Origin of the sequence: Halopiger goleimassiliensis (assembly GCF_000455345.1) — an archaeon.
Lineage (GTDB): Archaea > Halobacteriota > Halobacteria > Halobacteriales > Natrialbaceae > Halopiger_A > Halopiger_A goleimassiliensis.
In genome coordinates this window covers 1-55149 of sequence record NZ_HG315691.1, presented here as the reverse complement: position 1 = coordinate 55149, position 55149 = coordinate 1, and the positions used below count along the sequence as shown (strand labels likewise).

The window sequence follows — 55149 nt, the reverse complement described above, 5'->3', positions numbered from 1 at the left end:
GTCGTCGATTGCCCCGAGGAGGTCCGCGAGTGCCCGATCGACGGTCTTCTCGCGGACCGTCGCCCGGTCGCCGTCGAACTCGTACCGCGAGGCGGTTGCGAACGACGATTCGGTGCCCCAGTCGCCGGCGTACGCGATGCCGACGTAGACCGTTCCCACGGGGTCGTCCTCGGTTCCTCCGGATGGGCCGGCGATGCCAGTGGTCGCGACGCCCCAGGTGACGTCGGCGACGTCGCGGACGCCGCGGGCCATCTCGAGCGCGACGGGTTCCGAGACAGCCCCGTGTTCGTCGAGCGCCTCGCGACTGACGCCCAGTTCGCGGCGTTTCGCGCCGTAGGAGTAGGTCGCCACCGCCGAGTCGAAGTAGTCGCTCGCTCCCGGGACGGCCGTGATCGCCGCGCCGATCAACCCGCCCGTACAGGACTCGGCGACGGCGAGCGTCGCGTCCGTCTCGCGTAACGCCTCGCCGACGCGCTCCGATCGCTCGAGGTCGACGTCCAGACTCATACGCGGGGAGACGGCCGGCGGCGTTGTCAGACTGTCGGCGATTCGGGTAGCATCGGAGACACCCCCAGTACTGCGCGTCGAGGAGACTCCATCCTGGCGGACTGAACGGGCGAGTCGCTCTCGGCGACCCCCGGCGACGCAAGCACTGCAGGGCGCGTAGCGCCCGAAGCGCGCAGCGAGCCGCGGGGGTCGAGAGCGAGGAGGGCTTTCGTCCCCTCGGTCTCCGAAGCCACGCTTCCAAACGTCGTCCAGAACGCCGCCTTCGCCACGTTTTTGGCCGCTCCGGGCCATCCTCCGGGTATGGACGGTACGATCGACCACACGATGATCCGCGTCGCGGACCTCGAGGAATCGCTCGACTGGTACCAGACTCACCTCGAGTACGAGGAGAAGGACCGCTACGAGGGCGACGGGTTCACCATCGTCTACCTCGGTCCCGAGGAGCTGCACGAGGAGGGTGCCATGCTCGAGCTCACCCACAACGAGGGCGAAACGCCGGAACTGGGTGACGCCTGGGGCCACATCGCCGTCCGCGTTCCCGAGGGAGAACTCGAGGAGTACTACCAGCAGCTGATGGACGAAGGCGTCGAGGATTATCGAGACCCCGAGTCCTGCGGCGGCCGATACGCCTTCGTGAAGGACCCCGACGGCCACGAGATCGAGATCGTCCAGCGCGACCCCGACCTGACGACGTGGTCGCTCGACCACACCATGATCCGCGTCGAGGACGCCGACGAGGCGCTTGGCTTCTGGACCCGCAAGTTCGAGTACGACGAGGTCGGCCGCTGGGAGGCCGACACCTTCGCGAACTACTTCGTCGAACCCGAAGACGCCGCCGACGAGGCGATGTCCGTCGAACTCACGTACAACTACGACGGCCGCACCTACGACATGGGCGACGCCTGGGGCCACCTCTGCGTCCGCGTCGACGACCTCCAGGAGGACTGGGAGACCCTGATGGAGCGCGAGGCTCCCGAGTATCGGGATCCCGAGAGCAACGACGACATGTACGCGTTCACCAAGGATCAGGACGGCCACGAGATCGAACTGCTCGAGCGCGACCTCGAGGCCGACTCGCTATTCCCGTTCTGACGCGCCGACCCTCGATCCTGCCGGGCGCTCCCGGTCGGCCCGCATCCGGCCTATCCGGGTGGAAGCGTCTCCTCATCCCGTTCGTCCGGGCGTCGCGGTAACTCTCGTTTTCGTGTCGCACAACCGGAACGGAGTACCGCCACGGTAACGCTTAGGCGCGACCGGTGTCGAACGGTCGTCATGGCACCCGGTTCGAGTTCGAACGCGATCGACGGGTCCGGAGACGCCTCGGTCACCGTCTACGAGGACGTCACCTACGCCGAGCGCGAGGCCGGCGCGATGAAACTGGATCTCTACGTCCCCGAGACCGACGGGTCGACGCCGCTCGTCGTCTACGTCCACGGCGGCGGGTGGGTCTTCGAGACCCGGAAGAACGCACCGGACCTCGAGCGGTTCGCGGCCGAGTGGGATTGCGCGATGGCCAGTGTCAGCTATCGGCTGGCGGTAGTTCCGGACGACGTCGAGTTGCCGTTCGAGGTCGATCCGGAGAACCCGACGCCGCGGGGCGTCTTTCCCGACCAGATCGTCGACGTGAAGGCGGCGATCAGGTGGCTCCGCGCGAACGCCGACGAGTACGGCTTCGACGGGGAACGCGTGGCGACGTGGGGGTCGTCCGCGGGCGGCCATCTGGCCGCGCTGGCCGGTCTCGTCGACGACGTCGAGGCCATTGCCGGCGACGTTTACTCGAACGAGGCCGTCGCGAAGCGGGTTGCGCCCGACGAATCCGGTGCCGTTCAGGCGGTCGTCGACTGGTACGGGATTCACGATCTGCTCGCGTTGACCGGCGAGGAGGGCGACGTGGGGTCCCTCCTGCTCGGCGGATCGCCCACGGAGCATCCGGGCCGTGCTTGCCGCGCGAGTCCGGTTACGTACGTGACGGCAGACGATCCGCCCTTCCTCCTGATGCACGGCCGCGAGGACGGGGTCGTCCCCATCGAACAGAGTCGTCGCCTGTTCGACGCGTTGGCCGACGCCGGCGTGGACGCGACGCTGTACGACCTGCACGACCTCGGACACGTCTGGGGTGCCGACTCCGAACGGACGGCGATAGACGTCCTCGAGTCGGAGCGCCACGCCCAGAGCGTGACCGCGACGGCCACCGCCGACGGCGACGGTGGGGGGCCGCTGCTCGAGGCACGGTCGCCGGCCGGCCCGGACGCGATCGGAGCGTTCCTCGCGGAGACGCTCCGGTAGCCCAGGCGGGAGCAGCGGGTTTCGAGCCGAAGCCGTCTTCCAGGCACCGGGACCACCGCGATCAGCAGAATTATTGGATTCGTGTCGAAACTCGAGACCGATGACGGTCCCAACGAAACCGCTCCCCGGTGGCGACGAACTGCCGACGATCGGCTTCGGGACGTGGGAACTCGAGGGCGAGACCGCCCGCGAATCGGTCGAGACCGCCCTCGAGGCGGGGTACACCCACATCGACACCGCCGAGGGGTACATGAACGAAGCGGAGATCGGCGAGGTCATCGCCGACTACGACCGCGACGACCTCTTTCTCACGTCGAAGGTGCTCCCGAAGAACCTCCACTACGGCGACGTGATCGCCTCGTGCGAGGAGAGTCTCGAGCGGTTGGGCACCGACTACCTCGATCTGTACCTGATCCACTGGCCGAACCCGGCCATTTCGCTGCGCGAGACGCTGGACGCGATGGCGACCCTCCACGAGGAAGGACTCGTCCGGAACGTCGGGGTCTCGAACTTCAGCGCCTACCAGCTAAGCGCGGCCCAGCACGTCGCGGACGTCCCGATCGCGGTCAATCAGATCGAGTTCCACCCGTGGCTCCAGCGGCCGGACCTGGTCGAGTACTGCCGGGAGACCGACACGGTCGTAGAGGCCGCCGCGCCGCTCGCCCGGACGGACGTGTTCGAGGACGAGGTCGTACAGGAACTCGCCGACGAGTACGACAAGTCGCCCGCACAGATCGTCCTCCGGTGGGCGATCGACCGCGACGTGGTCGTCCTGCCGCGCTCGACCACGCCCGATCACATCCGGGCGAACGCCGACCTGTTCGACTGGGAACTCTCGGAGGCGGATCGCCGACGCCTCGACCAGCGCGACCGAAATCAGCCCGTCTACGACTTCCCGGCACGGGACTGGAACGACGACGTCTGGGGGATTCCGCAGTAACCCCCGTCGCTCCCAGAATCACCCCGTCACGCCCGTCTCGTAGATCGCCGACGCCGTGAGACGATCCGCCGCCACGTCGACGCCGATCCCGACGTGGGCGGCCGAACTCGAGAGTCGGGCCTCGAGTTCGGCTTCGGTCGCGTCGATCGATTCGTGGATCGCCGCGAGGTCGGCCTTGGTACCGTCGGCGTCGCCGGTGATCGATGCGACGAAGCCCACCGCGTCGGTGATCGCGTCGCGCTCGGTGGCCGAAACCTTCAGCGTCGATCGGTCGAACGACGACGTATGGACGCCGAATTCGACATCCACGATCACCGCCATCAGCTGAAACAGCTGAAAGACAGCGGCGACACCGCCGCGTTCGAAAATCGGGACGAGTTGACGTGTCCGACCTGCTCGAAGTCGTTCGACCGACTGATGATCATCGAGTCACGGGGTGTCCGATTTCCGGAAAACGACGGCCGTCCGTTCTGTCTCCTCCGACGCGCGAACGATATGGTGCTGTTCAGACACTGAGGAATCGACGGATCGAACCGGAAACGCCCTCAGAACAGGTCGTCCGGATCGATGCTCGTGTTCTCGGCGTTCTCGAGCAGGAGGTCGTCGAGCGCCTGCTCGAGTTCGTCACGACGGGGCAGGGCGAGCATCTGACAGGTGAACACCTGGTCGCTGTCGGTCTGGATGCTCGAGTCGAGCATGAACGCGTGGTCGTCGGTTTCGGCGATTTCGGCCGTGATGGGTCGCAGGATCGAAGCGCCGGTGTCGGCGACGAACTCCGGGGGCGAGTGTTTGATCTCGGCGTTGAGGACGTTCGCCCAGCCGTCGACGAAGCCGCTGGTCATGATGTTGCCGAGTTCGCGCAACGCGCCCTGTTCAGTCGACCCCCACTGCTCGTCGGTCTCCATCGGCACCAGCGAGTCGACCACGGCCCGGCCGGAGGGCTGGTCGAACAGGATGACGAGGTAGCCGCCGAGTTTCCCTTCGAACTCCATGACGGTGCCGACGTAGCGTTTGTTCCCCACCTCCATCGGGATGTCCTCGATCGGGATGAGGCTCAGCCGGCTGACGTTGACCGTCGTGTCGATGCCCGTCATCGACGTGATGTTGGCCGCCGACTTCTCAGCGCCCTCCTTGGTCATCTCGTTGAAGACCTCGAGTTTCTCGAGCGAGACGATCTGGTCGGTCTGGGGTTCCAGCGAGCGCTCGAGCGAGTCGGCGTCCGGAACGAGGAGGATGCGGAAGTCGATCGGCTCGTTGACGGCGTCCTTCGATGCTTCGACGCGACTGCGGAAGACGAACAGATGGGTGTCGTCCTCGTTCGCGGAGGTCGGGAGGATGTCGGGGCCAGTCCCCTCGATGTAGGTCGGGGGCGAACTCTTGATCTTCGCCTCGAGGTAGTTCGCCCAGCCGTCGACGAAGCCGCTGGTCATGATGTTCCCGACTTCTTTGATGCTGCTCTTTTTCTTCGCGGGGTCGTCGGCCGGCACGAGCGTCTCGGTGATCGCCTGGCGGCCTTGCTCGTCGAACGCGAGGACGATCTCGCCCGATATTTCGCCGGTCAGATCGATGTTGACGCCGGCGAACTCGTCGCCGATGAACTCGTAGCTCAGGCTCTGGGGAGACATCAACGAGACGTCGGTCACCTGAACGCCGGTCTCGATACCGGTCAACTGCGAGAGCGATTGGGCGGCCGACTGAGCGCCGTCGTGGGCCAGTTCCTGATAGGTTTCGAGTTCGCGTATGTCGATTTCCATAGGATGGGTTACTCGGCGGCGATGCTGTTGAGTTCTTCCAGAACGCTCTCCTTCTGGAACGGTTTCGTGATGTATCCCTCCGCGCCCGCCTTGATCGAGTCTTTCATCTGTTCGGCCTGCTCGACGCTCGTACACATCACGATCTTGGCGTTGGGATCTTTGTCCGTGATCTCGTCCGTGGCCTCGATGCCGTCCTTGATCGGCATCACGATGTCCATGAAGACGATGTCCGGATCTTCCTGTTCGTAGAGTTCGACCGCTTCGACGCCGTTTTCAGCCTCGCCGACGATATTGTGGTCTTCCTCGAGAATTTCCCGCAGGAGATCCCGCATGAATCCGGAATCGTCCGTTATCAACACGTCCATGGGCAGGTGAATACACCAGGAGGACTTAACGATAATGACCAACTATGTGACACTCAGGGCGGTGGGTTCCCGGCGATCGCGTCGATTCGACGGCGGGGATTCTGACACCAGAATAATTTTGTAATATTAACATAATCGTATCGCCATGATTGTCTCGTCATCGGTTGCGCAACTGGAGCCATCGAGTTCGTTGGTGCCGAGCGAGACCACGTTCCTGGCGGTCGTGCTCACGTTCGGAGTCCTCGCCGTCGCCGTCCGGACGGTCTCCTGGCTGGCGACCACCCAGTTCGACCGGCTACTGTTAGGCGTCGCGTACGTCACTGGCGTCGTCGGGTTCGTCTTCACCGAAGATCCCGCCCTCGTCTTCGCACCGCCGACGGCGACGCTGGCCTGGGTGTTCGTCGGCCGGTACGTCGACCACGGTCCACGACGCCGTCACCCTTCGTCGAGTGAGGACGGGGGAGGCAGTGGCTCCGGGGACGACGGGGACGAAACGGGCCTCACTGCAGAGGAACTCGATACGGATCCACCGGGTCACGACTTCTCCGACGTCGCCGGGATGGACGACCTCAAGGAAACGCTCCACGACCGGGTAATCGACCCCCTCACGCGCGAGGACGTCTACGACTACTACGGCATCGGCACCGTCAACGGCGTCCTCTTTCACGGCCCACCCGGGTGCGGGAAGACCTTCGTCGCCAGCGCGCTCGCAGCGGAGACCGAGTACGACTACATCGAAGTGACGCCAAGCGACATCACTAGCAAGTACATCGGCGAGGCCGCGGACAACGTCGCGACCGTCTTCGAGGTCGCCCGCGAGAACGAACCGTGTCTCGTCTTCATCGACGAGATCGACGCGATCGCAGGCGACCGCTCGGGCCGGATGGCCACGAGCGAACAGCAGATGGTCAACCAGTTGCTGACCGAACTCGAGTCACAGAACGACGCCGACATCGTCGTCTTCGCGGCGACGAACTATCTCGAGGACGTCGACGACGCCATCCTCCGGTCGGGTCGGTTCGACGAGCGCATCGAGGTCCCGCCGCCGGATCGACAGGCTCGCCTCGAGATGCTCCGACTCGAACTCGCCGACGCACCGGTCGCCGACGACGTCAGCCTCGAGTCCATCGCGGCCGCGACGGCCGGCTACGCCTCGAGCGACGTGACCCTCGTGGGGGACGTCGCCATCCGCCACGCGATCGGCGACGAGTCGCCGGTCCAGCAGTCACACCTCCGGCAAGCCGTCGAGGAGATCGACACCAGCATTCCGACGTGGCTGGATCGGTACGAGGACCAGTTCGAGGAGGACCTCGGTCGCTCCTCGGCGGACGAGCCCCGTCCCTTCCACGAGTTGCCGGGGATGGACGACCTCACAGCACTGCTCGAGCGCCGCGTTCTCGGACCGGTGCGAAACCCCGACGCGTACGAGAAGTTCGGCGTGGAGCGCGTCGACGGAACCCTGCTCTACGGGCCGCCTGACGCGGGCAAGACCGCGCTCGCGCGCTCGATCGCCGCCGAACTCGACCGCCCGGTCGTCGAGGTCGGTCCGGACCGGTTCCACCGCGAGGGCGTCGACGATCCCGCCGATCGAACCGCCGAAATCGTCGAGGACGCCCGCGAGATCGCCCCGAGCGTGCTCGTCCTCGACGACGTGGACGAACTCGCGCCGGCAACCGGGGGTTCACGGGCGACGAAACGGATCGCCTCCCAACTCGAGTCGCTGTTACCGACCCTCCCGGACGACGTACTCGTCGTCGGGACCGCCAGATCGATCGACGGGATCAACGTCGACGTGCTCCACGCGGGGACGTTCGACGAGCGCATCGAGGTGCCGCCGCCGGACGGCGAGACGCGGTTCGCGATCCTGGCCGACGCGGTCCCCGAAGGGTTCCTGGCTGACTCGGTCGACGTCGACGCGGTCGTCGACGCCACCGAGGGGTTCAGCATCCGCGACGTTCGTCACCTCGCGGGTCGGGTCTCCCGCGACGCCATCCGTCGGGAGAAACAACTCACCACAGACCGACTCGTCGCGGAAGCCGAGGCGATCGACGCGACCCTCGAGGAGTGGAATCGGACCGGGCTCGAGGGGGTTCCGACGCCGCTGGCCGACGGAGTCGGCCGGCGTCGATAGCGATCGACGGACCGAAACCGACGCAGAAGCGACGGAGAAGCGAGCGGCAGGTGCGTTATCGGACTGCTTTCGTCGCGTCGTCGATGATCTCGAGGGCTTCCTTCAACTCCGCCATGCTGGTCGCATAGGAGAGTCGTGCGTAGCCCCCGCCGTTCTCCCCGAATGCGTCGCCGGGGACGACGACAACGTCACGATCCAGCACTGCGTCGCACCAGCCATCGGGCACCTTCGGCATGGCGTAGAACGCCCCGTCGGGCGTCGGTACCTCGAGGCCGGCGTCCTCGAGGCCGTCGAGGACGACGTCCCGGCGCTGTTCGAAGGCTTCGACCATCTCGTCGACGGGATCCTGCGGACCGGTCAGCGCGGCCTCGGCGGCGTACTGGGCCGGCGCGGACGCACAGGCCTGAGCGTACTGGTGGACCCGCAGCATCCGCTCGATGCGACGGGTCGAGCCGACGACCCAGCCGAGTCGCCAGCCGGTCATCGAGTAGGTCTTCGAACAGGCGCTGACGACGACCACGTTGTCGGTCTCGGCGAACTCCATCGGCGACCGGTGCTCGCCGTCGAAGACGATCTTCTCGTAGACCTCGTCGGAGAGACAGAGCACGTCGTGTTCGTCGGCGATGCGGGCGAACTCGCGCATGTCCTCCTCGCTCTGGACGGCACCGGTCGGGTTCGCGGGGCTGTTGACGACGAACGCCGCCGTTTCGTCGGTGATCGCGTCCTCGACGGTCGCCGGGTCGAGGGTGAGGTCCTCGCGCAGCCCTACCGGCTTCGGCGTCCCGTCGGCGAGTTTCGTCAGCGCATCGTAGGAGACGAATCCGGGATCCGGGAAGATCACCTCCTCGCCGGGATCGACGTGGGCCTCGAGTGCGAGGTGCAGCGCCTCGCTGCCGCCGGAGGTGGCGATGATATCGCCGGGATCGACCTCGAGGCCGTAGTCCCGGTCGTACTTCGCGGCGATCGCCTCGCGGAGGGAGGCGGTCCCCTTGTTCGAGGTGTAGGCGTCGGTCAGTCCCTCCTCGATCGCTTCGATCGCGCCGCGACGGGCGTGTGCGGGCGTCGGGAAGTCCGGCTGGCCGAGTCCGAGGTTGATGGCGTCCTCGCCGGCGGCCTCGAACACTTCGCGAATCCCGCTGATCGACACCTGCTCGACCCGTGCTGCGAACTCCGTCATGGCTAGCAGAGCGGTGGCGATCCCGATAACTCTTGATGGTCCGTCGCCGGTCGTGAAACGGCACTCGAGCCCCCATACATCGCCGTTCGCGGGGAAGTGTGGCCACTGCGGGCAGTTCCTCACGGCCGTTGGGGGATCGGCCGAGCCTCACGAGTAACCGACGGGTCAGTGCTCGAGCACGAGGCGATCCGTCCGCTCGAGGAACGCCGAGACGCGCTCGTCGAAGGTCCGTTTGCGTTCGTGGTAAGCGCCGTGTTTCGCACCCGGGACGAGTTCGAGTTCGGCGTTCGGAATCCCCGCGGCGGTTTCCCGGGTCCGATCGGGCGTGAAGTAGGGGTCGCGCTCGCCGCCGAAGACGAGCGTCGGCTGGTGGACGTCGCCGAGCGCGTCGCAGCCGTCGAACGAGCGGATGAACTCGAGCGACCGCAGGACGTCGTCCGGGTCAGCCGGCCGAGGTTGCAGGAACTGACCGATCGTCAGCAGCCACGGCGGGTACGCGACGGCGCGGCCGTCCGCGAACATGTCGGCGACGAGTTTCGATCGGATCGCGCTCCAGTCGCGTCGCCGCGCGTAGCGTTCGAACGTCCGGACGTCGTCGAGCGCGTCGTCGTCGATCCGACAGGCGCTGTTCGCGAGAACGAGGCGATCCACGAGGTCCGGGTGACGGCGGGCGAGCGCCTGGCCGACTAGACCGCCCATCGAGAATCCCACGAGGTCGACGCCTGCCGCCGATTTCGCGAGCGCTTCGAGCGATCGGGCGTGGCCGTCGGCGGCCGTCTCCTCGTCGTAGTCGGCCGGCAACCCCCGGGGGCGGCTGACGATGGAGACGCTGTGGCTCTCGAGGAAGCGACCGACGTAGGGGACGAGCGCCCAGCCGGATCCCGGCGGATAGACGCCGGCAAACATGGAGTCCTCGAACCCCGGCAACACGACGAGCGCACGTGAACCGTCGCCGACGCTGGCGTACGGATAGCCGCCGGGAAGGGTTCCCGACTCGGTCTCGAGCACGATTACGGCGTCAGCCGATCCCACAGCGACTTCATGTCCTTCGCCGTCGCCATCGTCTCGAGTTCGCGGTAGGCGGATTTCTCCTCGTCGTAGTTCGATTCCAGCGGGTTGCGCACCTCGTCGCCGTAGTCGAGTTGGTTCGCCATCGTCGACAGCCCTTCGTAAGCGGTCATCTCTATCCGCTCTGTCATCATCCCGGCGTTCAGGTACAGCATGTTGCGGAGGTCGTCGTCCTCGATGGCCTCCTCCATCGTCTGCCGTTCGGTCTCGAGCGCGTCGAGGATCGGGGCCTCGCGCCGTTCTGCGGGGCGGTCCAGCGCCGCGAACACGTCCTCGAGACGCTCGACCTGCGTTCGCGTTTCGTCACGGTGATCGGCGAAACCGGTGCTCATCCGATCGTTCGTCGCGTCGATCGCCATCTCGTCGAGCGTTCCGACGAGTTCCTGCTCGATGTGATACTGCTGGGCGAGTTTGTGGTGGAACAGTTCCTCGAGGTCGGCGATCCGGTCGGGGCTGGTCGTGGCCATACGGAACACGGCGTCGGCGAGTCGCATAGTCGTCGGCCCCGAACACGCAGGGATCGAGTCGCCGCCGACCGCGGCTCCCTGGCCGTCGGCGATCACTCGGACTCGAGGCCCGGATCAGGCCACGTCGTCGGGGACGTCGAAGTCGTGGAAGTGCTCACCTTTCTCCTTGCTCAAGATGTCTAGGGCCGCGGACGCCCCGTCGCCCGCGGCGATGACGGCCTGCCACTCCTCGTCGCGGACCATCGCGCCCGTCGCGTACAGGTCGTCGATGCTCGTCTCCGTATCGAGGTCGACGTCGACGGTTCCGTCGTCGGCGAACTCCACCGCGAGGTCCTCGGCGATCGACCGGTCCGCGCCGGTCGCGAGCACGACGTAGTCTGCGTCGTAGGCGTCATCCGTGGTTTCGACCGTGAAGCCGCCGTCACCGATCGGCTCGACATCGGTCACCTCCTCGTCCTCGCGAACGTCGGCACCCCGGTCGCGAACCTGCCCGCGGGTGACGGTCATGAACTCGCTGCCGGAGATGCTCCGGATCCCCGGATAGTTGAACAGGTGGGCCTTGTGCATCCACGTCTCGTCCGTATCGAAGACGACCGTCTCGAGGCCGTTTTTCGCGGTGAACAGTGCGGCGCTCAGGCCGGCGGGGCCGCCGCCGACGACAGCTACGTCCGGCATAGTCGGCCCCTCAACGACCGCGCTGAAAACCGTTGTGCAGGGACGGCCGACCGTCTCGAGCGCACCCGATCGTCGCTCAATCGTCCGCGCCGTGGGGCTCGTCGCTCCCCGACACGGCGCTGCTGACGGTTCCGGCGGTCCGACCGAGGAGGTGCCGAAACTGCTCGCGGCGGTGGACGAACAGGGCCAGTGCGAGCACGACGTAGACCGCGGTGTAGACGAGCAACACCTGGTACTCGTCGATCGGGAGCGCGACGAGGTCGCGGATCATGGCGAACTCGAGCAACACCTGGGAGAGGAACAGCACCAGCAGGGCGACGGCCTCGCGGGCCGTGATCTCGAAGTCGATCAGGAGGGCGACGGCGAACAGCGACTGGGCCGCCGTGATCCAGATCTCGCCCGCCTGCTTCTGGTCGAACGCCAGCGTGCCGTACTGTCCCAGACCGAGCGAGTAGACGAGTACGAGGGTGCCGATGAGCAGGGTCCACTGGTTGAGCTTCGACGAGATCAGGGCGTTGAATCCCGCCGTCGACCGCGCTTTGTTGACCAGGTAGGCGACGACGATGAGTTCGGGCGATTCCGAGGCCAGCGGTGCGATCCACTGGATCATGAAGAAGGGCGGGATGCCGACGTTCGTCCCGACCTCCTCGAGGCCGTGGGCGAACGGTTCGACGGCGACGAAGATCACCAGCCCGGAGTAGGCAAACAGCAGGAGGACGCTGCCGATCCGCTTCGGTTTGGAGAACGACTGGAGGTACGCCGGAACCCCGGTGTGCATCTCGCTGGGCTCGAGTTCGCCGCGGAGCACGATGGCGATGTAGGCGACGTACAGTCCGACCAGGAAGAGCATGTCCAGCGCGTCGATGCCGCCGGAAAGCGGCACCAGGAACGCCCACAGCGTCGCGATCAGCAGGAAGACGATCTCGAGGCCGATGTCTCGATCGACCGTGATCGCGTCCGTCATGATCCCCTCGCGGTTGACGACGGCAGGGTCGATATCCGCTTTCCGACGGAAGATCGTGAAGAGGGCGATGCCCGACCAGCCGAGACCGATGAGGATCCGATTGGCTCCGGTCATGTTGGCGACGGCCAGGTTGCCCGCTTCGATCCCGCGCTCGGTCCCAGCGAACTGGCCCGCGTTCCAGGCGTAGAGGGCGTCGACCGCGTACTCGGGGGCGACCGCGAGCACGGCCAGTACGGCGATCGCGAACGCTCGAGGCACGTCCTTCTCGGCGGTTTCGGCTGCCCAGGCGAGCAGGAACGCGGCACCGAGGATCGATACGCCGCTGACGGCGACGGTCGCGAGCGTCGACAGTGTCGCGAGGGTCGAGGGAGCGGCGACGCCGAACCGGGGGACGACGTCGGTCGCCGCCCAAACGACCACCCACGGGAGCGTCAGCGCGGCGGCCAGCCCGATCGTCCCGAGTGACCGTCGGCTCACGGCGACACCACCGTCGTCGAACACGTTGACTCGTCGTGACTACTCGAGGCCGAACTCCGATTCGAATCGCCACCGCGGATCAGTCCGGTCGACGAGCGAGGATCCAACGGTCGGCTATCGCACATAAATACATGCACTCTGATCCACGAGTAAAGCCTGCCGCCTGCCATGGGCGCTCGCGTACTAGAGTTCGGCTGATGCCGTCGTACACCGGGTCGCGCATTAACACGCTCGAGCACGTACGGATCGCAATGGCTCGCGAGGAGGTCGCCGAGTTCACCATCGAGTCGGTACGGGTACTGGACGCGGACGAAACGGTCGACGACGGTTTGCTGCCCGAACTGAGCGACGAGGCGCTGCTCGACCTGTACGAGGCGATGAAGCGATCGCGTCGGCTCGACGAACGTGCCATCGCCCTCCAGCGCCGCGGCGAACTGGGGACGTACGCGCCCGCCATCGGCCAGGAGGCGGCCCAGGTCGGGACAGCCTACGCCATGGCCGACGACGACTGGATCGTGCCGTCGTTCCGCGAGCAACCCGCGTTGTTGGTCCACGGAACGCCGCCCGACCGGATCCTCCAGTACGCACTGGGCATGGAAGAAGGAGGGGAAATTCCCGGTGGCGAGGGAGGTTTGCCACCGGCAATCCCCGTCGGGACGCAACCGTTGCACGCCGCCGGCATCGGCTGGGGGGAACGGTTGCAGGGTCGCGAGAACGTCGCGGTCACCTACTTCGGCGACGGCGCGACCAGCGAGGGAGACGTCTACGAGGCGCTTAACTTCGCCGGCGTCTACGACGCCCAGACCGTCTTCGTCTGTCAGAACAACCGCTACGCCATCTCCACCGGGATCGAGAAGCAGACCGCCGCCGAAACCCTGGCGCAGAAGGCGATCGCGGCGGGCATCGAGGGGATCCAGGTCGACGGTAACGACGTGCTCGGCGTCTACCGCGTCGCACAGGAGGCCCTCGACCTGGCCCGCGACGGCGAGCCGGTCCTGATCGAAGCGCTCACCTACCGCCGCTCGATGCACACGACCTCGGACGACCCCACCGTCTACCGCGAGCGCGAGGAGGAAGCCGAGTGGGAGGCTCGCGATCCGATCGTTCGATTCCAGGTGTTCCTCGAGGATCGCGACCTGCTCGACGAGGGGACGAAAGCCGAGATCGACGAGCGGATCGAGTCGGAACTGGCGGAGGCGATCGACCGGGCGCGGGAGGCCCGCGACCGAGTCGATCCCGCGGACATGTTCCGGTTCGTCTACGACGACCTGCCGCCCGAACTCGAGGCGCAACTCGAGGCCTTCGAGGGCGGCGCGGGAGGTGAGACGGATGGCTGAAACCGGGACCGAGCGGCTCCGCACGATCGAGGCCGTCAACGAGACGCTGCGCCAGGAACTCGAGCGCGACGACGCGGTCGTCGTCTACGGCGAGGACGTCGGCCGGGCCGGGGGCGTCTTCCGGGCCACGCAGGGGCTGATCGACGACTACCCGGACCGGGTGTTCGACGCGCCGGTCGCCGAGGCCGGAATCATCGGCGCGGGGGTCGGGCTCGCCGCGACCGGCATGCGACCCGTCCCCGAGATCCAGTTCCAGAGCTTCATCTACCAGGGCTTTCACCAACTGGCCCAGCACGTGGCGCGCATCCGGAGTCGGACGCGCGGTACGATCACCTGCCCGATGACGATCCGAACCCCCTACGGCGGCGGTATCCACGCTCTGGAGTTGCACTCCGAGAGCTTCGAGACCGGGTTCGCCCACGTTCCGGGGTTGAAGGTCGTCTTCCCGTCTTCACCTCCCGAGACGAAAGGGCTGCTCACTGCGGCGATCCGCAGCCCGGATCCCGTCGTGTTCATGGAGCCGACGCGGCTGTATCGCTCCTTCCGTGAGGACGTGCCCGCCGACCACGAGATTCCGCTCGGCGAGGCTCGAGTCGTCGAACCGGGAGAGGACGTGACCGTCGTCGCGTGGGGCTCGATGCTCCGCGAGACGCTGGACGCCATTGACGACGTCGATGCGAGCGTCGAGGTGATCGATCCCCGCACCCTCTACCCGCTCGATACGGAGACGATCGTCGAGTCCGTCGTGAAGACCGGCCGCTGCGTCGTCGTCCACGAGGCACCCCGAACCGGTGGGCTGGCCGGCGAGATCACCGCGCGCGTCAACGAGGAGGCGTTCCTCTACCTCGAAGCGCCGGTCGAGCGCGTCACCGGCTACGACGTGCCCGTGCCGCTGTTCGCCCGCGAGGACGACTACCTCCCCGACGCGGAGCGGATCGCGGACGGGATTCGTCGGACGCTCGAGTTCGGCTGAGCGGTCGTCCGTCGCCCTCTCGTTGCGCTCGGTGGTCGTTCCACGCCGGCGGCGGGTTCGAGGGTCGGCTACGTGAGCGCGGCGTCGGCCGGATCGATCCGCGTCTCCTCGGGGACCGACTCGGTAGCGACGGCGTACGCTCCGCGCTCGACGACGGTCTCCGCCCCCAGCCCGTCGCCGGTCAGCACGATCACGCCGTCCGCGAGCAGCGGTGCGAGGATCCCTGCTACGACCGTCCGTGGATCGGAGAGCGGCCCACGGACGACCACGCGGTCCCCTTCCTCGAGGCCGTACTCGTCGACGACCGAACGTGCCGCCTCGAGGACGTCCGCGTGTGTGAACGTCCGGTCGCCGTCCGTCAGGATCGCCGTCTCCGGATCGACCTCGAGCGGCGGGAACGCGGGGTTCTCGGTCCAGATGCCGGCGTCGAAGTGATGGACGTCCGGCTCCGCGGGCTTGCTGCCGTAGCCGACTCGCTGAGCGCCCCGCGGGAGGTCGTACGCCCCCGACTCGAGGTCCGGGACCGGTGCGACGAGCGCCCGGAGGTCGTCGCGATCGGTCAGGTCGGTCGGCGGGGCGAACTGGGTCGTCCCCTCGAGCAGCGTCGTCCCGAAAAACCCCAGCAGGGCGAGGGGGCTCTCCCCGACGACGCCGACGGTGACGCCCTCGCGGACCCCGGCGTGACGGAGGAAGTTGCCCGCCTGCCAGGCGGAGCTACAGACCCAGTGGTGCTCGAACTCCCGACCGGTTGCGTCGACGAGCGCGGTTCGATCCTCGTCGAGTTCGCCGGTCAGGAGGTCGTCGACGGTCGTCGTGGTCATACCGGATGGTCGACAGCGCGGGGAAAAAAGCGCCCCGACTCGCGTCGCCGTCCCGGGGCGTTCGCCGTCATACGACGGGTTTCACACGGATCCGAGTTCGGATCAGTCGTCGGCCGCCGCGGGTTCGGCGTGGTCGACGTCGGTGCCGAGACACTCGAGGAACGCCGCGAGCCACTCGGGGTGGTCCGGCCAGGCCTGTCCGGTCACGAGGTTTCCGTCGCGCGTGACGTCGCCGGCCCACTCCGCGCCCGCCCCGCGAACGTCGGCCTCGAGCGCCGGATAACCGGTACAGGTCCGTCCCTCGAGCACGTCCGCCGCCGCGAGTATCTGAACGCCGTGGCAGAGGGCCGCGACGGGTTTCTCTTCCGCGAAGAAGTGCCGGACGATCTCGAGCACCTCGTCGTAGGTCCGGAGGTACTCCGGCGCGCGACCGCCGGGGACGACGAGCGCGTCGTACGCGTCGGGATCGACGGCGTCGAAGTCGTGGTTCAGCTCGAACTGGTGGCCCGGCTTCTCGGTGTAGGTCTGGTCGCCCTCGAAATCGTGGATGGCCGTCGGACAGGTGTCGCCCGCCTCCTTCTCGGGACAGACGGCGTGGACCTCGTGGCCGACCATCCGGAGCGCCTGAAACGGGACCATTACCTCGTAATCCTCGACGAAGTCGCCGGCGAGGAGCAGGATCTGCTGTGACATGGGTATCCCCGGGTGGTCGTTGGACGGCAGCGGTGATAGCTGTGGTGTATGCTACCACGACTTCCCCTGGTGTATCGCGGGTGCGAAAAAACGGCGCGACCGGGGTCCGACGGGTCAGTCGTCCCCCGATGCCGCAGCCTGCTGCTCCCTGACGTGCTCGACGATCTCCTCGGTCTCGGAGACGAACGCCTCGCGGTCGATCTCCGCTCCGTGCAGTACCGTCGAGAAGTACCGCACGCCGCTCGCGACCCCGATCGCTTCGCTCAGTTCGTCGTCGGTCACGTCCTCGAGTTTCGCCTCCTCGCGGTGGAAGCGAACGCAGTACGGACACTGCAGCGCCGCCGCCGCGCCGACCCCGACCAGCGCCTTCTCGCGCCCCTCGAGTTCGGTCTCCCCTAGCTGGAGATCCCGGACGATCCCCCAGCTGTGATCCGCGGCGGGTTCCGGCACCTCCTCGAGCCAGCTCGGAACCCGTCCGAGGTACTCCTCGATCTCCGCTCGCGTTTCGTTTGATACCATTGGCTTCCTCCTGTGGATCTCCGGCCGACCCGCGCAGAATCGGCCACCCACGGGTACGGCCGGAGACCCACCTCGACTACGCTCCCGGCCGAAATGAACCTGTCACACAAGTATCCGATACCTGGGGTCGAAGAGTTAACACGAGTCGTCCTGACCGCAAGAGAGGTACCGTCGTGACGCGCCGGCCGGGAGACGAGAACGCATTTCACCGCGCCGAAGAGTCCACCGCGGGACGTCGGCGACCGGAGGTCCGGTCCGAGCGTTAGAACGCGCGCTTGATCTTCTCGAAGAAGCCCTCGTTGACCTCGATTTCGTCGCCGCCGGCCTCGGCGAACGCCTCGAGCGCCTCGCGTTGCTCCTCGTTCAAGCTCTCGGGGGTGACGACCTGCACCTGGACGTAGAGGTCGCCGTGGCCGCGCCCGCGCAGGCGGGGCATGCCCTTGCCCTCGAGGCGGAACGTCTCGCCGCTCTGGGTGCCCTCCGGGACGTCGAACTCGGCGGCCCCGTCGAACGTGGGCACCTCGACCGTATCGCCGAAGACGGCCTGCGGGAAGGAGATGGGCAGTCTGTAGCGCAGGTCGTCGCCGTCGCGTTCGAACTCGTCGTGCTCGCGGATCGAGACGTCGATCAACAGGTCGCCGCTCGGACCGCCCTCGGGGCTGGGTGCCCCCTCGCGTTCCATGCGGAGGGTCTGGCCGTCCTGGATGCCGGCCGGCACGTCGACCGTCAGCGTCGCCTCGTTGCGGACGTAGCCCTCGCCGCGACACTCACCGCAGGTCTCCGAGTAGAGGGTCCCCTCGCCCTCGCAGCGCCGACAGGTGGTCGTCTGCTGGACCCGCCCGAGCGGCGTCTGCTGGACCTGGGTCACCTGGCCCTGGCCCTGACACTCGGGACACGTTCGGGCGTCCGCGTCCGGGGGATGACCCTCCCCGTTACAGACCTCACACTCCTCGGGACGCTCGAGGGTGAACTGCTTTTCCGCACCGTCGTAGGCCTCCTCGAGGTCGATCTCGAGTTCGGTCCGGAGGTCGCGACCCTTCCGGGGACGACGGCGACCGCGGCCGCCACCGCCGCCGAAGACCTGCTCGAAGAGGTCGCCGAGGCCGCCGCCACCCATTCCGCCGCCGCCCATGCCGCCGAACGGGTCGCCGCCCATGCCGCCGGCACCGCCTTCGCTGGCGTCGAAACCGTGTTTCTCGGCCTGTTCGTACCGCTCGTGGCCCATCCGATCGTAGGCTTCCCGCTTCTCCTCGTCCGTCAGCACCTGTTTCGCCTTCTGGATCTTCTTGAACTTCTCCTCGGCGTCCGGGTCGTCGCTGACGTCCGGATGGTACTCCGTGGCCTTCTTCCGGTAGGCCTGCTTGATCTCCTCGGTGGAGGCGTCCCGACTCACACCGAGCACGTCGTAGAAATCCTCGCTCATTCGTTGTGCCCCGATACTCGCTTGCGCCACTTGAAACGAACGTTCCCTCGCGAAACCCGCCTCGAGGCCCTCTCGTGGCCCGACGAGTCGCTTCGGTTGCCGACCCTGCGACCGGGAGCGCTCACCGTCCAGTCCGAAACCCTACTCGTCGCACCTCCAATTATGCTACTCGGCACCAATGTTCGAATCGGGATGGCCCCGGCCTGTGCGAACTGCGGGGTGCGGGTCGACACCGTCAGCCGACACCACGTCTACCTCGAGACGGACGAGGTCGTCGAACTCGAGCTCTGCGAGGGCTGTCGGTACAAGTTCGTCACCGCGGAGTGGGTGACCGCCGTCGTCTGATCGTCGTCCCGGCGTGGACTACCCCTCGTCCCGCCGTCGCCATTTTTGTTCGTTCGGCTCGAGGGTCGGATATGGTCGCTGACGACCGGTACAAGGTGTTCGGCGTCTATCTCTCCGAGTCGGTTGCGGATTCCCTCGAGTCACACCTCTACGAGCGGGCGGGAATCGTCGACCTCGAGAGCTATCTCGAGGAGACGGCCGACTCGGTGCCCGCCGGCGACCCGGGGGCGGAGGCGATGGACGAGTTCGTCGCGGGCGTGCTCGAATCGTTCCCGGACCTCTACGACGCGGCCGCGTTCGAGTCCGCAGCGGCCGTCTCCCACGACGAGTTCGACCTCGTGCGACTCGCTGCCGCGCCCAGACGCGTCTCGGACCTGCGCGAGCGGTTTCAGGCCGCCGCGACGGTCCGAGACGCCGACCTGCAGACGATCCACACCGGAATCGTCGAGGCGGCACTCGAGCAGGCGACGCCCGACGAATCCGAGATCACAGGCGAACAGCCGACGAGGGACGACGTAGACTCGAGCGCGCAGCAGTAGGGATTCATGGACCACATTCCCCGAACGGATCCGGCGGCGTTTCCGACTGCAACTTTTCGGACGTGGGGCTGAAAGGTGCCGCCATGAACGTCACGGTGCTGACGACCGGCGGCACCATCGCCAGTACGGCCGGCGAGGGCGGCGCGACGCCGACCAAACGCGGCGAGGAACTGGTCGAGGCAGTACCCGAACTCGCCGAGGAAGCCGACGTGACCGTCGAGAGCGCCGCTCAGGTGCCGAGTTACCAGATGGACGCCGAAACCCTCGAGTCCATCGGCGAGCAGGTGGCGACGCTCGAGGACGACGTCGAAGCCGTCGTCGTCACCCACGGGACAGACACGATGGCCGAGACGGCCTACTACCTCGACGTCGCGAGACGGCCCGATCTGCCCGTGTTCGTCACCGGGGCCCAGCGACGCCCGGACGAGGTGAGCCCCGACGGACCCGCGAACCTGCTTACTGCCGTCCGTGCGGCGAAGGCAGTTCACGACCGCGACGCCAGCGGCGTCTTCGTCGCGTTCGACGAGACGATCCACGCCGCCCGCTGGGTCCGAAAGCTTCACACCTCGCGGCTCGGCGCGTTCGAGTCACCCGACGCCGGCCCCGTCGCGACGGTCGACCGGGACGCCGTCGTCTTCCGGCGGCAACCCCGAAGCGAGACCGAACCAGTACCGGCGACGTCGCTCGAGGCGACCGTCTACGCGGTTCGCAGCGGCAGTTGCGTGCCGGGCGATATGCTCGAGGCCGCCCTCGAGCGCGGCGCGGACGGCATCGTGCTCGAGGGGACGGGTCTCGGAAACGCGACTGTCGGACTGGGCGAGGCGGTTCGGGACACGCTCGAGGGCGGCGTACCGGTGGTCGTGACCTCGCGGTGTCCGGGTGGCCGGGTGGTTCCCGTCTACGGCGGCCCCGGCGGCGGTAGCACGCTTCGCGACCACGGCGCGGTGTTCGCGGGCGACCTCTCGACGGGCAAGGCGCGGCTCAGACTGATGCTCGCGCTCGCGGCGGGCGACGGGACGGCGGCGGTCCGGGACGCGTTCGCTCACCTCGAGGCCCAGCCCGAAGAACCGCGTGGCGGGTAGTCTACCGGGGACGGGCCGCTCGAGTTCGCGTTAGACGTACGGCCCCTCCGACTCGTACACCGACGGATCGTCCCGGTACTTCTCGGCGACGGTCTCGAGGGTGACGAACTCGGCGTTGTCGTGGCCCTGCACGTACCGGATGAACTCCTCGAGCAGCGGGATCATGTGTGGCAAGCCGTGGATGTCCGGGTGGATGGTGAAGGTGTAGACGCCAGCGCCGCGTCGGTCGTGTAGATAGTCGAACTGGCGTTTGTAGTACTGTTCGTACATCATCTCGGGGTCCTTGTAGCCGGCGTGGTAGATCGGCTGTTTGATGAACAACATCGGCGGGATGTCGTCGCGGTACCAGCTGATCGGAATCTCGACGACGTCCGTCTCCTCGCCGTACTGGTAGGGTTCCATCCACGTCTCGGGCGATTTGTCGTAGTCGATCTGCTCCCAGCTATCGCCCTCGCGCATCCAGCCCGGTTCGAACATCCGCTCCATGAGGCTGCTGTCGTAGTCGAACCCGTGTTTCTGGACCAACCCGGGCGTGTTCTCGCTGAACTCCCACCAGCTCGCGCGGTGACCCGTCGGCTCGGAGCCCGTCACGTCCTCGATGAGGTCGATGGAGGCCTCGAGGATGGCGTCCTCCTGCTCCCGCGAGAGATCGGTCGGGTTCTCGTGGGAGTAGCCGTGCACCCCGAGTTCGTGACCGGCGGACGCGACGGCCTCGATCTCGTTGCGGAACGTCTCGATGGTGTGGCCCGGGACGTACCACGAGGTGTCGATCCCCGTGTCCTCGAAGAGCGCGAGCATGCGCGGGATGCCCTCGTTGCCGGCCGCGAGCCCCCTCGAGAGGTCCGCGGGCGAGTCTTCGCCGCCGTAGGAGCCGAGCCAGCCGGCGACGCAGTCCGCGTCGACGCCGATGGCTACGTCGATATCTCCCATAGGCCGTCGCCACCGCGGAGCGAAAAAGAAGGCTGGCGTCGTTCGGTGAACTATCCCTGTCGCTGACCAGTCGGCGGTCAGACCTCCTGGCGTTCGTAGATGCTCACCCAGTGCTCGACGTACTCCGCCTCGTGCTCGCTCGCGTGCCGGTTGGCGTCGGCCCAGTCGGTACACTCCCGCTCGAGGTCACAGCTATCACACCGAAGCTGGTATGCCATACTCTAACGCCCAACGGTGGCGGGCTTAAACGTTCGGCGCGCGGCCGTCACACACCGGTCGGGAAACGCGGTTCGGACGATGGCTCGAGGGAAAACCGGTGGCTCGAATCGGTCGGACGAAAACGTCGGGAGACGAGGTCGGGGGATTTGAACTGCGCCCGAGAACCTGCGCCTTCGGCGCAGAACCTCGGTCTAGTTCGAATCTTCCGTAACAATTTCTCAGCGACGAGCGTCTCGCTCCGCTCGCCGCATGATGTCGCTGAGAAATGGGTTGGGGCAGATTTGAACTGCCGGCCTCCTCCATGTCAAGGAGGTGTCATAACCAGACTAGACCACCAACCCGCCTGGTTTCGCTCTCCGTGGCGTCCGTCGCCACGCTGTCTGCACTCGTTCGTTGCCGGCCACCGTAATTGAAGGTTTCGAATCGGTCGCCGTACGCGACTCCCCACCACGCACGGCGCTCCGATACGCTTAAGTTCATGTACTGATTTGTGCATTGTAAGACTACTACGTACATTGGTGTCCACTATGCAGGAGTACGTCGAACGGGTGACCGACGGAGAGGATCTCACACAGACGGACGCTCGAGCGGCCTCGACGGCCGTCTTCGAGGACGCGACGGAGGCACAGATCGGTGCACTGCTCGCCGCGTTGCGTTCGAAAGGCGAGACCGAAGCCGAGATCGCGGGCTTCGCGGAGGGAATGCGCGAGGCCGCGCGGACGATCTCGCCCGATCGCGACCCGCTGGTCGACACCTGCGGCACCGGCGGCGACGACTACGACACGATCAACGTCTCGACGACGAGCGCGATCGTCGCCGCGGGAGCGGGCGTGCCCGTCGCGAAACACGGCAACTACTCGGTCTCCTCGTCGTCGGGGAGCGCGGACGTGCTCGAGGAGGTCGGCGTCAACGTCGAGGCCGAACCGCCGGCGGTCGAGGCCGCCATCGAGGAGGACGGGATCGGCTTCATGCTCGCGCCGGTGTTCCACCCGGCGATGAAGGCCGTCATCGGGCCGCGGAAGGAACTCGGCATGCGGACCATCTTCAACGTACTCGGGCCGCTGACGAACCCCGCGGGTGCGGACGCCCAGATCGTCGGCGTCTACGACCCCGACCTCGTCCCCGTTCTCGCGGACGCTCTCGCACGCATGGACGTCGAGCGCGCGCTGGTCGTCCACGGCGCGGGCACCGACGAGATCGCCATCCACGGCGAGACCGTCGCGGCAGAAGTCGACGGCGACAGCGTCGAAGAGTACACCCTCGAGCCCGCCGACCTGGGCCTCGAGGAACATGCCATCGGCGACATCGCGGGCGGCTCGCCCGAAGAGAACGCTCGCGACATGCGCGGGATCGTCGACGGTGAGGTCACGGGAGCGAAACGTGACGTGATCCTCGCGAACGCCGGCGGCGCGATCTACGTCGCCGGGGAGGCCGACTCGCTCGAGGAAGGTGCGGCGATCGCCCGCGAGGCGATCGAATCCGGTGACGCCGCGGCGAAACTCGACCAGCTCCAGGCCGCGGTCCCGGAGCCGGAGGGACGATGACCCGCGTCAAGATCTGTGGCCTCACGAACGCCGAGGACCTCGAGTCGGCGGTCGACGCGGGTGCCGACGCGGTGGGATACATCTGTGACGTCTCCGTGGACACGCCGCGGGAGGTGTCGCCCGAGCGGGCGGAATCGTTGATCGCGGCGACGCCGCCGTTCGTCACGTCGGTCCTCGTTACGATGGCGAGCGACCTCGAGCGGACGGCCGACCTCGTCGCAGACCTCGGCCCCGACGCGGTCCAGCTTCACGGATCGATCGACGCAGAGAGGCTCTCGTCGTTCCGCGAGTCCGTCGACGCGTCGGTCCTGCTCGCGGTCGATGCCGACGACCCGACGACGGCCGAGAGCTACGACGAGGTGGTCGACGGCTTCGTGGTCGACACGGCCGACGAGGACGGTGCCGGCGGTACAGGCGAGACCCACGATTGGAGTCGAACGCGAACGGCCGCTCGAGAACTCGACTCGCCGGTCGTGCTCGCGGGTGGGTTGACGCCCGAGAACGTCGCCGAGGCCGTTCGAACCGTCGAACCGTTCGCCGTCGACGTCGCCAGCGGCGTCGAAACCGACGGCGGCATCAAGGATGCTGACGCGGTCGCGTCGTTCGTCGAACGCGCGACTCGAGCAGGAAAAGACCACGAACTCGAGGCCCAACCATGACGGAGACTGACGCCGATACGTCCGATCTCGTCTCGATCGACACCGATCGCGAGGCGTTTCGCGAGTTCGCCGGCGCTCCGGCCGACGGACCGGTAGTCGTCCGAACCGTCGCGACACTCGACGTCGAGACGACGCCGCTGGCGGCCTACGCCGCGCTCACCGGACGGGCCGCCTCGAACGACCGGGAGCGATCGCCCTACGCGTTCCTCCTCGAGAGCGCCGAGAAGACCGCCTCGAGCGACCCCGACGGCGCGTTCCGCCCGAGTTCCGCGGGGGCCGACCGCCACGCGCGATTCTCTTACGTCGGCTACGATCCCGAGGCCGTGGTGACGGTCGAGTCCGGCGAGGCCAGCGTCAAGACGCTGACCGACGACGCCTCGCTGACCGGCGTCGAGACCGATCCCGACGGGGACACCGTCGACGCGCTCCGGGCCGCCATGCCCGACGTGCGACTGGCGAACTTCCCCGATCACGACCGCCAGCACTTAGAGGGCGGGCTGGTGGGATTCCTGGCCTACGACGCCGTCTACGACCTCTGGCTCGAGGAGGTCGGTCTCGAGCGGCCCGAGTCGCGGTTCCCCGACGCGCAGTTCGTCCTGACGACGAAGACGCTCGCGTTCGACGAGCGGGAGGGAACCGTCTCGCTGGTCTTCACGCCGATCCTCGAGGACGGCGACGACCCCGATGCGGTGTACGACGCGCTCCAGGAGAAAGCCGCCGCCGTGGCCGAAACGCTGCACGACGCAGAGCAGCCCGACACGGGCGGCTTCGTCAAGGCGAACGAAACTGCGGGTCCGAAGGAGGAGTACGAGGAGAGCGTTCGCAAGGCAAAGGAGCACGTCCTCGACGGCGATATCTACCAGGGCGTCGTCTCGCGCAAGCGCGAACTCTACGGCGACGTCGATCCCCTCGGGTTCTACGAGGCGATGCGCGACGTCAACCCCTCGCCGTACATGTATCTGCTCGAGCACGACGACCTGACCGTCGTCGGCGCGAGCCCGGAGACGCTGATCTCCGTGCGCGGGCGCGAGGTCATGTCGAACCCGATCGCCGGCACCTGCGACCGCGGCTCGAGTCCGGTCGAGGATCGCCGGCTCGCGGGCGAGATGCTGGCCGACGAGAAGGAACGCGCCGAACACACCATGCTGGTCGATCTGGCGCGTAACGACGTGCGTCGCGTCTCCGAGGCGGGTTCGGTCCGGGTCGACGAGTTCATGAACGTCCTCAAGTACAGCCACGTCCAGCACATCGAGTCGACGGTGACGGGCCGACTCGCAGCAGACGCGGACGCGTTCGACGCGACGCGCGCGTCGTTCCCCGCCGGAACGCTCTCGGGCGCGCCCAAGATCCGCGCGATGGAGATCATCGACGACCTCGAGGCCCAGCCCCGCGGGCTCTACGGCGGCGGCGTCGGCTACTACTCCTGGACCGGCGACGCCGACTTCGCCATCGTGATTCGGACGGCGACCGTGGAGAACGAGGATGAGCGGGATCGGATCACGGTGCGGGCCGGCGCGGGACTGGTCGCCGACAGCGATCCGACCGCGGAGTACGAGGAGACGGAACAGAAGATGGGCGGCGTACTGGCCGCACTCGAGGCGATCGAAACGACCGCCGACCCGGCGGCGGACCGTGCCGACGCCCTCGAGACGCCGGAGGTGAGCCGATGACCGCCACCGCGGAAACCGACGCGACGTCGTCGGAGCACGACGAGACGGCCGACGCTCCCCGTACGGTCCTGTTCGTCGACAACTACGACTCGTTCACGTACAACCTCGTCGAGTACGTCAGTCAGCAGGCGGGTACCGATACTGAGGTGCTGAAGAACACGGCTTCGCTCGAGGACGTTCGTGCGGTCGATCCGGATGCCATCGTCATCAGCCCCGGTCCCGGTCACCCGGAGAACGATCGCGACGTCGGTGTCACGATGGACGTCCTCCGGGAGGTCAGTCCCGAGATTCCGACGCTCGGCGTCTGTCTCGGCCTCGAGGCGGCCGTCTACGAGTACGGCGGCTCGATCGGTCGCGCCCCCGATCCCATCCACGGCAAAGCGTCGGCCGTCGACCACGACGGCGAGGGGGTCTTCAGCGGTCTCGAACAGGGGTTCCGGGCCGGTCGCTACCACTCGCTGGTCGCCACCGAGGTGCCCGACTGCTTCGCCGTTACTGCGACCGCGGACCACGTCGACGAGACGCTGGTAATGGGGGTTCGCCACCGAGAGTACCCCCTCGAGGCCGTCCAGTTTCACCCCGAGAGCGTCCTCACAGCGGTCGGTCACGACGTAATCGAGAACTTCCTCGACGGCTGCTGATTCGCTCTTCTGTACCGATGTCCGCGCGACCGCAGACAGGTTGCGGTGGCCCTGAACCTCGCGGATAGTAGCCTGTTCGGGATACGAGCCGCGGATTTTCGATATCGATCACCGACGACGATTCGATGAGTGCGTCGTAACGGGACCGGATCGCGTGTATAGATGCGCGAGGAGTCGAATGAAACAGGTGAGTGCCACCGCCCGACGTTCAGTATCTCCGATAGTATCGGCAGAGACATAATGCAGTGCTGACGACAGTCTTCCCAGACGATGGAACCTGACGACCTGCTGAGGGTGATCGGGACGACGGAAACCGGGGCCGGTGTATCGACGAATCCGTCGTCGCGGTTCTCGATCCAGGGGCCGGGACGACTGCAAGGGTGGCACACGGACTGGCCTCACGCGTTTCGAACGAGGTGAGACAATGGCAACTTCATCGTTCTCGTGGCGGGACTGGGCGACCGTCATCGCAATATTCGGCATCGTCGTCTCGATCTCACCACTGGCGTTACTGGGAATCTCTGTCGCGCTGTCCGGACATCTTTCACTTTTCGGTGTTGGCGGCGTCGAAACCGACGGATCGACTACACAGGGAATCGTCACAGCTATCGGGGTTACCGTCATCGCAGTCGGCTACGGGACCTCCATCGTCGACTATCTGAAACGGGGATACTACGTCCTCGCGGCCGTGGTCGTCCTTCTCGTGGTCGGTGCAGTGACGCTCGCAGTCGCCGACGTGTTCCCATCGCTTGGAACCCCCGTTCGACTCGGTATCGTTCTCGCCTCGATACCCCTCGTTCCCCTCGGCAACAAAGGACTGCTCGAGGTGCGTGAGGTCCTCGAGGCCGCCAGAACCGATCCGGACGATTCGTCGTAACCGACGGTGATCACGCTCGTTGCGTTTGGAGAACGAAGCGTCCGTAGCTGCGCTTTCCTCGACGGTACTCGGAGACCGATCAGAAAAACGGCAGGAAAGAGAGATCCGTGATGCCGGCCGTGTAGAGGCCAGCGAGGACGATTGCAGCGACGATTCCGACCCGGACGGCGATCTTGACGGCGATTTTGAGCGCGATGACTGCCACCGCGAATGCGGCGAGGGCTGCCAATCCGAGCAACACCGGCTCGCCGGTCAGTGTCTCGAGCATACGTCTACCCCCGTAGCGAAGGGACGTAATCTTTCTGGATATCGTGACAAAATCGAGAACCGATCACTCTCTCTTCCCGGGCGGTTTCTGGCAGAACCGAAACAGAAAACCGCCAGCCAGCGGCCGGAATAGTCCGGTTCGCTTCCACTTTCAGTCCGCTCTGAAAATCATTAAGACGGTCGGTCACGTAGGGTTCTTCGAACACGAACGTGGCCGTTTCACCGGCTACCGAACTGAATCGAACTGGATAGAGACATCTCTCCAAGTAGAGTTGTCTTATTCCAAGAAAAGTTGGACGACAACACCACGCTTATGAGGGATGCATGAATACCGAACCTTCGTCACGAATGATGAGAGTCAGGACTCGGATTCGCACCGGAATCGCCGCGCCAGGCCGGGATAGTATCGAGGTGACCCGCGCATGAGCCAGCACGACATCACTGCGGAGGAGCTCACGCTTCCGATCAAGCGGACGGAGGGGGAGACGCTCGAGGAGCGCCTGACCGGAAACGCGTACCACAACATCCTCCCCGCCCGCTATCTCCGCAAGAACGCGGACGGGGACCTCATCGAGGAGCAGGAGGACCTCTTCGAGCGCGTCGGGAAGAACATCGCGCTGGCCGAGGCCGTCTTCGAGGCCCGCAAGCGCGACGCCGAGATCACGGTCACGCCCGATCAGCTCAAGCCCGACCACCCGCGACGCGACGAACTCGCCGAGGAGGTCTTCGGTGCGGGGACTACCGCGGGCGACGACGCAGAAACCACGCTATCTATCTACAACGTCAACAAGTTCGCGTACGACACGATCGTCCCCGAACTCCCTGACGGCATTCGCGAGCACGTCGAAGAGACCGCCGACGAGTTCCAGGAGATGATGGAGAACCTGGACTTCATGCCGAACTCGCCCACGCTGATGAACGCTGGCGACGAACTGCAGCAGCTCTCGGCGTGTTTCGTCGACTCCCCCGAGGACGACATCGACGACATCCACCAGACCGCCAAGGAGGCCGCCCAGGTCTTCCAGAGCGGCGGCGGCATGGGCTATGCCTTCTGGCGGCTGCGCCCGTACGGCGACGCGGTCGGCTCGACCGGCGGCATCGCCAGCGGCCCGATCACGTTCATGCGCACGTACGACCAGATGTGCGAGACGATCGCCCAGGGCGGCGCGCGACGTGGCGCACAGATGGGCGTCATGCGCGTCTCTCACCCCGACGTCATCCAGTTCATTCACGCCAAGAACAAGGACGTTTCGCTGGCCGAGACGCTGCGCCTGAACGACCCCGACGACTACACGCACACCTCCTTCCAGGAAGCTCTCGAGGAGGCTCGCGACCTCATCGACGAGGAGGGTCGCGTTCCGAAGCACCTCCGCAACGCCGTCGAGGGGCACCTCTCGAACTTCAACATCTCCGTCGGCATCACCGACGACTTCATGGAGGCCCTGCAGAACGGCGAGGAGTTCACCTTCACGAACCCGCGCACGGGCGAGCCCCACATCGCCACGGAGGAAACCAAAGAGCTCTACGAGATGTTCGGCCTCGGCGAGCACGTCGAGGTCGGCGAGGAACTGTCCGTCCCCGCCGAGGAACTCTGGGACGACATCGTCGAGGGTGCCCACGAGAACGGCGAACCCGGCGTGATCTACCTCGAGCGCGTCAACAAACAACACTCCTTCGACGTCGAGAAACATCCCGATCACCGGATTCTCGCGACGAATCCGTGTGTCACCGGAGATACGCTCATCAGCACGGAAAACGGTCTAGTCGAAGCCGAAGAGCTGTACGAGCGAGGGATCGCGCGTGATGTCGTAGTCGACGGACGTCTCAGTGAGGACCGCGTGAAGGAAGCTAGTAGCGTCTACAAGACCGGCGAGAAGGACGTCTACAAGCTGACTACCGAGGAAGGGTACGAGCTTCGACTCACTGCAGACCACCGCGTCATGACTGACGACGGTTGGGTCGAAGCACAAGATCTCGATACCGGCGATACAGTCCACATTCAGAATCGTAAGGGTGAATTCGGCCAACACGGAACCGCCGAAGAAGGCCGAACGCTCGGCTGGCTCGTCGGAGACGGCCACCTCAAGCACGGTGAAGAACGTGCCGTGCTGAACTTCTACGACGAGGACGCCGAGATTTCCGAAGCTCTCGCTGAGGACGTCAACGAGGTCGTTCGCGAGCCGCTCGGTAACGCAAACTACGACATCGGAGTCAACGAGATAACTCGTGACGACGGATACCGCGGTGCGCAGGCGATCGAACAGCGCATTCGATCTGCTCGCCTCTACGAGTACGCCGAGGAAGTCGGCCTCACAGAGGACAAACTCCAGGTCCCCGATGCAGTGATGCGCGGCAGTGAGGAGATGGCGCGCGGATTCCTCCAGTCGCTGTTCACTGCGGACGGATGCGTTCAGGGCAACGTCGAAAAAGGCGTCTCGGTTCGCCTGTGGAGTTCGGATGCTAATCTGCTCGGCGACGTCCAGCAGCTCCTCCTCAACTTCGGAATCGCCAGCAAGATCTACGAAAACCGCAAGGAAGCAGGGACTCGAGAACTCTCAGACGGCAACGGGGGAACGAAAGAGTACGAGACGAAGGATCAGCACGAACTCGTCATCGTCAAGGATAACCTCGAGCGGTTCGCCGACGAGATCGGGTTCCTGCTCGATTACAAGACCGACGCACTCGAGCAGCGTCTCTCGGAGTACGACCGCGGTCCGTACAGCGAACGATTCGAGGCGACCGTCGAAGCCGTCGAACACGACGGACACGAAGCAGTCTACGATCTGACCGAGCCGGATACGCACTCGTTCGTTGCCAACGGTCTCGTCGTCCACAACTGCGGGGAACAGCCACTCGAGGAGTACGAGGCCTGTAACCTCGGGCACATCAACCTCTCGACGCTGGCCGACCTGGACGCACCCGACTGGCGTGTCTGGTACGACGAGCACGGCGACGAGTACGACTCGCTCGAGGACGCCGTCGACGCCTTCCTCGCGGAGGCCGTCGACTTCGAGGAGTTCGATCGGCGCATCGAGATGGGGACGCGGTTCCTCGAGAACGTCGTCACGATGAGCGACTTCCCGGTCGAGAAGATCGAGCAGAAGGTCCGGGAGATGCGCAAGATCGGGCTGGGAATCATGGGGCTGGCCCAGCTGTACATTCAGCTGGGCATGGAGTACGGCAGCGAGGCCTCCAACGAGGTCGCGCGCCAGTTGATGCGTCACATCAACCACACCTCGAAGTGGACCTCCCACGAACTCGCCGAGGAGCGGGGCAGCTTCGACGAGTGGGACAAGTCCAAGTACGCCAACCCAACCGAGTACCGCGAGTGGTTCGAGAAGCAGACCGGCCTCGACGCCGACGACTGGGCCGAGGGGTTCCCGATCCGGAACCACAACACGACGACCATCGCGCCGACCGGCACCACGAGCATGGTCGGCAACACCACCGGTGGCTGTGAGCCGATCTACAACGTCGCCTACTACAAGAACGTCTCCGACGACGTCCAGGGCGACGAGATGCTCGTCGAGTTCGACGACTACTTCCTGCGCGTCCTCGAGGACAACGACATCGACGTCGAAGCAGTCAAGGAGGAGGCCCAGGAGCAGATGGCGACCAACCAGTTCGAGGGCGTCGAGGGCCTCTCGACGGTACCCGACGCCATCGGCGAACTGTTCGTCACGACCGGCGACCTCTCGGCGAAAGAGCACGCCGGCGTCCAGGTCGCCTGCCAGGAGGGCGTCGACTCCGCCATCTCGAAGACCGTCAACGCACCCAACGACTCCACGCTCGAGGACGCCAAGGAGGTCTTCGAGTACATCTACGAGCACGGCGGCAAGGGCGTCACCTACTACCGCGACGGCACCCGCAGCAAGCAGGTGCTGACGACTCGCGCCGAGAACACCGACTTCGCCGACGAGACCGAGGCCGCCCAGGCCCTGGTCGAGCAGATCGACGAGATCTTCGGCGGCCTCGAGGAGTTCCTCGAGAGCGAGGAGGTCGCCGACGTCCTCGAGGCGGACGTCGACTCACTGGTCGGCGACGACGGCGAGAAGCCGGTTCACGTCGACTTCACCGAGAAACGCGAACGACCCGACGCCCTGCAGGGCGTCAGCCAGCGCATCGACACCGGCTACGGCAAGGTCTACGTGACGATCAACGAGGACCCCGAGACCGGCCAGCCGTTCGAACTGTTCGCGAACATCGGCCACTCCGGCGGCTTCACCAACTCCTTCACCGAGGCCCTGGCGAAAGTCATCTCGACCTCGCTGCGCTCGGGCGTCGACCCCGAGGAGATCGTCGACGAACTCTGCGGTACGCGCTCGCCGAAGGTCGCCTGGGACAAGGGCGAACAGATCCAGTCCATCCCGGACGCCATCGGCACCGCGATGCGTCGCTACCTCGAGGACGAGATCGACAAGCCGTACCCGACCCAGCAGACCCTAGAGGAGTCGGCCGACGCCGGCGCTGTCGACCGTCAGACCGACGGCGGTGCGGCCGCCGCGAGTAGCGAATCCGGGGACGCCACGCAGGACCTCATCGACGCGGGCGAGTCGCCCGAGTGTCCCGAGTGTGGCTCGCTGTCGCTGTACTACTCGGAAGGCTGCAAGACCTGCGAGTCCTGTGGCTGGAGCGAGTGCTGAGCCGGGCGTAGCGTCCGACTGACGGGTTCGTTCTTTCGATTCGCGTTTCGGCTCGAGACCACCGATACTACTTAGCGACTGGCTCCCCGAGACGGACGTATGAGTTCCGGCGACGAGGGGACGGACCGGGGATCGAGCGACGGACCGCTCGAGACCGGGGCGAACGGCGCGCCGACCTGTCCACACTGTGAGGCGCTGCTGTACGAGCGCCACTGTAAGTACGTCTGTCCGCAGCACGGGCCGATCATCGACTGTAGCGATCCGTTTCTGTAGCCGACCACGGTAGCGAATCAGCTATCGAGCGACCGCTTTCCGTCTCGAGCGTTGACCCGCGTCTGGAGGGCTCTGTAGACGGGACCGGCGAGTAACGCCGCGGCGGCCAGTCCGCAGACGACCGAGAGTTCGAGACCGAGGTCGCCGAGTCCACCGGTCGTAATCGTCGCCGCGGAACTGCCGACGACGACCGCTGCGATCGTCCAGGGGAGTTCGCCGATGGCCGTGCCGGCGAGGAAGTACCGCAGTTGGACGCCGCTGGCTGCGGCCGCACAGGTCGCGACGTCGGATGGAATCGGTGCGAGACGGGAGGCGATCACCCCTCGAAGGGGACCGGCCGTTCGGTAGTACCGTTTCGTCACCCGCGCGGCGCGGTCGATCACGCCGCCGAGGGAGCCGCTCGAGGACAGTGGGCCGGTCGAGCCTCGCCCGGGATCCATCACCCGGCGTGCCACGAGAAAGACCGGGGTGACCGTCACGAGGACGCCGAGTAACGCGATCGGAACGCCCATCGCGACCCCGAAGCCGTAGCCGGCGACGATCGCGAGCGGCGTCGTCGGCCAGGCCAGCAGCGGCCGAACGAGGTAGAGAGCGGCCACGACGGCTCCGAAAACCACGGGATCGGCCGAAAGCGTCTCGAGCGTCCCGATCACGGCCGACGGCGAGACGAGCAGGCCGGCCACGAGGATCGAACTGACCAGCGCGAGTCCGACGAGCGCGCGGGTCGACGGCGTCGACATCGATCGGAGTTTTCAGTCGAGTGTTGAAACTTTTGTGTCTCGCGGCGGTTCCGGTCCGATGCAACGGTTATACGAGTTACTGTGGGTCAGTTCCCGTGCAACTGCAACCCGGGCGGCGGGTGCGCCGGTAAACCGTTACAGTAATCCGTATATTCGACCAGCCCCGACAGCACACACCGATGGATCGGGACGAGTCAACGGGTGGGGGCTACGACGGCATCGACGACGACCGGGTCGAACTAGGACTCGCGTTGCTCGAGCGCCTAGAGCACGAGTCGTTGCCGCTCGCTGACGTCGTCGATCGGATCGAGACGGTGACGACCGATCCGACGGTCACCCGGACGATCCTCGACGAGGCCGAACTCCGGGGGATCGTCGCCCGCGAGGACGGCATCGTCCGCCCGAAGAGTCGCCAGTACGTCAGTTTCGATAGCGACGTGATCACGAAAGAGGGGGAGTTCACGTGCCAGCGGTGTGGTTCGAGCCTCTCGACGGGGTACTTCATCGACCTCGAGGCGGGAGAACTGGGACCGTTCGGTTCCTCGTGTATCCGAAAAGTGACGGGACGGGAGTAACTCGCGAGTGCAGCGTCGCCTGCTTACCGTCCCTGGCGGAGTTCCGCGATCAACTGTTCGATCGTCTCCTGCTGTGCTTCGATGCGTTCGGACTGGGCTTCGACCGCCGTCTCGAGTGCCTCGAGGCGCTCGAGAATCTCGGCGTCGGCGTCTCCGCTCGTCGGGTCACTCTCGACGACCGCCTCGTCGGTAGCGTCGGCGTCCTCGAACACGTCGCCGGCCTCGACGGTAGTCGAGGAGGTGTCCGATCCCGACTCAGTTTCGAACTCCCAGTCGCTTTCGGCGGCGGTGTCGCCGCCGTCGTCCGACTCGACAGGACCTCCGGCAGTCGACTCGGCCGTCGTGGCCTCGCTGCCTGCCGACTGCGTGGTCGTCTCGGCGGCGGCCTCGCCCTCGTACTCCTCCGGTTCGGGCGGGTCCGCGTTCAGCGGATCGACGCCGTCGCCGAAGTCCATCGACGACTCGGACTCTTCCGTCCCGTCGTCGTCGACCAGCGCGTTCAACTCCTCGAGCGAGTCGACGTCGTGGTACTCGAAGAGCGCTCGTTTGAGTCGTTCGCTGAGGTCGTCGGCCTCGTCGTTCGGGGCCTTGATTCGCTGTGGGCGGCCGTCGACCTCGAGAACGATCTGGGTCGCGACGCTGCCGGCCTCGAAGTCGAGGTTCGTGACGTCGCCGTAGTGATACTCCTCGTAGTCCTCGTCCCAGACGGCGCTGCCGATGTGTTTGACGAGGCGGTCGCTCGTCACGATCAGCGTGAGTTCGCTAAAGCGGTAGGTCTGGACGACCGTCTCGCCGGCCTCGGTGATGTCGTTGCCGTTCAAGACGCCCGCGAGAACCGGATGTAACGCCGCGTCCGTCTTGCTCGAGGGGATCGTAAACTCCGAGGTGCCTTCGAGGGGGTACTCGAGCGTGAACGTGGTCTTTCGGCGCCCTTCCGAGAGGGTGAGCCGATCGGCCTCGTGGGAGAACTCCTCGACCGATTCGTCGCTCAACAGTCCTTCGGCCCGATAGACGAGCGTTCGCGTCGGCGTGACGAAAAGTTCGTCCTCACCGCCGAGAGAGACCCGCGTCGCGATTTCCTCGCCGTCGAGAGTAGACTGAACGATACCGGGAACGCTCATGTCGCGGTAGTTCGTACGACCCTGTGATAAATCCGTGGGTCGGACCTGTCGGCCACGCGGACGTTCCCGAACGACCTCCGTGGGTCGCCGTTGCACGGCGACGCCGAATGAGAAGGTTAAAGAAATGCAGTCGACTACGGGAAACTGAGCCCGGGTGGCTTAGCTGGACATAGCGCCGCACTCATAGGGTTCAGAGATTCGGTGCGGTTCGCCTTGGAAGCCTCCGTGTCCCGAACGAGGACCGCCGAGCCTCGAACCTGGGACATGCGGAGATCGAGGGTTCGGAGCCCTCCCCGGGCACTTTTCCGATTCGTCACGAGTCGAAGACGAGTGACAACTCTCGGAAAAGTGCTCGGCTCGCTCCGAACCCGTAGGTCTTGCGCGAACGGAGTGAGCGCAAGGCAGGAAAGGCGAACGCAGTGAGTCTTTCCGTGGTTCGGAGCCCTCCCCGGGCACTTTTCCGATTCGTCACGAGTCGAAGACGAGTGACAACTCTCGGAAAAGTGCTCGGCTCGCTCCGAACCCGTAGGTCTTGCGCGAACGGAGTGAGCGCAAGGCAGGAAAGGCGAACGCAGTGAGTCTTTCCATGGTTCGGAGCCCTCCCCGGGCATTTTCACGATGGAGTAATGAACGCAGAGGGTTCATCCGTGATTCGATAGCCCTCCCTGACCACTCACGTTCTCCGCGATGTTACAATCGGGCGATATATAGCAGGTTCTGTACCACGAATAACGAGATGTGGTGGAAGCCGTTCCCGTTCGACTACCCGACGATACCACCAGATGCATCAGGTACGTAGCAAGTTGCTCGGACGGGGCAACGAGTGACAGGTAGTTGCCAGTAAATCGCCAGTGGTTTTATTTACGTCCGTAGTTGTGGTTGTATTATGGGGATTGGGGAGAAACCGAGCCTCAGCATCGTCAATCAAGTCGCCGCTGCGGAAGGGATCGATCCGTTCGACCTCGAGCCACCGCTAGGCGAGGTGGTCGATACGGACGCGCTCGATGCCCTCGTAGCGTCGACTCGGGCAGAGGCAGACGTGACGGTCGAGTTCGTCTACCGGGGTCGACCCGTTCGCGTGGACAGTACTGGGACTGTCGACGTCGGCGAGGCGACCGTCACGGAGGAGGCACGGACCGACTGATCGTCCCCCGGAAGGTCAGCCCACCTCGCTCGAGCGAGGTCGAACAGCCGGTCGTAGCGGTTGCCAGTAGCCGCCTCCGAGTGGGTTGACAGGATCCGACAATACGATCCGCGATCGCGCCGATTTCGTTCGGTTACGTTTCCACGCGAATCTCGCCGTCTGCCCCGACCGTGACCAGACAGCCCTGATACTCGAAGGTCACCGAGCCTCGGGTTCGAGCGCCGTCGGCGTGTGGCTCGAACAACCGCTCGAGCGCGTCCGTATCGATCGCGTCGTGCAGTGTCTCGAGTTCGGTGACGTCGACGCCACGGGCGGTGGCGACGGCGTCGGCGACCACGACCGTCAGCGGGTCGTCCGTGGAGCGATCGTACTGTACGGTAACGGCGGATTCTCCCTCGTCCGTTCGCAAACGTGTTGGTGTCATCTGTATTCCATCGCCCCCGCGTTCGGAAGACAGTCGGTTTTCGATGTTCTCCGTAATGAGTATGGTTATTATTTTTGTAACTGGAACGAGCTAGATTCGAACGTATCGTTAGGAATTGTGGGACTTCCCCATACACTGTTGCGAAGGCGACGACGGAACTGGCGATAGCGCCACCGGAGTCGTCGGGATCAGTACCCGATCGCGACGCCGTCTTTCCGCGGTTCCGTCGCTCCGCTGAGCGTCCCGTCGGTCCGCCGGACCAGTTGGGCACCGCCGAACATGACCGGCGGCAGGACGCCGACGTCGTGGCCCTTCCGTGCGAGTTTCGCCTTCGACGGAAGTCGCTCCTCGACGCCGAGGGTGCCGTCCTCGCGGTAGCGCCATCGCGGCGCGTCGAGCGCTTCCTGCGGCGTCATCCCGTAATCGACGAGATTCGACAGGACCTGGACGTGTCCCTGGGGTTGCATGTACCCGCCCATGACGCCGAACGCCATCCAGTCGTCCTCGTCGAGTTTCGCCACCGCGGGGACGAGCGTGTGGAAGGGGCGTTTGCCCGGTTCGAGGCTGTTCGGGTGGTCCGGGTCGAGGGAGAACGACGCGCCGCGGTTCTGGAGTGCGATGCCGGTGTCGCCCGCGACGAGTCCGCTGCCGAACCCGGCGAACCGCGAGTTGATGTAGGAGACGAGGTTTCCTTCCTCGTCGCCGACCGTCAGCAAGACGGTGTCGGCGTCCTCGGCGTTCGCGTTCGGCACGCCGATTTCGGGGTTCGAGATCGGCGTTTCGCCGATCGCTCGCGCTCGCTCGCGCGCGTAGGACTTCGATTCGAGCGGCGGGATCTCCTCGAACGCGGGATCCGTCACGTAGTGGTGGCCGTCCACGAACGCGAGTTTCGTGGCCTCGGCGAACGCGTGGATCCGCTCCGGCGAGTCGTAGGGGTGATCGCCCGCACCGATCTCCTCGGCGACGTTGAGCGCCTCGAGGGCGATCAGCCCCTGGTTGTTCGGCGGCAGTTCGTAAACCTCGACGCCGTTGTAGGTCGTGCTCACGGGGTCGACGAACTCGGGTTCGAAACCGGCGAGATCGTCGTGGGTCATGAACCCGCCTGCGGACTGGATCTCCTCGACGATGGCGTCGGCGATCTCGCCCTCGTAGACGACGTCAGCACCCCGTTCGGCGATCTTGCGGAGCGACTCGCCGAGTTCCGGGAGCCGAACGGTCTGTCCCGGATCGGGGCTCTCGCCGTCGAAGAGATACGCCTCGCGGGCGTGGTCGTCGGTGAACAGCCGCTCCGCACCGCTCCAGTGATGGGCGATGACCGGCGAGACGGGATACCCCTCGGTCGCGTACTCGATCGCGGGCTCGAGCACCTCGCCCAGCGATTTCCGGCCGAGTTCCGCGACGGTCAGTTCCCACCCACGCGCCGTCCCGGGGACGGTCACCGCGTGGGGACCGAGAAACGGCATTTCCAACTCGTCGGCGTCCGCGTCCCCGTCGACCGCGTAGCCGCGGGACTCGGGATAGTACGCGCTCGGATCGTCGTGGCTCTCGAGGGCCTCGCGGACGCGGTCGATGGTCGCGCCCTCCGGGGCGGGTCCACACGAGCGCATCGCCCCGACCTCGCCGTCGGCCGTGCGGTAGAGCGCGAAGACGTCGCCCCCGAGGCCGGTCGACGTCGGTTCGACGACGTTGAGCGTCGCGGCGGTCGCGACCGCCGCGTCGAAGGCGTTGCCGCCGTCGCGCAGGATCTCCAGCCCCGCCTCCGCGGCCAGCGGCTGGCTCGTGGCGACCATCCCGCGGTTCGCGTACGCCGTCGATCGCCGCGACTCGAATCGATCCAGATCGACTTGTTCGTCCATGCACGGGCTACGTTCGAGCCCGGACTAAAACGTTGGCGAGGCGGCCAACTGTTCGTGCACTCCGGGGACGGTAGAGCTCACTCGAGCGAGAGCGGCGCGTGCTCGAGTCGGTAGCCGTCCTCGATCTCCTCGACGTCGGCGACCTCGCGCAGGCGGATGTCCCGTTCCATCTTCGTCACGACCGGGGTGTCGTAGTACGTGGCCTCGTACTCGAAGGAGTCGCCGGCGGTCCGTCGCTGATCGACGAACTCCCGGTGGCGGGCCAGCCGGGTTCGGCCGACCGACCGGGAGAGCGCCGGGACGTCGTCGATGCGGTCCTCGAACGCCTCGAGGAAGGCCTCCTCGAGTTCGTACCCCACTGAGTGTCGGCCGGCACACATCGCGGCCAGGGTCGTCGTCCCGGTCCCCCAGAACGGATCGAGCACGGTGTCGCCGTAGGCCGAGTACATGCAGATTAGCCGGTAGGGAATCTCGAGCGGGTAGGCGGCCGATCGCTCGCGGAGGTCGTCGCCGGCGTCGAACTCGAGGGCCTGGAGTTCGCCGTTGACGTCCGTCCAGACGTCCGAGAACCACCGGTTTCGTTCCTCCCAGAAGAAGGCGGCCTCGTACCGACTGTCCGCTCCGGGCTCGAACGAGCGGCGGTCGTCACCCTTCCGGAAGAGCAGGACGTACTCGTGTTCTAAGGTGACGTAGGCGTTCGGCGGCAACGTTCCGCTCCCCATGAATTTGGCGGCGCTGTTGGCCGGCTTCCGCCAGAGGACGTCCGGGAGCGGTTCGAAGCCCCGGGCCTCGAACGCCTCGAGCACCCGGGCGTGGTTCGAATAGACCCGAAAGCTCCCGTCGAGCGATCGGGTCGCGTCGCCGACGTTGATGCAGGCGATGCCGCCGTCGACGAGTACCCGCTCGAGTTCGTCCCAGACGCGATCCAACTGGGCGTGCATCGCCTCGAACGCCGCGGTCCCGTCCCCGTCCTCGAGCGCGTCGGCGACCGCCGGATCGAGCTCCGCGAACAGCTCGTCCCACATCTCGATCATCGGATACGGCGGCGACGTGACGACGAGTTCGACGGACTCGTCGTCGACGTCGGAGAGGCGACGAGAATCGCCGACGAACACGCGATGGGTCGTCTCCATTACCTGGCACTGTCCCCGTCGGCCCCTTAGCTCCTTCGTCACCGACGGCTGGCGATTCCGGGGCCGAACACGACCCGTTCGACTCGAGAGAGACGCGAGTCCCGTCGCAATCGGCTTCGATGCGATCCTGGATACCGCTCCTGATGGCTGGTGGGAAGCGGGGCGAACCGTTACTCTTCGGTCATTTCGTCGTCTTCCGCTTCGAGTTCCTCCTCGTCTTCGTCGGACTCGTCGGAGGCTTCTTCCTCCTCCTCGCCGCTCGTGGCCGGTTCGAACTCCTCGATCGGTTCCCACTCCTCTTCCTCGCCGCCCGAGAGCTGTCGTCGCACCAGCACGGCGGCGACGCCGATGGCACCCAGCGCGAGGATGAGCCGGGGCAAACTGCGGCCGGAGTCCTCGTCTGCCGTCGGCTCCGGTTCCGCCTCCGTCTTGGCTTCCATCGCCTCCTCCGCGACGTCCTCGATGATTTCGGGCTCCTGAACGTCCTCGAGCGAAGGCGTCTCGATCTCACCTGAGCTCTGGCCGACGGCGAACCCGAGGGCCGCGCCGAGGCCGAACGCCGCACCGATCAACGGGAGACGGCGGCCGCTCGGCCGCGCGCCGGACTCGTCGACGGCCTCGAGGATCGAATCCCGAAGCGGGCTATCGAGGCCCATCTCGACGGCTTCTTTGACGACGAGTTCGGAGAGCGACTGGTCCTGTTGTTCCGTTTCGGGCATAATCCGCTTCGATGTCAGCGGCGCATATAGTTCTGTTCACCGTTGCGACGGGTTTACTGCCATCGCGTAGCGTTAAACGGGGCGTACGCTTCTCGTCGCCGTCGGTAATCGTAAATTACCTACCGGGTTTCGTTCGTGAGGAGTGGTCCGAACGGGTACGTGGGGTATCGAGTAGCGGCATCGATCGATCGAGCGAACGGAGCGATCGGACCGTCAGCCTGACACCAGAGTAGCCGGTCGAGCACTCGTCCGGTCGGACCGACGACCACCCCTCTCTGACCACCCGAAACGTCGTGTTACCCCGCTATAAAGTCACGAGCGCGTCGCATTCGTGCTGAGTAATGGGTTGCATAACGAAAGCCGTCGTGACCGAACTGGGGGTAATGAGCGTCATTCGTCAGCCGGGGATGCTGGGGCGGACGACCAGGCGTCGCCTCGTCGGCGTCACGGCCGCGCTGACGACGGCAGCCCTGGAAACCCTCGCCGTCGTCAGCTGGTTCGGCCTCGTGTCGGGCTCTCCATCGGCGTCGACGGCGCTGGGAGGGCTGGGGATTCTCTTCTGCGGATCGCTGCTCCGGACCGGGATCTTCGGCCGGACCGTCGGCGAACTGGGTGATCTCCTCCAGCCACCCAGGGTGGGAGCGGCGCTGGCGCTGACCGGAGGGTGGGTGCTCTGGCTGTTCGTCGCCGACGCCGTCGGCGGGCGAGCCGGCGTCGTGGCCGGGACCGTCGTCCTGGTCGTCGTCCTCACCGGCCAACTGTCGCTCGAGCGCCGGGCGTTCTCGCTCCGAGCGCCGCGGTCCGTGTTGCATCCGCTGGTGGCGCTCGTGGTCCCGGCCCTGTTGCTTGCAGCCGGGGGAGCGGTGTTGCTCGCGTCCGCCCAGGTCGCCGACTGGACCGTTGTCTCCCCGCCGCTCTCGCTCGAGGTCACGACGGTGGTCGTACAGATCGACGCGATCCAGCTCGGTGCCGTCGGGTTTGCCCTCTGTGCCGTACTCGCTCACCAGTGGCGCTTTCAGCGAACGCTCGACCCCTGACAGCGCCGGCGCTCCGCTCGCTCTCGAGTGCGTACGTACAACTGGGCGGCGACGCCGAAAGCAACCGCTAGTAGCGAGGACCGACGTCCGCCATTTTCGAGAAACTACGTCCTGGCTGTCGTCGGACCGGGAATCAGTATCGTTCCGTAACAGCGGACGACGACAGCGGAACGTCACGGAACAGAAGGCTCGAGAGACGGAGCCGGTCGTCGATCAGTCCTCGAGATTCACGTAGGTGATCGTCTCGGAGTCCCGGTAGACGACGCCGACGACGATCGGATCGCGTTGGGGGTTCGCGCTGTCCTCGTCCGTCAGGTCGACGGTCGTCGCGTCGCCCTCGGAAACCGTCTCGTGACCGTCCCAGTCGGTGGGTTCGCGCATGGTGGGCTCGGCGACGACGCCGAGATCGGTGGCGTCGATCGCGTCTCCGCCTGTGTGTTCGACGGTGAGTTCGCCGGCCTCCTCGTCGTAATCGACGTCGAACTCGGCGTCGGGGGCGACGACGTGTTCGAGAACCTCCCGTGGGTCGTCCGGAACGGTCCACTCGAGGGTGAGTACGGTGCCGACCTCGAACTCGCCGAGTTCGAATTCGTCGCCGTCGGTCAACGTGTCGTAGTGGTCGGCCGGCTGGACGGCTGCGGGCTCGCCGTCGACGAGCACCCGGAAGTTATCGGCGTCGCGGCTCACGTGCTCCCGGTAGACTGCGACCAGCCCGTTTTCGCGCTCGTCGACGCTAAACGCCCACCGTGGCTCCGCGCGGAACCGGAAGATCGACCTCGACGAGACGTAGTTGTCGCCCTCCTGAACGAGTCGTACGGAGACCCGGTCCTCGACGTCGACGTCCTCGAGGACGACGCTGTCGCCGTCGGTCAGCGTGTCGTGCTCCTGGGCAAACAGCTCCTCGTCGGTCCTCGTCTCGTCGCCGCGGAGGGCGACCGTCAGGTTCGACGGATCGCCCGGCTGTTCGCCGGTGTAGACCAGTTCGATCTCCTCGGCGTCGGGATCGTATTCGGCGTCGAACGACTCCCGACCGGCCGTAGTCTGCCCGATCGGCTGCTCGGTATCCTGGGGCCCCACCCAGACGAGTTCGACGTGTGCGACGGGTTCGACGTCGACCGTGAACGCGTCGCCGGGTTCGAAGGTATCGAACTCGTCGGACGGCTGCGTGCCCGCCGGTTCGCCGGCGACACGAAGCTCGAGTTCGTCGGCGTCGATCGCGTCACCGTCCGGCCCCTCGTCCCGATCCGTATACTCCACCGTGACGGTTCCATCGCTGTCGTCGTACGAGAGGTCGGCACGAGCAGTGGGCCGGACGATCTGTTCGGCGATGACCTCGGGGTCGTCGGGCTCGAGCCACTCGACGGCGACGTGCGTCCCGTGTTCGATGTCCCCGAGGTCGACCTCGTCGTTCTCCGAGAGCGTGTCGGTGACGTCGGTAAACTGCACGTCGGCGGGTTCGCCCTCGACCAGCACGCGGAACTCGTCGGCGTCGCGTTCGACGTCACTCCAGTAGCGGGCGACGACGGAGTCGTGGCGACTGGAGAGACGCATGCGCGGCGGACGGACGCGGAAGTAGACCAGCGACCGGCGTCCCCGGTTCGGGTTGGCCGGCACCGACAGGCGGAGCGAGACTCCGTCACCGAGGGTGACGTCCTCCGCGACGATCGTATCGCCGGCGGTGAGCGAGCCGGAGACGTCGATCGCCGACTGCTCGGCCTCGGCCGACCCCTCCTCCTGTCGCACCAGTTCGAGGAGGTCCGGATCGGCCGCGAGTTCCCCGACGTACGTGATCTCGACGGCGTCGTTCTCGAGGTCGTGAGTCGTCTCGAACGACTCAGAGCCGACGAGCGTCGTATCGTAGTAGTAGTACACGTTCTCGGCTTCGTCGAACCAGCGCAGGCCGACGTCAGCCAGCGGGCCGGTCTCGAGTTCGAAGGTGTCGCCTTCGGCGAACGTCGCGTGCTCGTCCGCGAGTTGCTCGTCCGCGAGTTCGCCGTTGTTCCACACCTCGAGCATTGCGGTGTCGATCGGTTCGCCGTGGTCGTGTTCGAACGTGACGGTACCCTCGTCGGCGTTCGAGCGGGCGCGGATTCGCGCGTCCGGTGCGGCGTCACGGTCGCGCTCGGGGGGCTGTTCGACGACGGCCTCGACGTGGACGAAGCGATCGCCGTTCGGTTGCTCGAACGTCGTCTCGAGGACGTCACCCTGCTCGAGCCGTTCGATTCGTTCGCGAACCCACTCGCCGTCGACCTCGACGTCGGCGTCGTCGGCGAGGTGGAGGACGTACTCGGTCTCGAGGGTGTCGTCGTCGGTTCGCTCCGAGGGCGGCACCTCCCGGCCGGTACCGATCGCTTCGACGACGTCGCCGTCGAACTCGTGGTGCGGTATTTCGGAGAAGTCGGGGACGAACGTAACGTACGACTTCGAGTCCAGGAACTCGAACGTCGATTCAGTCGTTTCGGGATCGGTGATGACGGTCGGTTCGTCGCCGTTTGCTGCCGCGATGGCGGTTTCGACGACGGCAGTCCCGTCGCCTTCCGCGGCGACCAGGCGGCCGTCCGTGGCCGCGAACGTTCCACCGTCGACCGTACCGACGGTCCAGCCGTCGATCTCCTCGTCGCCGTCAGGTCGGTCGAACGAGCCGCTGATAACGGCGATCGTCGTCTCCTCGCCGAATGCGATGGCCGTTTCCGCGACCGAATCGGCGTCGATATCGTCGATCTCCGCGGACACGCCGTTGATTCCGACGTAGCCGGGCCACGCCTCCGAATCGCGGAGGTCCACGTATATGAGGTGCCGATAGCTCGTGTCGAGGGCCGATTCGCCGGGAACCAGTTCGAGAACGGACTCGAGGTCGGACGGGAGGGACGTCCGACCCTCGTCGTCAGCGTCGGCCGTCGCTGCGCCGGCGTATCCGGAGAGGGCGATCGCTGCGACGGTCCCGCTTCCGACGATCAGTTCGCGTCTTCGCATACCTGACTCTTCAGAATCTTTTCCCTTCAATCTATTGGAAATGTAACCCGTTCCGTAATCGTGTGCCACGACGACGGACAACTCGTTGTCGGTCCCCACGTTCGAGTGGTGACGCCGGGAGCAGGAGATAACCGTGACCGTTGACGTCGGGAGCAGGAGATTATCGTCGGAGGCGCGCACGAACCCCGTCGTCGCCTCGTTCGATCTCGACGAGTTCGTCGTCCACGAGGTCTCCGAGCAGTCCCTCGAGCCACTCGCGACCGTACTCACCGTCGGGCGCGTAATCGACGCGGATGCGGTGGCCGAGCGCGTCGAGTTCCAGTTCGTCGTACTCCCGGAGCGTGGCGATCACGCGGCCCCGGAACTGCCGGCGACTCCCCTCGAAACTCGGCTGGGTCGGTACGTCCGGCGCGGTGAAGTCGCCGCTGGCGTAGGCCGAACACCACTCGCGCCAGGGACAGCCGGTTTCGTCACAGCGGGGCGTCTGCGTACAGGCGACGCCGCCCAGTTCCATGATCGCGTTGTTCCACACCCGCGATTTCCCGTGGGGCATGAGGTCGCTCGCTGCGTCCTCGAAGGCCGCGTCGTCGTCCGGGACGTCGAACGCCCGGTAGCAGACCCGTTTGACGTTCGTGTCGACGACGGCGTCGCCGTTGTTGAACGCGAAGCTCGCGACCGCGTTGGCGGTGTAGGGGCCGACGCCCATCAACTCCTGCAGTTCGTCGGGGGAGTCCGGAAATTCACCGTCGTACTCGTCTTCCACCTGACGCGCTGCCTCGTGGAGGTACTTCGCACGGTTGTTGTACCCCAGGCTGTGGTCGGTCCAGAAACCGACGACGGCCGCCCGATCCGCGGCCGCGAGGTCGGCCGTCGTCGGCCACCGCTCGAGGAACCCCTCCCAGGCGTCGACCACCCGATCGAGTTGGGTCTGCTGGCTCATCACCTCGCTGACGAGGATCTCGTAGGGGTCGTCGGTCCGTCGCCAGGGGAACTCGCGATGGTCGGCTTCGTACCACTCGATCAGGGCGTTGCGGACGGCCTCGCGGTCGTCGGGGAGGCACCAGTCGTCCGTCGCCTCCGTGTCGGTCATCGACGGCAGTTAGGAGAGCGACGGTTTAGGGGTGGTGGTCCTGTGGCGAGCCCCCGAGTGACGGCGGGGTCGACTGCACGTCACCGCTCGCGTGGTACCAGGACACCACCGCTTAACTCACCGGCCCGCCTCGAGTCGCGTATGTACACGCCAGCCCAGAACGCACAACTGGCGCTCCTGCTCGAGGTCGCGGGGACGCCCAAGCCGGGCAACGTGGACCGCCACCGTGACCTCGCGGACCTGCGGTTCGAACACTTCCTCGCGGGGTCGGTGGGTGCCCAGCGGGGCCTCGAGATGGCAGCCGACGGTGCGGGCGTGGGACCGGCCTTCGAGCGGGCGGTCGAGGGGATGGCCACTCAGTCGGCCGGCAACACCCAGTTCGGCGCGTTGCTCCTGCTCGTTCCGCTGGTCAGGGCGGCGCGCGAGGACCTCACACAGCCGGTCGTCGAGTCGGTAGTCGAGGAGACGACCGTCGCCGACGCCGCGGCGTTCTACCGGGCGTTCGATCACGTCGACGTCTTCGTCGACGACCCCCCCGCGGAGATGGACGCGCTCGACGTCCGTCGCGGGAGCGACGCCGTCCCGGCGCTCGAGGACCGGGGACTGACCCTGTTCGACGTGCTGGAGCGTAGCGTCCCCGGCGACGACGTCGCCCGCGAGTGGGTGCGTGGCTTCGAGCGCTCGTTCACCGCGGCCGAGCGTCTCGCGGACGCGAACGGGACTGTGCTGGATCGGACCGCCGCCGTCTTCCTCTCGTTGCTCGCCGACCGGCCCGACACGCTCGTCGCCACCCGAAGCGGTGAGGCCGTCGCCGCAGAAGTGACCGACCGTGCGCGCGATCTGCACGAGCGAAACGCCCTCGAGACCGACCGCGAGGCCATCGAGGCGTTCGCTGACGACCTCGTCGAACGCGGGGTCAACCCCGGGACGACCGCCGACGTCACCGCGGCCGGGTTGTTCGTCGCCCTCGAGCGGGGAGGGCTCGAGCTATGACTGGCTCCGGCGACGCCGAGGATGGGGAGGAGAGGTCGGGCGCTATCGACGGCGAGTGGCCCGTCGACCTGTCCGGCGTGACGGAAACCGTCGTCACGACGCTCGGTCCGAACGGCCGCTGGAACGCCGCCGCGCTCGGGCTGTTCGCCGGTGACCCCGTCACCGCGAGAACGTGGGGCCGAACGCGGACGCGGGGCAACTTCCACCGTCAGGGAGAGGGCTACGTCCAGTTCGTCGACGATCCGGTCGTCTTCGCCGACGCCGCGCTGTCGATCGTCGAGCGCGACGACCCCGTCCTCGAGTCGGCGGCCGCCTGGTGCCGCGTCGCCGTCGACCCCGTCGACCGCGGGACCGAGGGCGACACCGAGTGGGAGGAGTGGACACTCGAGCCCCTCGAGTCGGCGGTCGAACGGCGGACGGTGCCCACGATCGATCGTGGGTTCGGGGCGGTGATCGAGGCGACCGTCGCCGCCTCGCGACTCGACGTGGACGGGTACGACGAGGACGAACTCCGGGCTCGCCTCTCCTACTGCGCCTCGGTGGTCGAGCGCGCCGGCGACGAACGCGAACGCGCGGCGCTCGAGCGGGTTCGGGGCCACACCTCGTGGTGAACGGGTTCGTCCTGCTGGGGTTCCCGTGGAGACCGAAAGAGAAAGGGATTAAGAGCCTCTGGACGAACGATCCGATATGGCAATCAAACCGGCCTACGTCAAGAAGACCGGGAACCTCCTCCTGGAACGGTACCCGGACGCGTTCACGACCGACTTCGAACAGAACAAAGAGAGCGTCGAGAAGCTCACGAACGTCGAATCGAAGGGCGTCCGGAACCGCATCGCCGGCTACGTCACCCGGAAGAAGAGTTCGCAGGCTGCCGCATAAGCCGCCGTTCTGCTGCGTTCATCGAGCCCCGTAGCTACGCGTCACGATCGGGTAGTCCGTCATGTGTCGTTGGCAGCGTCGGCGTCGACGCTACCGCGTGAGTATGGGGGGCGGCCGTCGGTCGGCCGGTCTCGCTTCGAGAATCAGTAGTCCCAGCCCAGTTCCATGAACGCCGCCACGATGAACGCGCCGATGGCGAAAAACATCGTGAGCATGAACCCGACGACCCCTTTCACCAGGGACAGTTCCGTGCCGAGGACCGGCAGCGTCGAGTCCTGGTATCCCGTCCAGAGGACGACGAGTGCGATCAGCGCGAGGACGACGGCCCCGACGGTCGCGACGATATTGAACGTCGACTCGGTCAGCCGCAACCCGTCGGAACTGGTGGTCGAGGTCGTCACGCCGACCACCCGCCTTCGACGCAATACACCGGTTCGACCACGTCTCGGTTGTCGTGCATTGGTGAGTACGTAACACTCCGTTTTCTTAATCCCTTCTATGCAAGGTGGACCGCGTTGCCCGCCTCGAGCGCTCAGTCCGCTGTGACCGTCCGCCCGGGGATGCGTTCGCTGGAGAACGGGCAAATCGGCCCGAACCCAAACGGTTTTGCGGTCACGTACCCGAGTGCCGGGAAATGGCAGTACGAGTTGGCGTACTCGGCGCAACCGGGGCCGTCGGACAACGACTGATCCAGCTGCTCGATCCCCACCCGGAGTTCGAGATCGCAGCACTGACAGCCAGCGAATCGAGCGCCGGCAAGACGTATCGACAGGCCGCGAAGTGGCGCGTCGAGGGGCCGATCCCCGAGGACGTCGCCGAGATGACCGTTACGGAAACCGATCCCGACGCGGTGCCGGACGACGTCGCGTTGATCTTCTCGTCGCTCCCCTCGAACGTCGGAGCCGAGGTCGAACCCGGCTTCTGTGAGGCGGGCTACGTCGTCTCCTCGAACTCCTCGAACGGCCGGATGGACGACGACGTGCCGCTGGTCATCCCGGAGGTCAACGCCGAACACCTCGACCTGCTCGAGGTCCAGCGCGATCGGCGCGGCTGGGACGGCGCGATGGTCAAGAACCCGAACTGCTCGACGATCACCTTCGTCCCCACGCTGGCCGCACTGACCGACTACGGCCTCGAGAAGGTCCACGTCTCGACGCTGCAGGCCGTCTCCGGCGCGGGCTACGACGGCGTCACCTCGATGGAGATCATCGACAACGCCATCCCCTACATCGGCAGCGAAGAGGACAAACTCGAGACCGAGTCCCGGAAGCTGCTCGGCGAGTTCGACGGCGCTTCCCTGACCCACAACAGTATGGAGGTCGCCGCCTCGTGTAACCGCATCCCGACGGTCGACGGTCACCTCGAGAACGTCTGGGTCGAAACCGCCGAGGACCTCTCTCCCGAGGCAGCGAAAGACGCGATGCGCGAGTACCCCTCGCTCGACCTGCGTTCCTCACCGGACCCGCTCATCCACGTCTTCGAGGAGCCCGACCGCCCCCAGCCCCGCATGGACCGCAACGTCGGCGACGGGATGGCCATCGCCGCGGGCGGCCACCGCGAGTCGACGTTCGGCCTCCAGTACAACTGTCTCGCCCACAACACGCTACGCGGCGCGGCTGGGGCGAGCGTTCTCAACGGCGAACTGCTGCTCGAGAACGGCTACCTCTAACCCGGCCCAACCACCTACTCGCGTCCGTTCGTTCTCACGAGGTCCCCGATACGACGATTCGCCCGCCTAGAGCGTGCTCCCGGCCCAACGTGCCGAACGATCGGACTCGAGCGACCGAACACCCTGCATGATTTGGCGGCGGGCACTAGTACCGACGGTGCAAAAGGAAACTATGTTGCCCGTCATCTCCGATCCCGAATCCCTGTCGACTCCCGGTTCGGCCCCCGCTTTCGAGGACTCGGATACGGCAGCCGTCCTCGAGGACCCGCTGCGGCTCGCCGTTCTCCGCTATGTGGCGACCCAGGAGTCGGCGGTCCCCATCACGGACCTGGCCGATCACCTGACGGTCGAACTCGAGGACGACGATCGGTCCGCCGGCCGGATCGCTGGGTGGGGCGACGCACTGTTGGGGACGCGCCGACGGCTGCAGATTTCGCTTCGACACGTGCACGCGCCGGCGCTCGCCGACGTCGATGCCGTCGCGTTCGATATCGAGGAGAACACCCTGGCGATCCGCGAGCGCGGCGAAGCCCTGCTCGAGCGGGCGACGGGACTCGACGCCGTTGCCGAGGCCGACGCGCCGCTCGAGGCCTCGAGTACGTAGAAATCCGCCGCTCGTTTTGGACGCGACCGATCGCGATCAGCGATGCGGGAGGGCGACGACCGGGACGGACGCCTCCTTGACCATCCGTCGGGCCACGTCCCCGGTCAACAACTCCGTGAGCCGGTTCCCCTCCCGCGGCGAGAAGGCGACGACGTCGACGCCTCGGTCCTCGGCCTCGTCGAAGATCCGATCCACGACGTCGGTTCCGAAGAGGACGGCCGTCTCGACGGTCGCGGGCGACGAGGTGAGCACGCTCTCGGCACGCTCGAACATCTCCTCGGCGTACGCCTCGCGCTGTTCGACCGACGCCTTGTCGGGCGCGCCGCCGGCCTTCTCGATCACGTTGACCACGACGACCGAACTCGTCTCCTCGAGGTACGGAACGAGCGATTCGGCAGTCTCCTCCGCGTCGTCGGGGTCGGCCACCGGGAGGAGCACCGTCCCCGAGAGCGAGAGCGTCATCGCCGATCACCCACGTCCGCCCCGATCCGACGGTTCGGTACCGCCCCGTCGAAGCCCGCAGTCCGTCGATTCATAGCCGTCACTTCGAACCGCGCCCTGAAAAAGGTACACGCGGGTCCGGCCCCTCGATCGTGGGTTACAGTTCGACCTCGTTACGGAGCGGCCCGCCGTCCCCGTAGAAGCGGCGGGCGTTCTCCGCGACGATGTCGGCCAGCCGATCGTAGTACTTCGGCGTGTGGCCCGCGTTGTGGGGCGTGATCTGGACGTTTCCGAAGTTCCACAGGGGGTGGTCCTCCGGGAGCGGCTCCGGATCGGTCACGTCCAGCGACGCGCCGCGGATCGCCTCCCGGCGCAGGGCGTCGACGAGCGCCTCGGTGTCGACGACGGGCCCGCGGGCGACGTTGACTACGACCGCGTTCGGATCGAGCGTCGTCAGGGCGTCGGCGTCGACCAGCCCCCGCGTCGTCTCCGTCAGCGGACAGGCGAGCACCAGGTAGTCCGTCCGCGCGAGTGCGTCGTGGAACGCGTCGCGCTCGAAGCCGACGACCTCGTCCGTGGGTCCGCCCTTCGACGGCGTGTAACGGACGCCGACCGTCTCGACGCCGAACGGCTCGAGGCGGTCGGCCACCGCCCGGCCGATCGCACCCAGGCCGACGATGGTCACGGTCGAGCCCTGCAGTTCGTGGGCCTTGTAGTGTCGCCACTCGCGGCGGCGCTGGCGACGCCCGGCGACGTGGAACCGGCGGGTGAAATAGAGGATCGATCCCAGGACGTGTTCGCCCATGTTCGGCGCGTGGACGCCCGACGCGTTCGTCACCGCGACGCCGCGTTCGTCGAGTTCGTCCATCGGGAGGTGATCCGTCCCGGCGTAGGCACAGGCGAACACCTCGAGGTTCTCGGCGCGCTCGAGCACCGACTCCTCGAGGGTCATCCCCGTGACGAACGGAACGTTCCGGATCGCGTCCCGTTCGTCGGCCGGCGTGCGCGCCAGTTCGACGGCCCGATCCGGAAGCCGCGCCCGGATGGCCTTGGCGTACTCCTCGACCGGCGTTCCGTGGGTCCCCCGACGCAGTACGAGGACGTCCGGGGTCTCGTCGCTCGTCGTCCCGTCGGTTGCGGACATGTGCGTCCGGTCGACCGACGCGAGCAAAAGTCTCCCGGCTCGAGCCCCCCGATTCGGGGACGAAATGCAGGCAGTTTAATATGGGCCACTGAGTGCCAACGGAGTATGGAACGCGTAGACGTCGCGATCGTCGGCGGCGGCCCCGCGGGTGCCTGTGCAGCCGAGCGGGCCGCAGCCCACGGTGCCGAGACGGTCCTGTTCGAGCAGGGCGTCCCACGCGAGGACCGGGACGAACTCGGGCCCGATTCGACCGACGCCGCCGGAATGCTCGATTACTGGGTCGACATCATGGACTTCGACTACCGGGAGATTCCCGACGAGATCATCCTCCGGGAACTCGAGGGCACCGAGTTCGTCGGCCCCTCGACGAGCGTCGAGTTGACGACCACCGGGATGGACGCCAGCTACCCGAAGTTCGGGTACACCTTCCACCGTGCCCGCATGGACGACTGGCTCCACGAACGCGCCGCCGACGCCGGTGCGGACCTCCGCGTCGGCACCGGCGTCACCGACCTCGAGACCGACCTTCGTGCCTCGAGTCCGAAGGGGCCGACCCACACGCTGACCCTGTCGAACGGCGACCAGCTCGAGGCCCAGTACGTCGTCCTGGCCGACGGTCCGCAGCGCCGGATCACGCTGGACGCGCTCGACCAGTTCACTCCACCGGGCCGCAGCATCGCAGACTCCCTCTCACCGCCGGAGGCCAACCACATCGCCTACCAGGAGTACCGGGAGTTCCCCGAGGAACTGTTCGCCGAGTTCGAGGATCGTCTCAAATTCTGGTGGGGCTACATGCCCGGCGAAACGGCCTATCCCTGGATCTTCCCCAACGACAGCCGGGTCGCCCGCGTCGGCCTCACGATGCCGATCGGCATGCAACTCGAGGACGTCGACGACCCTGCCTCGTACAAACTGCTCGAACCCTCCGACAGCCAGTTGCCCTCCGGATCGGAGTACATCAGTCGACTCCTCGAACAGGAGTATGGCGACGAGTACGACGTCGAGTCCGACATCCCCCGCGTCGAGGACCGCGGCAAGTCCAAGGGGACCGAAACGTATCCGATCTCCTCGACCCGGCCGATCGACTCGCCCGTCGGCGCGAACGTCGCCGTCGCCGGCGGTGCGATGGGGACGACCTCGGCGTTCCACGAGGGCGGCTACCACGTCGCCGTCCGCACCGGCAAGATCGCCGGCCGCCTCGCCGCGACGGACTCGCTCGAACACTACAACGACCTCTGGAAGCAAGCGATCGGCGACGAGGTCCTGCGGAACGTCGTCTTCGCCGATATCGTCCGGGAGTACGGTCCCGACGACTGGGACTGGGCCTTCGGCGTCGCCAACGACATGCAAGGCGGCGGTGACGACGAGCTGATCTCGAATCGCTTCTCGGCCGGTCTCGACGCCGTGAAACTGCTCGCCTCGTACAGGAAACGAAAGTTCGGCTACCGCGACGGCGGCTACGTCCAGTTCCCCGAGGACGACTACCTCTACTGAATCACGCTGCCCGTCGCTGCCCGTCGATTCGAACCTCACACGGTCCGGTACTCTACGGAAACCAGCCCTCCGCCCGCGGCTCCGTTGCTGGTTATCGATCCGAGCGCCACCGACTGGTCCGGCGAGAGCGCCTCGTCGGCGACGAACAACGCTCGAAGCGAGGGCGCGTGCTCGTACGCGATGACGTGCGAGTAGGCTGATCCGTCCGCACCCGCGGGCCGCCACCCCAGCTCGGTTTCGACGACGGACGCCCGCCGTCCCGGGACGAGTTGGTAGGGATACATCGCACCCTCGAGCGACGGAGTTCCGTTCGGATCGGACCGGTCGGCGGTCGCGTTCGACGACGTAGCACTCGCCGTCGACGCACCGATCACTGCACCCGTCGCTACGACGCCACTCTTGAGCACCGCTCGTCTCGTCGGTCGTGAATCGTCGGAGGTCATCTGTCGTATCAGTACTCCGACCACCAACGTCGGTATAACCGTTTGCCGTGATGATACCGGCATCGTCGATGCGGCCGCTCGAGGCCTCGAGATCGGTTTCAGGACGGACTCGTTCGAGTCGGCTCGTCCAGGTAGAACTGAGTTTCATCCGTGTTCGCAACTGTCGTTTATGGCTCTGGAGGTGGGCAGGGACGGGTGATGTTCTTCCACGAACCGGAGTTGCAGTACGAGGTTACCGTCGAAGATCCCGATCCGCACTTCGCGAAACTCCTCCAGCAGGCCATCGGCGGCCAGGAAGGCGAGATGCGCGTCGCCATGCAGTACATGTTCCAGGCCTGGGCGCTGCCCGACGAGTACGAAGCGTATCGCGACCTCCTGATGGAAACCGCCACCGAAGAACTCGGCCACATCGAGATGCTCGCCTCCGCCGTCACGAAGAACCTCCGCGGGTCGCCCAAGCAGATGCGCGACGACGTCGAGGAGACCGCGGCGGCGGCCGCAGCGATGACCGGGCAGAACCCCCGGCAGTACCTCTCGTCGGGCCTTTCGGCGATGCCCGTCGACAGCAACGGCGTTCCGTTCACCGGCGGCTACGTCGTCGCATCGGGCAATCTTGCCGGTGACCTCTACGCGAACGTGATGGCCGAAGCGACCGGTCGCACGCTCGCGACCCGTCTCTGGGAGTACACCGACGACCCCGGAATGAAGGACATGCTCTCGTACCTCATCGCCCGCGACACGATGCACCAGAACCAGTGGCTCGAGGCCCTCGAGTCGCTCGATGATCCGGTTCCCGTCCCCGCCAGCTTCCCGCAGGAACAGGAAAACCAGGACGTCAACTACGCGTTCATGTCCACCCGACGGGATCCCCAGCCCGATCCCGGCTATCCCTGGACACAGGGGGATACGCCCGACAGCAAGGGCCAGTTTTCCTACCTCGCCGAACAGCCCGGTGACGGCGAAGTCGTCGCACCGGACCCCGATCCGTCGACGTACAACGATCCGGAAGAGTAACGGAACGATCACCCGACACGGCCGACTGAAACTGTTTTACCACTCGCTCGTCTAGAACCGATGCGTGCCTTTCGTCCCCGCCCGAGTATACCCATCCGGGTGCGATGACGGGCCGGCGAACCCGGGCACGCGACAGGTACCGGGGAACGCCACGAGTTCCCCCGCCCGGCACGAGGGTTAGCCAGCCGACGCGGCACGCCGCCACGGGATGAGGCTGGACGTTAGTGTTCCGGGTGACACTTCGTTTCTCGAGTCACGACGCCTAGTCGTCCGTGAACGCGCCAGCCTCGGTGACCGATGCTCCCTCGCGCTCGAAGCCGCGACTGCGCTCGAGCACGTCACGAACCGCCTCGAACTCGTCGCCCATCGCGACCGTATCGTCCTGTGGATCGTACTCGACGATGTCGGTCGTTTCGAGCTTCGGCACGTGCCGGTGGACCAACGAAATCTCGATCTCGCTCGTCCCGCTTCCGTCTCCCTTTTCGAGCGACGTACCGCGCTCCGCGCGAGCCACCGCCCGAGCCAGTTCGTCGATCGCCGCTCGCTCGTTCTCGAGGAGATAGTACAGTACGTACCGGCGGCGTGGCTGGGACAGCAAATCGAACACCGTGTCGAGCCACGCTCCTTCGCCCTGGGTCATGCTCGAATCGATGTGGTAGACCCGATTAAGAATCGCTCCAAATAAATTTGGTACGGACAGTAATCACCGTTCGACCAGCCGTCCGATACGCGCACGCGTAACGTCTGATTGTATCGCGTTCGGGGCGCGTCAGTAGCGTTCGAGTCGTCCAGGGAACCTCCTCTGCTAGGTTTGCCGGATCATCGGCTTCGACCGTCGTCGAGTTGGATGGAATCACGACTGCTCATCCGACGATTATCGATTTCCCTCGAGCGCTCCCGACCTCGGACGGTTGTCTCTCCACGGAGTAACATACAGTTACTGGCATCTCCTCCAGACGGTCTCAATTGGAGACGTTGTCCGCAGCGTACGCTAGTGCGGATCCGTTATAAATACGAGCGGCCCCACACAGCAGGTGCTGTGCGAGGCCTGAAGATGGAGTATGAGTGGTCGGCGGCGAATCGCCGTTCCCAGAGGGTCGCCCACTCCAGTACTAGCCGATACGCAGGCGGGCTTATCTTCCGTGTTCGGGACGGGTACGGGAGGTTCCCCGCCGCTGTGGCCGCCGTAACGCCGATCAGCGGAATCGAACCGCCGTCAAACCGTAATCGGTGGCTCTCTCGACCGTGTCGTACGTGTAGTCCAGTTTGCGTCTGGACCCGTTCTCGGGTCCGATCCAGATGCATAGAGTATGATTGAGTGGCTCGGCCGGTTAGTGCTCGCGGGCTCAACGCCTCGTTGCCTCGGCGCGTACACCCCGAGTCTATCGAC

General features: G+C 66.1%; 56 protein-coding genes, 2 tRNA genes and 1 rRNA gene (1 of these 59 only partly in view). 28 read left to right on the top strand and 31 right to left on the bottom strand.

The genetic code is table 11. From position 1 onward, the window contains the following. A protein-coding gene (locus tag TX79_RS15090; protein ID WP_049928480.1) for a CinA family protein crosses the window boundary here: on the bottom strand, positions 1-507 show its 5' portion. 12 nt of this gene lie to the left of the window's left edge; the window shows 507 of its 519 coding nt (coding positions 1-507); the start codon lies at positions 505-507; the stop codon falls past the left edge of the window. A 300-nt stretch (positions 508-807) separates the two neighbouring features. On the opposite strand from TX79_RS15090, the gene TX79_RS15085 reads away from it, so the two are divergent. The 3 genes from TX79_RS15085 to TX79_RS15075 all read left to right on the top strand — a co-directional run bounded on the left by TX79_RS15085 (position 808) and on the right by TX79_RS15075 (position 3733). Then, positions 808-1599 (top strand): VOC family protein, encoded by a 792-nt coding sequence (locus TX79_RS15085; protein ID WP_049928479.1) that lies wholly within the window; start codon positions 808-810, stop codon positions 1597-1599. 180 nt (positions 1600-1779) lie between these two features. Beyond that, entirely contained in the window at positions 1780-2793 is a 1014-nt protein-coding gene (locus TX79_RS15080; protein ID WP_049928478.1) for an alpha/beta hydrolase, read from the top strand. A 100-nt stretch (positions 2794-2893) separates the two neighbouring features. Beyond that, positions 2894-3733, top strand: a complete 840-nt coding sequence (locus TX79_RS15075; protein WP_049928477.1) for an aldo/keto reductase — start codon at positions 2894-2896, stop codon at positions 3731-3733. Positions 3734-3751: 18 nt separating this feature from the next. Here the strand turns inward: TX79_RS15075 and TX79_RS15070 are convergent, their stop codons facing one another. Continuing rightward, entirely contained in the window at positions 3752-4054 is a 303-nt protein-coding gene (locus TX79_RS15070; RefSeq protein ID WP_154660556.1) for a hypothetical protein, read from the bottom strand. Between TX79_RS15070 and TX79_RS20150 the strand changes: the two genes are divergently transcribed. Beyond that, positions 4019-4249, top strand: coding sequence for a DUF7385 family protein (locus tag TX79_RS20150; RefSeq protein ID WP_049928475.1), 231 nt, complete (start codon positions 4019-4021; stop codon positions 4247-4249). The two genes, TX79_RS15070 and TX79_RS20150, sit on opposite strands and share 36 nt — an antisense overlap. 29 nt (positions 4250-4278) lie before the next feature. Here the strand turns inward: TX79_RS20150 and TX79_RS15060 are convergent, their stop codons facing one another. Then, on the bottom strand, positions 4279-5487 hold the full coding sequence (locus TX79_RS15060) for a chemotaxis protein CheC (protein WP_049928474.1): 1209 nt from the start codon (positions 5485-5487) through the stop codon (positions 4279-4281). 8 nt (positions 5488-5495) lie between these two features. Continuing rightward, positions 5496-5852, bottom strand: a complete 357-nt coding sequence (gene cheY / locus TX79_RS15055) for a chemotaxis protein CheY (protein WP_049928473.1) — start codon at positions 5850-5852, stop codon at positions 5496-5498. Between the two features lie 145 nt (positions 5853-5997). On the opposite strand from cheY, the gene TX79_RS15050 reads away from it, so the two are divergent. Continuing rightward, positions 5998-7983: an AAA family ATPase gene (locus TX79_RS15050; protein ID WP_081655608.1), complete on the top strand. Its 1986-nt coding sequence runs from the start codon at positions 5998-6000 to the stop codon at positions 7981-7983. A gap of 55 nt (positions 7984-8038) precedes the next feature. Here TX79_RS15050 and TX79_RS15045 read toward each other — a convergent pair whose 3' ends face one another. From TX79_RS15045 to TX79_RS15025, 5 genes are all read right to left on the bottom strand, one after another. Next, positions 8039-9160: a pyridoxal phosphate-dependent aminotransferase gene (locus TX79_RS15045; RefSeq protein ID WP_049928471.1), complete on the bottom strand. Its 1122-nt coding sequence runs from the start codon at positions 9158-9160 to the stop codon at positions 8039-8041. A 165-nt stretch (positions 9161-9325) separates the two neighbouring features. Next, on the bottom strand, positions 9326-10192 hold the full coding sequence (locus TX79_RS15040; protein WP_049928470.1) for an alpha/beta fold hydrolase: 867 nt from the start codon (positions 10190-10192) through the stop codon (positions 9326-9328). Next, positions 10171-10695 (bottom strand): YciE/YciF ferroxidase family protein, encoded by a 525-nt coding sequence (locus TX79_RS15035; protein WP_049929216.1) that lies wholly within the window; start codon positions 10693-10695, stop codon positions 10171-10173. Before TX79_RS15035 ends, TX79_RS15040 begins: the two co-directional genes overlap by 22 nt. A gap of 114 nt (positions 10696-10809) precedes the next feature. Next, entirely contained in the window at positions 10810-11370 is a 561-nt protein-coding gene (locus TX79_RS15030) for an FAD-dependent oxidoreductase (protein WP_049928469.1), read from the bottom strand. A 76-nt stretch (positions 11371-11446) separates the two neighbouring features. Beyond that, positions 11447-12811, bottom strand: coding sequence for a sodium:calcium antiporter (locus TX79_RS15025; protein ID WP_049929215.1), 1365 nt, complete (start codon positions 12809-12811; stop codon positions 11447-11449). Between the two features lie 251 nt (positions 12812-13062). Between TX79_RS15025 and pdhA the strand changes: the two genes are divergently transcribed. Continuing rightward, positions 13063-14148: a pyruvate dehydrogenase (acetyl-transferring) E1 component subunit alpha gene (gene pdhA / locus TX79_RS15020; RefSeq protein ID WP_049928468.1), complete on the top strand. Its 1086-nt coding sequence runs from the start codon at positions 13063-13065 to the stop codon at positions 14146-14148. Further along, a complete protein-coding gene (locus TX79_RS15015) occupies positions 14141-15121 on the top strand; it encodes an alpha-ketoacid dehydrogenase subunit beta (RefSeq protein ID WP_049928467.1) in 981 nt (326 codons plus the stop codon). The genes pdhA and TX79_RS15015 overlap by 8 nt, the downstream gene beginning before the upstream one ends. Before the next feature lie 68 nt (positions 15122-15189). Here the strand turns inward: TX79_RS15015 and TX79_RS15010 are convergent, their stop codons facing one another. The 4 genes from TX79_RS15010 to dnaJ form a co-directional block, all read right to left on the bottom strand. Then, the gene (locus TX79_RS15010; protein WP_049928466.1) at positions 15190-15942 is read right to left on the bottom strand and encodes a hypothetical protein; all 753 of its coding nucleotides are present in this window, start codon (positions 15940-15942) and stop codon (positions 15190-15192) included. A gap of 102 nt (positions 15943-16044) precedes the next feature. Continuing rightward, the gene (locus TX79_RS15005) at positions 16045-16635 is read right to left on the bottom strand and encodes a DJ-1/PfpI family protein (protein WP_049928465.1); all 591 of its coding nucleotides are present in this window, start codon (positions 16633-16635) and stop codon (positions 16045-16047) included. A 114-nt stretch (positions 16636-16749) separates the two neighbouring features. Then, positions 16750-17154 carry a carboxymuconolactone decarboxylase family protein gene (locus TX79_RS15000; protein WP_049928464.1) on the bottom strand — a complete coding sequence of 135 codons (405 nt, stop codon included), beginning with the start codon at positions 17152-17154 and terminating at the stop codon, positions 16750-16752. Between the two features lie 262 nt (positions 17155-17416). Further along, the gene (dnaJ, locus tag TX79_RS14995) at positions 17417-18577 is read right to left on the bottom strand and encodes a molecular chaperone DnaJ (protein ID WP_049928463.1); all 1161 of its coding nucleotides are present in this window, start codon (positions 18575-18577) and stop codon (positions 17417-17419) included. Positions 18578-18607: 30 nt separating this feature from the next. Here dnaJ and TX79_RS19400 point away from each other — a divergent pair, with 30 nt between their 5' ends. The 3 genes from TX79_RS19400 to TX79_RS14985 all read left to right on the top strand — a co-directional run bounded on the left by TX79_RS19400 (position 18608) and on the right by TX79_RS14985 (position 20543). Further along, entirely contained in the window at positions 18608-18922 is a 315-nt protein-coding gene (locus tag TX79_RS19400; protein WP_154660555.1) for a hypothetical protein, read from the top strand. A 71-nt stretch (positions 18923-18993) separates the two neighbouring features. Continuing rightward, complete coding sequence (locus TX79_RS14990) at positions 18994-19461, top strand: hypothetical protein (protein ID WP_049928462.1); 468 nt, start codon at positions 18994-18996, stop codon at positions 19459-19461. 83 nt (positions 19462-19544) lie between these two features. Beyond that, positions 19545-20543 carry an asparaginase gene (locus TX79_RS14985; protein WP_049928461.1) on the top strand — a complete coding sequence of 333 codons (999 nt, stop codon included), beginning with the start codon at positions 19545-19547 and terminating at the stop codon, positions 20541-20543. A 30-nt stretch (positions 20544-20573) separates the two neighbouring features. On the opposite strand, the gene TX79_RS14980 is transcribed toward TX79_RS14985, so the two are convergent. The 3 genes from TX79_RS14980 to TX79_RS14975 form a co-directional block, all read right to left on the bottom strand. Then, complete coding sequence (locus TX79_RS14980; RefSeq protein WP_049928460.1) at positions 20574-21473, bottom strand: polysaccharide deacetylase family protein; 900 nt, start codon at positions 21471-21473, stop codon at positions 20574-20576. 77 nt (positions 21474-21550) lie between these two features. Then, positions 21551-21691 carry a hypothetical protein gene (locus TX79_RS19730; protein WP_195892520.1) on the bottom strand — a complete coding sequence of 47 codons (141 nt, stop codon included), beginning with the start codon at positions 21689-21691 and terminating at the stop codon, positions 21551-21553. Between the two features lie 267 nt (positions 21692-21958). Continuing rightward, positions 21959-22033 (bottom strand) — tRNA-Val (locus TX79_RS14975). Positions 22034-22219: 186 nt separating this feature from the next. On the opposite strand from TX79_RS14975, the gene trpD reads away from it, so the two are divergent. From trpD to TX79_RS14950, 5 genes are all read left to right on the top strand, one after another. Beyond that, positions 22220-23236, top strand: coding sequence for an anthranilate phosphoribosyltransferase (gene trpD, locus TX79_RS14970; RefSeq protein ID WP_049928459.1), 1017 nt, complete (start codon positions 22220-22222; stop codon positions 23234-23236). Then, positions 23233-23895, top strand: coding sequence for a phosphoribosylanthranilate isomerase (locus TX79_RS14965; RefSeq protein ID WP_049928458.1), 663 nt, complete (start codon positions 23233-23235; stop codon positions 23893-23895). Before trpD ends, TX79_RS14965 begins: the two co-directional genes overlap by 4 nt. Then, positions 23892-25565: an anthranilate synthase component I gene (gene trpE, locus TX79_RS14960; RefSeq protein WP_049928457.1), complete on the top strand. Its 1674-nt coding sequence runs from the start codon at positions 23892-23894 to the stop codon at positions 25563-25565. Before TX79_RS14965 ends, trpE begins: the two co-directional genes overlap by 4 nt. Then, the gene (gene trpG / locus TX79_RS14955; RefSeq protein ID WP_049928456.1) at positions 25562-26206 is read left to right on the top strand and encodes an anthranilate synthase component II; all 645 of its coding nucleotides are present in this window, start codon (positions 25562-25564) and stop codon (positions 26204-26206) included. The genes trpE and trpG overlap by 4 nt, the downstream gene beginning before the upstream one ends. 424 nt (positions 26207-26630) lie before the next feature. Beyond that, complete coding sequence (locus TX79_RS14950; RefSeq protein WP_049928454.1) at positions 26631-27083, top strand: hypothetical protein; 453 nt, start codon at positions 26631-26633, stop codon at positions 27081-27083. Between the two features lie 79 nt (positions 27084-27162). Here the strand turns inward: TX79_RS14950 and TX79_RS14945 are convergent, their stop codons facing one another. Next, a complete protein-coding gene (locus TX79_RS14945) occupies positions 27163-27351 on the bottom strand; it encodes a hypothetical protein (protein ID WP_049928450.1) in 189 nt (62 codons plus the stop codon). Between the two features lie 421 nt (positions 27352-27772). On the opposite strand from TX79_RS14945, the gene TX79_RS14940 reads away from it, so the two are divergent. Both TX79_RS14940 and TX79_RS19725 read left to right on the top strand, forming a co-directional pair. Further along, on the top strand, positions 27773-31993 hold the full coding sequence (locus tag TX79_RS14940; RefSeq protein WP_049928448.1) for an intein-containing adenosylcobalamin-dependent ribonucleoside-diphosphate reductase: 4221 nt from the start codon (positions 27773-27775) through the stop codon (positions 31991-31993). Positions 31994-32092: 99 nt separating this feature from the next. After that, complete coding sequence (locus TX79_RS19725) at positions 32093-32266, top strand: HVO_2523 family zinc finger protein (RefSeq protein WP_195892519.1); 174 nt, start codon at positions 32093-32095, stop codon at positions 32264-32266. Positions 32267-32283: 17 nt separating this feature from the next. Here the strand turns inward: TX79_RS19725 and TX79_RS14935 are convergent, their stop codons facing one another. Beyond that, positions 32284-33006 carry a TVP38/TMEM64 family protein gene (locus tag TX79_RS14935; protein WP_049928447.1) on the bottom strand — a complete coding sequence of 241 codons (723 nt, stop codon included), beginning with the start codon at positions 33004-33006 and terminating at the stop codon, positions 32284-32286. Positions 33007-33185: 179 nt separating this feature from the next. Between TX79_RS14935 and TX79_RS14930 the strand changes: the two genes are divergently transcribed. After that, the gene (locus TX79_RS14930; RefSeq protein ID WP_049928446.1) at positions 33186-33581 is read left to right on the top strand and encodes a DUF5830 family protein; all 396 of its coding nucleotides are present in this window, start codon (positions 33186-33188) and stop codon (positions 33579-33581) included. Between the two features lie 23 nt (positions 33582-33604). Here the strand turns inward: TX79_RS14930 and TX79_RS14925 are convergent, their stop codons facing one another. Next, on the bottom strand, positions 33605-34702 hold the full coding sequence (locus TX79_RS14925) for a DUF7115 domain-containing protein (RefSeq protein WP_049928445.1): 1098 nt from the start codon (positions 34700-34702) through the stop codon (positions 33605-33607). Positions 34703-34850: 148 nt separating this feature from the next. Between TX79_RS14925 and TX79_RS14920 the strand changes: the two genes are divergently transcribed. Together TX79_RS14920 and TX79_RS14915 are read left to right on the top strand one after the other, a co-directional pair. Further along, a tRNA-Met gene (locus TX79_RS14920) sits at positions 34851-35002 on the top strand. Positions 35003-35588: 586 nt separating this feature from the next. Next, entirely contained in the window at positions 35589-35846 is a 258-nt protein-coding gene (locus TX79_RS14915) for a HalOD1 output domain-containing protein (RefSeq protein ID WP_049928444.1), read from the top strand. Between the two features lie 133 nt (positions 35847-35979). On the opposite strand, the gene TX79_RS14910 is transcribed toward TX79_RS14915, so the two are convergent. The 4 genes from TX79_RS14910 to TX79_RS14895 all read right to left on the bottom strand — a co-directional run bounded on the left by TX79_RS14910 (position 35980) and on the right by TX79_RS14895 (position 39978). Further along, positions 35980-36270 carry a HalOD1 output domain-containing protein gene (locus TX79_RS14910; RefSeq protein ID WP_049928443.1) on the bottom strand — a complete coding sequence of 97 codons (291 nt, stop codon included), beginning with the start codon at positions 36268-36270 and terminating at the stop codon, positions 35980-35982. Between the two features lie 188 nt (positions 36271-36458). Next, entirely contained in the window at positions 36459-38126 is a 1668-nt protein-coding gene (locus tag TX79_RS14905) for a gamma-glutamyltransferase family protein (RefSeq protein WP_049928442.1), read from the bottom strand. Between the two features lie 77 nt (positions 38127-38203). Beyond that, the gene (locus TX79_RS14900; RefSeq protein ID WP_049928441.1) at positions 38204-39259 is read right to left on the bottom strand and encodes a DNA-methyltransferase; all 1056 of its coding nucleotides are present in this window, start codon (positions 39257-39259) and stop codon (positions 38204-38206) included. 170 nt (positions 39260-39429) lie between these two features. Next, positions 39430-39978, bottom strand: a complete 549-nt coding sequence (locus TX79_RS14895) for a hypothetical protein (RefSeq protein ID WP_049928439.1) — start codon at positions 39976-39978, stop codon at positions 39430-39432. 383 nt (positions 39979-40361) lie between these two features. Here TX79_RS14895 and TX79_RS14890 point away from each other — a divergent pair, with 383 nt between their 5' ends. After that, the gene (locus TX79_RS14890) at positions 40362-41015 is read left to right on the top strand and encodes a hypothetical protein (RefSeq protein WP_049928438.1); all 654 of its coding nucleotides are present in this window, start codon (positions 40362-40364) and stop codon (positions 41013-41015) included. 213 nt (positions 41016-41228) lie between these two features. Here the strand turns inward: TX79_RS14890 and TX79_RS14885 are convergent, their stop codons facing one another. Both TX79_RS14885 and TX79_RS14880 read right to left on the bottom strand, forming a co-directional pair. Beyond that, on the bottom strand, positions 41229-43988 hold the full coding sequence (locus TX79_RS14885; protein WP_049928437.1) for a hypothetical protein: 2760 nt from the start codon (positions 43986-43988) through the stop codon (positions 41229-41231). A 160-nt stretch (positions 43989-44148) separates the two neighbouring features. Beyond that, positions 44149-45078 (bottom strand): A/G-specific adenine glycosylase, encoded by a 930-nt coding sequence (locus TX79_RS14880; RefSeq protein WP_049928436.1) that lies wholly within the window; start codon positions 45076-45078, stop codon positions 44149-44151. A gap of 141 nt (positions 45079-45219) precedes the next feature. Here TX79_RS14880 and TX79_RS14875 point away from each other — a divergent pair, with 141 nt between their 5' ends. The 3 genes from TX79_RS14875 (at position 45220) to TX79_RS14865 (ending at position 46950) form a co-directional block, all read left to right on the top strand. Next, a complete protein-coding gene (locus TX79_RS14875; RefSeq protein WP_049928435.1) occupies positions 45220-46071 on the top strand; it encodes a triphosphoribosyl-dephospho-CoA synthase in 852 nt (283 codons plus the stop codon). Then, positions 46068-46682 carry a DUF447 domain-containing protein gene (locus tag TX79_RS14870; RefSeq protein ID WP_049928434.1) on the top strand — a complete coding sequence of 205 codons (615 nt, stop codon included), beginning with the start codon at positions 46068-46070 and terminating at the stop codon, positions 46680-46682. The genes TX79_RS14875 and TX79_RS14870 overlap by 4 nt, the downstream gene beginning before the upstream one ends. 76 nt (positions 46683-46758) lie before the next feature. Next, positions 46759-46950 carry a 30S ribosomal protein S17e gene (locus TX79_RS14865; RefSeq protein WP_049928433.1) on the top strand — a complete coding sequence of 64 codons (192 nt, stop codon included), beginning with the start codon at positions 46759-46761 and terminating at the stop codon, positions 46948-46950. 143 nt (positions 46951-47093) lie between these two features. Here TX79_RS14865 and TX79_RS14860 read toward each other — a convergent pair whose 3' ends face one another. Beyond that, complete coding sequence (locus tag TX79_RS14860) at positions 47094-47351, bottom strand: hypothetical protein (protein ID WP_081655653.1); 258 nt, start codon at positions 47349-47351, stop codon at positions 47094-47096. A 233-nt stretch (positions 47352-47584) separates the two neighbouring features. Here TX79_RS14860 and asd point away from each other — a divergent pair, with 233 nt between their 5' ends. Together asd and TX79_RS14850 are read left to right on the top strand one after the other, a co-directional pair. Then, a complete protein-coding gene (gene asd, locus TX79_RS14855; RefSeq protein WP_049928431.1) occupies positions 47585-48619 on the top strand; it encodes an aspartate-semialdehyde dehydrogenase in 1035 nt (344 codons plus the stop codon). A 157-nt stretch (positions 48620-48776) separates the two neighbouring features. Continuing rightward, positions 48777-49223, top strand: coding sequence for a DUF7344 domain-containing protein (locus tag TX79_RS14850; protein ID WP_230198596.1), 447 nt, complete (start codon positions 48777-48779; stop codon positions 49221-49223). A 36-nt stretch (positions 49224-49259) separates the two neighbouring features. Here TX79_RS14850 and TX79_RS14845 read toward each other — a convergent pair whose 3' ends face one another. Next, positions 49260-49685 carry a universal stress protein gene (locus tag TX79_RS14845; RefSeq protein WP_049928429.1) on the bottom strand — a complete coding sequence of 142 codons (426 nt, stop codon included), beginning with the start codon at positions 49683-49685 and terminating at the stop codon, positions 49260-49262. A gap of 136 nt (positions 49686-49821) precedes the next feature. Beyond that, entirely contained in the window at positions 49822-50808 is a 987-nt protein-coding gene (locus TX79_RS14840) for a D-2-hydroxyacid dehydrogenase (protein WP_049929214.1), read from the bottom strand. Between the two features lie 105 nt (positions 50809-50913). Between TX79_RS14840 and TX79_RS14835 the strand changes: the two genes are divergently transcribed. Continuing rightward, entirely contained in the window at positions 50914-52302 is a 1389-nt protein-coding gene (locus TX79_RS14835; RefSeq protein ID WP_049928428.1) for an NAD(P)/FAD-dependent oxidoreductase, read from the top strand. 35 nt (positions 52303-52337) lie between these two features. Here the strand turns inward: TX79_RS14835 and TX79_RS14830 are convergent, their stop codons facing one another. After that, on the bottom strand, positions 52338-52745 hold the full coding sequence (locus TX79_RS14830; RefSeq protein ID WP_049928426.1) for a hypothetical protein: 408 nt from the start codon (positions 52743-52745) through the stop codon (positions 52338-52340). Between the two features lie 198 nt (positions 52746-52943). On the opposite strand from TX79_RS14830, the gene TX79_RS14825 reads away from it, so the two are divergent. Next, positions 52944-53759 (top strand): manganese catalase family protein, encoded by an 816-nt coding sequence (locus TX79_RS14825; RefSeq protein ID WP_049928425.1) that lies wholly within the window; start codon positions 52944-52946, stop codon positions 53757-53759. Positions 53760-54021: 262 nt separating this feature from the next. Here the strand turns inward: TX79_RS14825 and TX79_RS14820 are convergent, their stop codons facing one another. Beyond that, positions 54022-54399: a DUF7344 domain-containing protein gene (locus tag TX79_RS14820; RefSeq protein ID WP_049928424.1), complete on the bottom strand. Its 378-nt coding sequence runs from the start codon at positions 54397-54399 to the stop codon at positions 54022-54024. Positions 54400-54826: 427 nt separating this feature from the next. Next, positions 54827-54948 (bottom strand): 5S ribosomal RNA (gene rrf / locus TX79_RS14815). Positions 54949-55149 lie beyond the last annotated feature (201 nt).

Coding starts and splice junctions, on each gene's coding strand:
- asd (WP_049928431.1), top strand. CDS start 47,585: ATGGCAGTACGAGTTGGCGTACTCGGCGCAACCGGGGCCGTCGGACAA.
- dnaJ (WP_049928463.1), bottom strand. CDS start 18,577: ATGAGCGAGGATTTCTACGACGTGCTCGGTGTGAGTCGGGACGCCTCC.
- TX79_RS15015 (WP_049928467.1), top strand. CDS start 14,141: ATGGCTGAAACCGGGACCGAGCGGCTCCGCACGATCGAGGCCGTCAAC.
- TX79_RS14925 (WP_049928445.1), bottom strand. CDS start 34,702: ATGAGCGTTCCCGGTATCGTTCAGTCTACTCTCGACGGCGAGGAAATC.
- TX79_RS14945 (WP_049928450.1), bottom strand. CDS start 27,351: ATGCTCGAGACACTGACCGGCGAGCCGGTGTTGCTCGGATTGGCAGCC.
- TX79_RS14985 (WP_049928461.1), top strand. CDS start 19,545: ATGAACGTCACGGTGCTGACGACCGGCGGCACCATCGCCAGTACGGCC.
- TX79_RS15010 (WP_049928466.1), bottom strand. CDS start 15,942: ATGACCACGACGACCGTCGACGACCTCCTGACCGGCGAACTCGACGAG.
- TX79_RS14865 (WP_049928433.1), top strand. CDS start 46,759: ATGGCAATCAAACCGGCCTACGTCAAGAAGACCGGGAACCTCCTCCTG.
- TX79_RS15035 (WP_049929216.1), bottom strand. CDS start 10,695: ATGGCCACGACCAGCCCCGACCGGATCGCCGACCTCGAGGAACTGTTC.
- TX79_RS14875 (WP_049928435.1), top strand. CDS start 45,220: ATGTACACGCCAGCCCAGAACGCACAACTGGCGCTCCTGCTCGAGGTC.
- TX79_RS14830 (WP_049928426.1), bottom strand. CDS start 52,745: ATGACCTCCGACGATTCACGACCGACGAGACGAGCGGTGCTCAAGAGT.
- TX79_RS19730 (WP_195892520.1), bottom strand. CDS start 21,691: ATGGCATACCAGCTTCGGTGTGATAGCTGTGACCTCGAGCGGGAGTGT.
- TX79_RS14820 (WP_049928424.1), bottom strand. CDS start 54,399: ATGACCCAGGGCGAAGGAGCGTGGCTCGACACGGTGTTCGATTTGCTG.
- TX79_RS14900 (WP_049928441.1), bottom strand. CDS start 39,259: ATGGAGACGACCCATCGCGTGTTCGTCGGCGATTCTCGTCGCCTCTCC.
- TX79_RS14885 (WP_049928437.1), bottom strand. CDS start 43,988: ATGCGAAGACGCGAACTGATCGTCGGAAGCGGGACCGTCGCAGCGATC.
- TX79_RS14930 (WP_049928446.1), top strand. CDS start 33,186: ATGGATCGGGACGAGTCAACGGGTGGGGGCTACGACGGCATCGACGAC.
- TX79_RS14990 (WP_049928462.1), top strand. CDS start 18,994: ATGGTCGCTGACGACCGGTACAAGGTGTTCGGCGTCTATCTCTCCGAG.
- pdhA (WP_049928468.1), top strand. CDS start 13,063: ATGGCTCGCGAGGAGGTCGCCGAGTTCACCATCGAGTCGGTACGGGTA.
- TX79_RS15070 (WP_154660556.1), bottom strand. CDS start 4,054: ATGGCGGTGATCGTGGATGTCGAATTCGGCGTCCATACGTCGTCGTTC.
- TX79_RS14880 (WP_049928436.1), bottom strand. CDS start 45,078: ATGACCGACACGGAGGCGACGGACGACTGGTGCCTCCCCGACGACCGC.
- TX79_RS15050 (WP_081655608.1), top strand. CDS start 5,998: ATGATTGTCTCGTCATCGGTTGCGCAACTGGAGCCATCGAGTTCGTTG.
- TX79_RS20150 (WP_049928475.1), top strand. CDS start 4,019: ATGGACGCCGAATTCGACATCCACGATCACCGCCATCAGCTGAAACAG.
- TX79_RS14870 (WP_049928434.1), top strand. CDS start 46,068: ATGACTGGCTCCGGCGACGCCGAGGATGGGGAGGAGAGGTCGGGCGCT.
- TX79_RS15085 (WP_049928479.1), top strand. CDS start 808: ATGGACGGTACGATCGACCACACGATGATCCGCGTCGCGGACCTCGAG.
- TX79_RS14845 (WP_049928429.1), bottom strand. CDS start 49,685: ATGACGCTCTCGCTCTCGGGGACGGTGCTCCTCCCGGTGGCCGACCCC.
- TX79_RS15030 (WP_049928469.1), bottom strand. CDS start 11,370: ATGCCGGACGTAGCTGTCGTCGGCGGCGGCCCCGCCGGCCTGAGCGCC.
- TX79_RS15075 (WP_049928477.1), top strand. CDS start 2,894: ATGACGGTCCCAACGAAACCGCTCCCCGGTGGCGACGAACTGCCGACG.
- trpD (WP_049928459.1), top strand. CDS start 22,220: ATGCAGGAGTACGTCGAACGGGTGACCGACGGAGAGGATCTCACACAG.
- TX79_RS14895 (WP_049928439.1), bottom strand. CDS start 39,978: ATGCCCGAAACGGAACAACAGGACCAGTCGCTCTCCGAACTCGTCGTC.
- TX79_RS14835 (WP_049928428.1), top strand. CDS start 50,914: ATGGAACGCGTAGACGTCGCGATCGTCGGCGGCGGCCCCGCGGGTGCC.
- TX79_RS14915 (WP_049928444.1), top strand. CDS start 35,589: ATGGGGATTGGGGAGAAACCGAGCCTCAGCATCGTCAATCAAGTCGCC.
- TX79_RS14825 (WP_049928425.1), top strand. CDS start 52,944: ATGTTCTTCCACGAACCGGAGTTGCAGTACGAGGTTACCGTCGAAGAT.
- cheY (WP_049928473.1), bottom strand. CDS start 5,852: ATGGACGTGTTGATAACGGACGATTCCGGATTCATGCGGGATCTCCTG.
- TX79_RS14840 (WP_049929214.1), bottom strand. CDS start 50,808: ATGTCCGCAACCGACGGGACGACGAGCGACGAGACCCCGGACGTCCTC.
- trpE (WP_049928457.1), top strand. CDS start 23,892: ATGACGGAGACTGACGCCGATACGTCCGATCTCGTCTCGATCGACACC.
- TX79_RS15080 (WP_049928478.1), top strand. CDS start 1,780: ATGGCACCCGGTTCGAGTTCGAACGCGATCGACGGGTCCGGAGACGCC.
- TX79_RS14890 (WP_049928438.1), top strand. CDS start 40,362: ATGAGCGTCATTCGTCAGCCGGGGATGCTGGGGCGGACGACCAGGCGT.
- TX79_RS14965 (WP_049928458.1), top strand. CDS start 23,233: ATGACCCGCGTCAAGATCTGTGGCCTCACGAACGCCGAGGACCTCGAG.
- TX79_RS14940 (WP_049928448.1), top strand. CDS start 27,773: ATGAGCCAGCACGACATCACTGCGGAGGAGCTCACGCTTCCGATCAAG.
- TX79_RS15005 (WP_049928465.1), bottom strand. CDS start 16,635: ATGTCACAGCAGATCCTGCTCCTCGCCGGCGACTTCGTCGAGGATTAC.
- TX79_RS14980 (WP_049928460.1), bottom strand. CDS start 21,473: ATGGGAGATATCGACGTAGCCATCGGCGTCGACGCGGACTGCGTCGCC.
- TX79_RS14950 (WP_049928454.1), top strand. CDS start 26,631: ATGGCAACTTCATCGTTCTCGTGGCGGGACTGGGCGACCGTCATCGCA.
- TX79_RS15000 (WP_049928464.1), bottom strand. CDS start 17,154: ATGGTATCAAACGAAACGCGAGCGGAGATCGAGGAGTACCTCGGACGG.
- TX79_RS14910 (WP_049928443.1), bottom strand. CDS start 36,270: ATGACACCAACACGTTTGCGAACGGACGAGGGAGAATCCGCCGTTACC.
- trpG (WP_049928456.1), top strand. CDS start 25,562: ATGACCGCCACCGCGGAAACCGACGCGACGTCGTCGGAGCACGACGAG.
- TX79_RS14905 (WP_049928442.1), bottom strand. CDS start 38,126: ATGGACGAACAAGTCGATCTGGATCGATTCGAGTCGCGGCGATCGACG.
- TX79_RS15045 (WP_049928471.1), bottom strand. CDS start 9,160: ATGACGGAGTTCGCAGCACGGGTCGAGCAGGTGTCGATCAGCGGGATT.
- TX79_RS15060 (WP_049928474.1), bottom strand. CDS start 5,487: ATGGAAATCGACATACGCGAACTCGAAACCTATCAGGAACTGGCCCAC.
- TX79_RS14935 (WP_049928447.1), bottom strand. CDS start 33,006: ATGTCGACGCCGTCGACCCGCGCGCTCGTCGGACTCGCGCTGGTCAGT.
- TX79_RS19725 (WP_195892519.1), top strand. CDS start 32,093: ATGAGTTCCGGCGACGAGGGGACGGACCGGGGATCGAGCGACGGACCG.